Here is a 57190-nt window from a genome sequence, read left to right as displayed (position 1 = left end):
CCTCGTCGTGGATGCGGAGGTAGGGGCCGTCGATCGCCTGGAGGCCGTGGGCGCGCGCGGCCATCAGAATCTTCATGAGGATGTAGTGATAGGCGTCCGCGCCGTACCCCGGCGGCTGCTCGCCGACGACGAGCGTCTTCATGGCGATCGAGGCCATGAAGTCGGCCGGGCCGAAGACGAGGGCCTCCAGTCGCGGTGAGGCCGCGGCGATCGCGTCGATGCCGACGAGCCCCCGGGCGTCCTCGATCTGCGCCTCGATGCCGATGCGGCCCACCTCCAAGCCCATGGCCTTCTCGATCTGCGTGAGCAGCAGGTCGAGGGCGACGACCTGCCCCGCGTCGCGCACCTTCGGGAGCAGGAGGCAGTCCAGGTGCTGCCCGGCGCCCTCGACGACCGTCACGACGTCGCGGTACGTCCACTGCGTCGTCCAGTCGTTGACGCGCACGACCCGTGTCCTCCCGCCCCAGCCGCCCTCGTTGAGGCAGCGCACGACGTTCTCCCGGGCCTCCTCCTTCGCGAGCGGTGCCACGGCGTCCTCCAGGTCGAGGAAGACCTCGTCGGCGGGCAGCGAGCGCGCCTTGGCCAGGAAACGCGGGTTGCTGCCGGGCACGGCGAGGCAGGAGCGGCGCGGGCGGACGGGACGCGGGCCGGGCGTGCCGGTCATGCGGGGACCTCCGGGGGAGCGGCGGGTACGTGCTCCTCCCGACCCTACGGGGGTGATCACCGCACTCCGGCGGGGGCGCGGTGGCGCCCGGTGCGGTACGGGGCGGGGGACGCGGGCACCCCGTGCGCGTACGCCGCCGGGGACTCGTACGCGCCGAGCGCCGCGCGCAGCGTGTGCGCCCACTCGCCCGTCGTGACCCCGGCGCGCACGCAGTCGAGCGTGGCGTCCATGAGGGAGTCCCCGTCGATGGCCGCGTCCGCGAGCCCGTCGAGGCTCTGGCGCACGCTCGGCCACAGGTACGGGTCGGCGAGGCCCTGCCGGTCGGTGGACTCCTCACGGGTCTCCCGCCAGCGCGCGAGCGCCGCGACGGCCGCCGCCTCGTCACCGGGCCCGGCGGTGGGGGAGCCGCGCCCCGGCAGGCTGCCCGCGCGGAAGGCCCAGCGGGGCAGGGAGGCGGAGACGTACGCGGTGAGGTCGCCGCGCAGCCGCAGCGCGAGCGCCGTCGCGGCGGGCCGCTCCTCGTACGTGGTCCCGCCCAGTCCGTCCGGCGCGAGCCCCTGTTCCTCGGCGGTGACGAGGCAGAGCGCGAGGAGCCATATCCCGGTGAGGCCGCCGGGGAGCGCGAGGCGCACCCGGTCGAGCGGAACCCCGTCGAACAGGCGCCGCACGTCGCCGAGGTGAGCGAGCGCCACGCCCTCGCGCCCGAAGGCGCCGGCTGCCGCCGGGTCGCCCGGGTCGAAGCCCGCGCGCGTCGGCGCGTCGCACACGAGGGCGAGGGTGGCCGTACCAGTGGTCCTGAAGAGGTCGAGGGTGTCCTTCACGGGTGCCTCCGGCGGGGGGCTGTGGCGTGGCGGCCCGTGGAAGGGCCGCCCGGACTTCCTCAACGTATGGCACGCGGTGTCAGTCAGCAAGGAGGTTCTGCTACTCACCGGTATCGATCTGGCAAAGGTAGCGCTCAGATGAGCGATGATCGATCATCCCAAGTGGGGCAAGGGATTTTCTCGACTGGTGAACCAAGATGATCGATCACGGTGGCGAGGCTGCGGGCTCATCCGTTCGGACGTGGTCCTGACGTAAGGGGTACGCTGGCGTGATCTTGGCACTGCGTGCCGCGCCTGTCGGGTGGTGCGGGACACGGAAAAGGGGCGGCGGGACCGTGCGGCCCGCCACCCCTCGCGGTGTCAGTTCTGCGGCGCTCAGTCGCCCTGCGGGCGCAGCGCTTCCTTGATGGTGCGCATGACCTCGTCGAGCGGCGCGTCCGTGCGCGCCACCGTCACGAGCACCTCGCCGCGCGCGCTCGCCGTCGCCGCGGGTCCGGGCCGGCCCGGCGTGAGGCCGCCGACCGCGAAGTTGGCGCCGACCGTGGCCCGTACGATCGCGAACGCCCGGTCGAGCTGCGACATGACGTCGCCCTCGCCGCCGGCCCGCAGCCAGCGCCGCAGGACGTGGTTGTGCGCCGTCACGACGGCCGAGGCGGCGACCTCGGCGAGCAGCGGCTCGTCGTTGCCGTTCTGCTCGTGCTCGTCGAAGTGGCCGAGGAGGTAGCGCGTGAAGAGACGCTCGTAGCGCGAGACCGAGGCGATCTCGCGCTCGCGCAGCGTGGGCACCTCGCGCGTCAGTTTGTAGCGCTCGACGGAGACCTGAGGCGCCGCCGCGTACATCTTCATGACCTCTTTGATGCCCCGGCAGACCGTGTCGAGCGGGTGCTCGTGCGCGGGCGCCGCCTTCAGGACGTCCTCCACGCGGACGAGGGTGTCGTCGTGGTCGGGGAAGATCGCCTCCTCCTTGGACCGGAAGTGGCGGAAGAAGGTCCGCCGGGCGACCCCGGCGGCGGCGGCGATCTCGTCGACGGTCGTCGCCTCGTACCCCTTCGTCGCGAAGAGTTCCATCGCGGCGGACGCCAGCTCGCGGCGCATCTTGAGGCGCTGGGCCGCGGCCCGGCCGCCGGAGCCGTTCTCGGTACCCGCCGGGGCCGGGGGCGGGGCGGTACGGGACGCGGAGGGGGACGACGGAGGCGTGGCCGACTGGGACATGCACCCGAACGTACTGCATCGCGCCGCGCGCGTGTGCGCTGGCCGCCGCTCGCGGCCCCTCCCGCGCGCCCCTCGCCCGCACCCCGCGCCGGGCCCGCCGCTCGCCACGCGAGCCGCTCCGATGAGCGGTGCTCGCCCGTGATGAGCGCACGCGGGTGCCCGTCGTCCCCGGACGGGTGAACTGGTCGACGAGGAAGGGACTTTCCTTCTCCCTGGCCCCCTGACCCGGCGCCGCTTCAGCCGCTACGCTCGGCTGCCATGAACAAAGAGTTGCGTGCGCTCACGGACCGCTTACGGTGCGAGGCGGTGGTGGAGGGGGAGCGGGCGGTCGAGGAGTGCGAACGACTGGCACGCACGGCCGGGCCCGAGGAGCTGGCCGGGGTGCTGAGCGACCCGGGCCGCCCGCTGTGGGCCAGGGAGCTGGCGGCCTACCGCCTCGGCACCGCCAAGGACCCGCGCGCCTTCGAGACCCTCGTCCTCTTCCTCAACCACCGGGACCCGCAGCGCTGCGCCACCGCGGCCCAGGCCCTCGCGGCGCTCGGCGACCCCAGGACCGCGCGGGCCGCCGCCGCGCTCGCCACCAACGAACTGCGCGTCGCCTACGCGGGGCAGGCCGTGCGGCTCCTCACCACGCTCCGCGCGCCCGAGTCCGTGCCCGCGCTCATCGCGACGCTGGAGCGGCGGCTCGTGCGCAACGACCCCTACCGCAACGTGGCGCTCGCGTGCGTCGCCGGGCTCGGCGTGCTCGGCGACCGGCGGGCGCGCCGCGTCCTCCAGGCCGCCGAGCAGCACCCGGGACTCGGCGCCGCCGCCTCCGCCGCGCTCGCCCGCATCCCGGCCCCGCGCAACCGCCGTCCCGCGGAACTGCGCAAGAAGGAGGCCGGGACCGGGGGCTGAGACCGGGCCCGGGACGAGGACCGGCCGCTTCGCGCGGGCGCGACCGCCGATCCACCGGGCCGCGACGGGCTGTTCGCCGGATTCACGGCGGGGCTGTTCCCGAGTCGCGGCGGCTGTTCTCTGAGCCACGACGGCCCGTTCCCCTGAGCCGCCACCGCCCGTTCCCGAGCCGCGGCGGCCCGTTCCCGAGCCACGACGGCCCGTTCCCCTGAGCCGCCACGGCCCGTTCCCGGGGCGTGCGGGTCGTGCGCCACCGGCTCACAGAAGGCTGAGCTGGGTCGGGCCCGCCGGTTCGGGCCCCCGCGTGTGCTCCGGGGCGTGCGGAGGTGCCACGCGCTCCCGCGCGGTGCGCGACGCGCCGTCCTCCGTACCGCCGCGCCGTCCACCGCCCCCGCCCTCCTCCGCGCGCCACGCGGCGGCGCGCCGTTCGCCCATGCCGTAGGCGCGGGCGAGTTCGTGGACCTGGCGCGTGATGCGCCGCTGGTACCACGTCGGCGCGTAGGCCCCGTCCCCGTACAGGCGCCGGTAGGGCCTGACGAGGTGCGGGTGCTCGCGGGAGAGCCAGGACATGAACCACTCGCGCGCGCCGGGCCGGAGATGCAGCACGAGCGGCGTGACCGAGGTGGCGCCCGCCTCGGCGACGGCCCGCACCGTCGCCTCCAGTTGCTCCGGGCTGTCGCCCAGGTACGGGATGACCGGGGCCATGAGGACGCCGCAGTCCAGGCCCCGCTCGCCGAGCCGCCGCACGACGTCGAGCCGCCGGGCGGGGGCCGGGGTGCCGGGCTCGACCGTGCGCCACAGCGTCTCGTCGGTGAAGCCGACCGAGACCGACACGCCGACCCGCGTCACGCGCGCGGCCTCGGCGAGCAGCGGGAGGTCGCGGAGGATCAGCGTGCCCTTGGTGAGGATGCTGAAGGGATTGGCGTGCTCGGTGAGCGCCGTGATGATGCCCGGCATGAGCGCGTACCGGCCCTCGGCGCGCTGGTAGCAGTCCACGTTGGTGCCCATCGCGATGTGCTCGCCGTTCCAGCGCGCGGAGGCGAGGCGCTTGCGGAGCAGTTCGGGCGCGTTGACCTTGACGACGATCTGGCTGTCGAAGCCGAGGCCCGTGTCGAGGTCGAGGTAGCTGTGCGTCTTGCGCGCGAAGCAGTAGACGCAGGCGTGCGAGCAGCCCCGGTAGGGGTTCACGGTCCACTCGAAGGGCATCCGCGAGGCGCCCGGGACGCGGTTGACGATCGAGCGGGCGCGTATCTCGTGGAAGGTGATGCCCGCGAATTCGGGCGTCTCGAAGGTGCGGGTCGTGACGGACTCGGCGGAGAACAGCGCATTCCTCGCGGTCGTGACGTCGTCGGCGGTGTCGTTCAGGTTGTCCCAGCGCATGGCGGCCTCCTCGGGGTAGCGGACCGGCTGCGGGCGAAACGCGGGCCGCGACCGGGTCGCGGACGGAGCGCGAACAGGTCGCGAACGGGTCGCGTTCGAACAATAGAACATTTGTTCCCTTGATCGCTGGGACGCTGGATTTGGCGGCGTGGCCCCGCGATGGTTGGGTGGGCCCCACCGCCGCAGCGGCGGGCGTGCGAGAACACCCGGTGAAGTCCCTGGAGGTAGTGCAATGGCGCAGGTCGAGGCCACGACGGAGCGGATCATCGCGGCCGGCCCCGAGGACGTCTTCGACGCGCTCGCCGACTACAGCGGCACGCGCGAGAAGCTCCTGCCCGAACAGTTCAGCGAGTACGAGGTGCGCGAGGGCGGCGACGGCGAGGGCACCCTCGTGCACTGGAAGCTCCAGGCGACGAGCAAGCGGATCAGGGACTGCCTCCTGGAGGTCAGCGAGCCGCAGGACGGCGAACTCGTCGAGAAGGACCGCAACTCCTCGATGGTGACGACGTGGACCGTGACCCCGAGCGGCGAGGGCTCCTCGCGCGTCGTCGTCACGACGACGTGGAACGGGGCCGGAGGCATCGGCGGCTTCTTCGAAAAGACGTTCGCCCCGAAGGGGCTCGCGCGGATCTACGACGCGGAACTCGCGAAGCTCGCGGCGCACTTCGGGGGCTGACCCCGCGCGGGGCGGCCTCACGGGGCTCCGCCCCGGACCTGCTCCCACTCGCCGGAGGGGCTGTTGCCTCGCCCCTCCGGCGTCAACACGCCACCGCCTCGCGGGTTCTCCGGGTGTCACTGAGATGAGTGGATCTCCGTATCCCTCCCGCCATACGCCGTAAGGCCCTCACCGGCACAGATGCCCGTGCGCCCGCGCACAACCGCCCCTTCCTCCCCACTCTTCGTACTTGCGTCGCCACGGAAAGCGATGCGAGAACTGTCCCCGCACGGGCGGACGAAGGGGACAAGGGTGAGCGGTACGACGCTGGCGGAGAACTGGCCGGGGCTCGACGAGCGGGGTGGTGCGCCCCTCGCCAAGCCGGCGCCCCCCACTCCCGTACCCCCACGCTCCGAGGACCCGCCGCCCCCGGCGGCGGCGCCCGAGCTGAGCCGGGCGCAGATCCGTACCGTCTTCCTCGGGCTCATGCTCGCGCTGCTCCTCGCGGCCCTCGAACAGATGATCGTCGCGACGGCGCTCCCGAAGATCGTCGGCGAGCTGCACGGCCTCGACCGCATGTCGTGGGCGATCACCGCGTACCTGCTCACCTCGACCGTCGGCCTGCCGATCTACGGAAAGCTCGGCGACCTCTTCGGGCGCAAGGGCGTCTTCCAGTTCGCGATCCTCGTCTTCGTCGTCGGCTCCGCGCTCGCGGGCTGGTCCCGCTCGATGGACCAGCTCATCGCCTTCCGCGCCATCCAGGGCATCGGCGCGGGCGGGCTGATGATCGGCGTGCAGGCGATCATCGGGGACATCGTGCCGCCGCGCGAACGCGGCAAGTACATGGGCCTCATCGGCGCCGCCTTCGGCCTCGCCTCGGTCGCGGGACCGCTCCTCGGCGGCTTCTTCACCGACCACGTCTCGTGGCGCTGGTGCTTCTACTTCAACGTCCCCTTCGGCCTGCTGACCCTCGTCGTCGTCACCCTCGTCCTGAAACTGCCCCGGCCGCGCCGCAAGGCGAAGCTCGACGTCCTGGGCGCGACCCTGCTCGCGATCGCCTCCGCGTGCCTCGTGCTGCTCACGAGCTGGGGCGGCACCGAGTACGCGTGGGGCTCGCGCATGATCATCGGGCTCGGCGCGGGCGCCGTCGTGAGTGCGGCGCTCTTCCTGCTCGCCGAGCACCACGCCGCCGAACCGCTCATCCCGCTGCGCCTGTTCCGCGAACGCGCCTTCAACGTCACCGGGCTCGTCGGCGCCGTCGTCGGCATCGCGCTCTTCGGCGCGGCGAGCTACCTGCCGACCTACCTCCAGATGGTCGACGGCGCGAGCGCCACCGAGTCCGGTCTGCTCATGCTGCCGATGATGGGCGGCGTCGTCATCGCCTCGATCGTCGCCGGGCAGCTCATCACGCGCACCGGGCACTACCGCGTCTACCCGATCCTCGGCGGCGTCCTCTCGACGCTCGGCATGTGGCTCCTGTCCCGCCTGGAGATCGGCACCTCGCGGTTCACGTACAGCGTGTGGATGGCCGTGCTCGGCGCCGGGATCGGGCTCATCATGCCCGTCCTCGTCCTCGCCGTGCAGAACGCGGTGCGCCCCGGCGACCTCGGTACGGCGACGAGCGCGAACAACTACTTCCGGCAGATCGGCGGCAGCGTCGGGGCCGCGATCTTCGGCACCCTCTTCGCGAGCCGCCTCGCCGACGCGCTCGCCGACCGGCTGCCCGCGGGTGCCGGTGACACCCTGCCCGACCCCGAGTCCGTCACGCCGCAGCTCGTGCACCACCTCCCGGCCCCGCTGCGGGACGGATTCATCCAGGCGTACGCCGACGCGATGCCGAGGATCTTCCTCTACCTCGTGCCGGTGCTCGCCCTCGGCCTGCTGATCGCCTGCTTCCTGAAGGAGACCCCCCTCGTGTCCACCGCCGCAGCGCACACCCCCGCCGAGCCCGCCGAGCCGGGGCCCGGGGCGCTCGCCGACACCACCGAAGTCCGCCTCCCGGCGAGCCGCGCCCCGCACGCGGGCCCGGGGGTCCCGGTGTGCGGCAGCGTCCAGCACCCGGACGGCAGCCCCGTCCCGCGCGCCGCGCTCACGCTCATCGACATCGCGGGGCAGCAGGTCGGGCGCGGCGCGAGCGGCGAGGACGGCAGGTACGCGCTCGCGACGCCCGGCATCGGCTCGTACGTGCTCATCGCCGCCGCCGGGGGGCACCAGCCGCAGGCGGTCACGGTGACCGTCGCGGAGCGGCCGGTGGAGCTCGACGTCGTGCTCGGGGGCGCGGGGCGGCTCGCCGGGCGGGTCGTCACGGCGGACGGGACGCCCGTCGCGGGCGCCTCTGTGACGCTCACGGACGTGCGCGGCGAGGTCGTCGCGCACGCGCGCTCGGAGCACGACGGGGCCTACGTGCTCGACGACCTCGTCGCGGGCGAGTACACGCTCGCCGCGAGCGCGACCGCCTTCCGCCCGGCCGCGCTGCCGCTCACCGTGCAGGCGGCCCGTGAGACCCGGCAGGACATCGAGCTGGCCGGGGGAGCGGTGCTCCGCGGGACGGTACGGGCCAGGGGCGGGCGCCCCGTCGAGGACGCGCGCGTGACGCTGCTCGACGCGGCGGGCAACGTCGTCGACTCGCTCACCACCGAGGCCGACGGCAGCTTCCGCTTCGTGGACCTGTCCTCCGGCGAGTACACGGTCATCGCGGCGGGCTACCCGCCGGTCGCCACGGTCCTCCAGGTGGCGGGCGGCGGTCGCACCGAGCGCGATCTCCTCCTCGGCCACGAGGACTGACCACCCGCTTCCCCCGGCCGGCGGTCCGGTTGCCTCCCCTGCCGGACCGTCCCGGCGCCCGCCCCTCTCCCTCAGCGCCGGGAGAGGGGCGGGCGCCTCTCTGCCGCCCTTTCGCGCCCCGGCGCACTCCCCCCGCGTACGGAATCCGTCAAGAGCGCCCCGTGCGCCATATGGACGGCGTCAACAGCGCTCCCGAGCGCCGGAATCCGCGTTTCGATCGGAACGTACCCAACCGATCAGACCCGTGGAAACGCACGGCTTAGCTCTCTGGAGTCAACGATGGCCGATCTGGCCTTCGTGGCCACCATGCTCGCGGTGTTCGCGCTCGTGGCCCTCGTCGCGAAAGGGGTGACGAAGCTGTGACCGCCGAAAACGTCACCGGGCTCCTCGTGGCCCTCGCCCTCCTCGTGTACCTCGTCCTGGCCCTGGTCCGTCCGGAGAGGTTCTGAGCGGCGACATGAGTCCTGTACTGGCCGGAATACTCCAGTTGCTCGCGCTCGTCGTCGCCCTCGGCCTCTCCTACCGGCCGCTCGGCGACTACATGGCGCGGGTGTATTCCTCGCCCCGCCACCTGCGGGTGGAGAAATGGATCTACCGGGTCATCGGCGCGAATCCGGACACCGCGATGCGGTGGCCCGCCTATCTGCGCGGTGTGCTCGCCTTTTCCCTCGTATCCCTCCTCTTCCTCTACGCGCTCCAGCGCCTCCAGGGAATCCTGCCCGGCTCGCTCGGTTTCTCCTCGATCGACCCGGACCAGGCGTTCAACACCGCCGCCTCCTTCGTCGCCAATACCAACTGGCAGTCCTATTACGGCGAGCAGGCGATGGGCCACGTCGTGCAGACCGGTGGCCTCGCGGTGCAGAACTTCGTCTCGGCCGCCGTCGGCATGGCCGTCGCGATCGCCCTCGTCCGCGGATTCGCGCACCCCCGCCTGCTGGGCCGCAAGCTCGGCGCGGGTACCGGTGAGCTGGGGAACTTCTGGTCCGACCTCGTGCGCGGCACCGTCCGCGTCCTGCTGCCGATCGCCGCCGTCGCCGCCGTGCTGCTCGTCGCGTGCGGCGCGATCCAGAACTTCGCCGGTATCCACGAGGTCGGCCAGTTCTCGGGCGGCACGCAACAGTTCAACGGGGGAGCGGTCGCCTCGCAGGAGGCGATCAAGGAGCTGGGCACGAACGGCGGCGGCTATTTCAACGCCAACTCCGCGCACCCCTTCGAGAACCCGAACCCGCTCTCCAATCTCCTGGAGATCTTCCTCATCCTGGTGATCCCCTTCTCCCTCACCCGCACCTTCGGCCGCATGGTCGGCTCGGTGCGCCAGGGATACGCGATCCTCGCCACGATGGGATTCATCTGGCTCGGATTCACCGCCCTCATGATGTGGACGGAATTCGCCCACCACGGCCCCGCTTTCCAGCTCGCGGGCGGTGCCATGGAAGGAAAGGAGACCCGCTTCGGGGTCGGCGGTTCCTCGCTCTTCGCGGTCGCCACGACCCTCACCTCGACCGGCGCCGTCAATTCCTTCCACTCGTCCTTCACCGGACTCGGCGGCGGAATCACCATGCTGGGCATGCAATTGGGCGAGATCGCGCCCGGCGGCGTCGGCTCCGGCCTCTACGGAATGCTCGTCATCGCCGTCATCGCGGTGTTCCTCGCGGGACTCATGGTCGGCCGCACCCCCGAATACCTCGGCAAGAAGATCGGGCCCCGCGAGATCAAACTCGCCGCGCTCTACATCCTCGTCACCCCGGCACTCGTCCTGTGCTTCACCGCCGCCGCGATGGCCCTCCCCACGCCCGGCAACTCGATGACGAACTCGGGCCCGCACGGCTTCTCCGAGATCCTGTACGCCTACACCTCGGCCGCCAACAACAACGGCTCCGCGTTCGCCGGGCTCAACGCCGACACGCAGTGGTTCAACACCACGACCGGCCTCGCGATGCTCCTCGGCCGCTTCCTGCCGATGGTCTTCGTCCTCGCCCTCGCCGGCTCCTTCGCGGCGCGGCGCCCCGTCCCCGAGACGGCCGGCACGCTCCGTACCGCGAAGCCCCTCTTCACCGGGGTGCTCACCGGCACCCTCCTCATCGTCACCGGACTCACCTACTTCCCGGCGCTCGCGCTGGGACCGCTCGCCGAAGGGCTCGCCTCATGAGCACCGCCACCCCCGTCCGGCAACCGGCGCCGGAGCAGCCGGAGCCCCCGGATGCCCCGCCCCGCGTCGCGGGCGGCCTCTTCGACCCCGCCCAGCTCGTGCGCTCCCTGCCCGAGGCGCTCCGCAAGCTCGACCCGCGCGTCATGGTCTCCTCCCCGGTCATGTTCGTCGTCGAGATCGGCTCCGTCCTCACCACGGTCTTCGCCTGCCTCCACCCGGGGGAGTGGTTCGGCTGGACGATCGCCGCGTGGCTGTGGCTCACGACGCTCTTCGCGAACCTCGCCGAAGCCGTCGCCGAGGGGCGCGGCAAGGCGCAGGCCGCGTCCCTGCGCCGCACCCGCGGCGAGACCGTCGCGCGCCGCCTCGACGGGACCACCGAGGAGCAGGTCCCCGGCGGCGCGCTGCGCGTCGGTGACCTCGTGGTCTGCGAGGCGGGGGACGTCATACCCGGCGACGGGGACGTCGTCGAAGGTGTCGCCTCCGTCGACGAATCGGCCATCACCGGCGAGTCCGCGCCCGTCATCCGCGAGTCGGGCGGCGACCGCTGCGCCGTGACCGGCGGGACCCGCGTCCTCTCGGACCGCGTCGTCGTCCGTATCACCGCGAAGCCCGGCGAGACCTTCATCGACCGCATGATCGGCCTCGTCGAGGGCGCCGCGCGGCAGAAGACCCCGAACGAGATCGCGCTCACGATCCTCCTCGCCTCGCTCACGATCGTCTTCCTCCTCGCCGTCGTCACCCTCCAGCCTTTCGCGCACTACGCGGGCGCCGAACAGTCCGTCACGGTCCTCGTCGCGCTCCTGGTGTGCCTCATCCCGACGACGATCGGCGCGCTGCTCTCCGCGATCGGCATCGCGGGCATGGACCGCCTCGTGCAGCGCAACGTCCTCGCGACCTCGGGCCGCGCCGTCGAGGCGGCGGGCGACATATCGACACTGCTCCTCGACAAGACCGGCACTATCACGTACGGGAACCGCCGCGCGAGTGCCTTCCGCCCCGTCGCGGGCGTCACCGAGGCCGAGCTCGCCCGCGCGGCCCGCCTCTCCTCGCTCGCCGACGAGACGCCCGAGGGCCGCTCGATCGTCGCGCTCGCCGAGGAGCGGGAGACGGGGGCGCAGGAGGAGAGCCCGGCGGGCACGGAACACGTGCCGTTCACCGCGCAGACCCGCATGTCCGGCGTGGACCTGCCCGCCGAGCGGACCCGCATCCGCAAGGGCGCGGCGGGGTCCGTACGGGAGTGGGTCCGCGCCGGGGGCGGCGACCCCGGCGAGGAGGCGGCCCGCATCGCGGACGAGATCGGCGGGAGCGGCGGGACCCCGCTGCTCGTCGCCGTCGAGGACGCGCGCGGGGCCCGCGTCCTCGGCGTGGTCCACCTCAAGGACGTCGTGAAGACGGGGATGCGCGAGCGGTTCGCCGAGCTGCGCCGCATGGGCATCCGCACCGTCATGATCACGGGCGACAACCCGCTGACCGCCGCCGCCGTCGCGAAGGAGGCGGGCGTCGACGACTTCCTCGCCGAGGCGACCCCCGAGGACAAGCTCGCGCTCATCCGGCGCGAGCAGGCGGGCGGCCGGCTCGTCGCGATGACGGGCGACGGCACGAACGACGCGCCCGCGCTCGCGCAGGCGGACGTGGGCGTCGCGATGAACACGGGGACCTCGGCCGCCAAGGAGGCCGGGAACATGGTGGACCTCGACTCCGACCCCACCAAGCTCATCGAGATCGTCTCGATCGGCAAGCAACTGCTCATGACGCGGGGCGCGCTGACGACGTTCTCGATCGCCAACGACGTCGCGAAGTACTTCGCGATCATCCCGGCGATGTTCGCGGCGACCTATCCCGGGCTCGACAAGCTCAACATCATGCGCCTCGACTCGCCCGAGTCGGCGATCCTCTCCGCCGTCATCTTCAACGCGCTGATCATCGTGGCGCTCGTGCCGCTCGCCCTCAAGGGCGTGCGCTACCGGGCGGCGGGAGCCGACCAGCTCCTCCGCCGCAATCTGGGCCTCTACGGCCTCGGCGGCCTGATCGCCCCGTTCCTCGGCATCAAGCTCGTCGACCTCCTCGTCTCGCTCATCCCCGGAATCGGGTGACCCGCCATGAACTCCACCGCAGGCACCACGGGACGACTCCTGTGGGCCGGGCTGCGCGCCCTCCTCGTCCTGACCGTCGTCACCGGCGTGCTATACCCCCTCGCGATCACCGGGATCGCCCAGGGCCTCTTCCCCGGTAAGGCCAACGGCTCCGAGATCAAGGAGAACGGCAAGGTCGTCGGCTCCTCGCTCATCGGCCAGCGCTACGACCTCCCCCCGAAGAAGGGCGAGGACACCCCCCGCCCCGACCTGCGCTTCTTCCAGCCGCGCCCGTCCAACGGCCTCGGCACGAACAGCGTCAACACGCGGTACAAGCTCATTCTCTCGGGCGCGACGAACCGCTCCGGCGACAACGAGGAACTGATCGGCTGGGTACGGGAGGCCAAGGCGGACGTGGTACGGGACAACTCCGTCCCCGGCCACCCCGTGCGCCCCGCCGACGTCCCGGCCGACGCGGTCACCTCGTCGGGCTCGGGCCTGGACCCCGACATCTCCCCGGAGTACGCCGCCCTCCAGGCCCGCCGCGTCGCCGAGCGCAACGACCTGCCGCTGAGCGAGGTCCGCACCCTGATCGACGCCCACACGAGCGACCGCACACTGGGCTTCGCGGGAGAGCCGAGGGTGAACGTCCTGAAGCTGAACATGGCGCTGCGGCAGGCAGCCCAGCACTGACCCGCACCGAATTCCAGCCCCGCACGCAATCCGATCGGCGCACGAAATCCGACGCGCACGCAAAACCCGATCCGCACCAAACCCCCAGCCCCTCCGGCGCTTGAGGAGCGGGGTCCGGGGCGGAGCCCCGAACGGGGGCGCGGGGCGGAGCCCCGAACAGGGGGCCGGGGCGCAGCCCCGCCTCGGGCTCGGGGCGCAGCCCCGGCCCCCCGGCCCCCGTCACCGGTACGCCCATTGGCGGTGTCGCCACCCCGAGGGAAAGGCCATTGACCTGCGCGCCTGCCGCAAGATCTACTCTGACGGGGCCGCCCGCCCAGGCCCGGCCCCCGAGGAGAGGAGGACGCGTGCGGATTCTGATCAGCGCCGACATGGAGGGCGCCACGGGGGTCACGTGGCCCGGGGACGTCCTGCCGGGGACGCCGCTCTGGGAGCGGTGCCGGCCGATGTTCACCTCCGACGTCGACGCCGCCGTACGCGGTTTCTACGACGGCGGCGCGGACTCCGTGCTCGTCAACGAGGCGCACTGGTCGATGCGGAATCTGCTCATCGAGCGGATGGACGAGCGCGTCGAGATGCTCACCGGCAAGCACAAGGACCTCAGCATGGTCGAGGGCGCGCAGTACGAGGGCGCCCGCGCCGCCGACGCGATCGCCTTCGTCGGCTACCACGCCGGGGCCGGTATGGAGGGCGTCCTCGCGCACACCTTCCTCGCCAACCAGATCACCGGCGTGTGGCTCGACGGGCGGCGCGCGAGCGAGGGCCTGCTGAACGCCGCGCTCGTCGCCGAGTACGGCATCCCCGTCATCCTCGTCACCGGCGACGACCTCGCCTGCCGGGACGCCGAGGGGTACGCGCCCGAGGCCCGCAAGGTCGCCGTCAAGGACCACGTCTCGCGCTACGCCGCGATCTGCCGCACCCCCACCCGTACCGCGAAGGACATCCGCGCGGCGGCGCGGGAGGCCGTCGCACTCGCGGGCCGTCACGAACCCGTCCCGGCGGCGCCGCACACGATCGAGGTCGAGTTCGACGCCGCGCACCTCTCGCAGATCGTCACCTCGATCCCCGGCGTCTCCCGCGCGGGCGAACGCAAGGTCTCCTTCGAGAGCCCGACCATGTACGAGGCGTACCGCACCTTCAAGTCGGTGTGCTCGATCGCCTCCGGAGCAGTGGAGGAGCAGTATGGCTGAGCAGCAGACCCCCGCCGCCGAGGGCCCCGACGCCCTCTCCCTCGACGAGGTCGTCACCTACACGTCGGACCTCATCCGCATCGACACCACGAACAGGGGCGGCGGCGACTGCCGGGAACGCCCCGCCGCCGAGTACTGCGCGGCCCGCCTCGCCGAGGCCGGGCACGAGCCCGTGCTCCTGGAGCGCACCGAGGGCCGCGCCAACGTCGTCGTACGCGTCCCCGGCACCGACCCCACCGCCCCCGGCCTCCTCGTGCACGGGCACCTCGACGTCGTGCCCGCGCAGGCGGCGGACTGGAGCGTGGACCCGTTCTCGGGCGAGGTGCGCGACGGGCTCGTGTGGGGGCGCGGCGCCGTCGACATGAAGAACATGGACGCGATGATCCTCGCGGTCCTGAACTCCTGGCACCGCACGGGCGTACGGCCACGCCGCGACGTCGTCGTCGCCTTCACCGCCGACGAGGAGGCGAGCGCCGAGGACGGCTCCGGCTTCCTCGCCGAGCGGCACGCCGATCTCTTCGCGGGCGTCACCGAGGGCGTCAGCGAGTCGGGCGCCTTCACCTTCCACGACGGCTCGGGCAACGAGCTGTACCCCATCGCCGCAGGCGAACGGGGCACTGCCTGGCTGGAGTTGACCGCGCGAGGGCGTGCGGGGCACGGCTCCAAGGCCAACGCGGAGAATGCCGTGAGCCGCCTCGCCGCCGCCGTCACGCGCATCGGCGCCCACCGCTGGCCCGTCCGCCTCACCCCCGTCGTGAGCGCCGCGCTCAAGGACATCGGCGCGGTCTACGGACTCGAAGCCGACCTGCACGCACCGGACTTCGACGTCGACGCCTACCTCGCCAAGCTCGGCCCCGCCGCCTCGCTCGTCGCCTCCACCGTGCGCAACAGCTCCAACCCGACGATGCTCAACGCCGGTTACAAGGTCAACGTGATCCCCGGCAGCGCCACGGCCATGATCGACGGCCGTTTCCTGCCCGGCCACGAGGACGAGTTCCGCGCCACGATGGACGAGCTGACCGGGCCCGACGTCGCCTGGGAGTTCCACCACCGCGAGACGGCCCTGACCGCCCCGCTCGACTCGCCCACGTACGCGCGGATGCGGGAAGCGGTACGGGAGTTCGCGCCCGAGGGCATCCCGGTCCCGTACTGCATGTCGGGCGGCACCGACGCGAAGCAGTTCTCGCGCCTCGGCATCACGGGCTACGGCTTCTCGCCGCTGCGCATGCCGCCGGGGCTCGACTACAACGCGCTCTTCCACGGTGTCGACGAGCGCGTCCCCGTGGACGCGCTCCACTTCGGCGTCCGCGTCCTGGACCGCTTCCTGCGCACCGCCTGACCGGCAACTCCCGCCCGGCACCGCCCGAGCCGCACCGTCGCGCGCGCGGCCGAGTCCGCACCGCCCGAAGCGCGCGGCATCGTCGTCCCCGTCGCACGCACCTTCCGAGAGAGGTCCCCCTATGGGCAGCACCCCCGCCGAACTCCCCTACGGAACCTGGCCGTCGCCGATCGACGCGGCGACCGCCGCGAGTCACGACGGCGTGCCCGACCACCTCGGCCACGTCGGAGACGAGCTGTGGTGGACCGCGCCGCGCCCCGCAGAGGGCGGTCGCAGGACGCTCGTGCGGCGACGCGCGGACGGCACCGAGGAGAGCGCGCTGCCCGCACCGTGGAACGTGCGCAACAGCGTGATGGGGTACGGGGGTTTCCCGTGGACGGGCCGCACAGGCGCGCACGGGCCGCTCGTCGTCTTCACGCACTTCGGCGACCAGCGGCTGTACGTCGTCGAGCCGGACGCCCCCGACAGCGCACCGCGCCCGCTCACGCCGCTGTCGCCGGTCGGCGAGGGACTGCGCTGGTGCGAGCCCGTGTTCGCGCCCTCGGCCGACGAAGTGTGGTGCGTCCTGGAGGAGTTCACGGGCGAGGAGCCGACCGACCTGCGGCGCGTCCTCGCGGCCGTGCCGCTCGACGGATCGGCGGCGGAGGACCGTACGGCGGTACGCGAACTGACAGACGACGCGCACCGGTTCGTCACCGGGCCGAAGCTCTCCCCGGACGGCACGCAGGCCGTGTGGCTCGCGTGGGACCACCCGCGCATGCCCTGGGACGGCACCGAACTGCGGCACGCGAGCATCACCCCCGGAGGCGTCCTCACCGATGCCCGCACGCTCATCGGCGGGCCCGGGGAGGCCGTCGCGCAGGCCGAGTTCACGCCCGAGGGCGCGCTGCTCGCCGCGACCGAGCGCGGCAACTGGTGGAACCTGCACCGCGTCGACCCCGCGAGCGGCGAGGCCGTCAACCTGTGCCCGCGCGAGGAGGAGACCGGCGGCCCGCTGTGGAAGGCGGGGCTGCGCTGGTTCGCGCCGCTCGAAGGCGGGCTCGTCGCGATGCTCCACGGGCGCGGCGGCAACGCCCTCGGCGTCCTCGACCCCGCCGCGGGCACCCTCGTGGACGCCGCCGGGCCCTGGACCGAGTGGTCCGCGACCCTCGCCGTGCACGGCGGCCGTGTCACCGGCGTCGCCGCCGGGCCCGCGTCCGGCGCCGAGATCGTCGAACTCGACACCGTGACCGGCAGGGCCCGCGTCGTCGCGGCACCGCACCACGACGCCGTCGACCCGGCCTACTACCCGGTCGCCGAGGAACGCGTCTTCACCGGCCCCGAGGGCCGCGACATCCACGTCCACCTGTACCCGCCGCACCACCCCGAGGCCACCGGGCCCGCGGGGACGCCCGCGCCGTACGTGATGTGGGCGCACGGCGGCCCGACCGGCTACGCGCCGTGCATGCTCGACCTGGAGATCGCCTACTTCACCTCGCGCGGCATCGGCGTCGCCGAGGTCAACTACGGCGGCTCCGCGCACTACGGCAAGGAGTACCGCGAGCGGCTGCGCGAGCAATGGGGGATCGTCGACGTCGAGGACTGCGCCGCCGTAGCCCGCGCTCTCGCCGACGAGGGCCTCGCCGACCCGGAGCGCCTCGCGGTGCGCGGCGGCAGCGCGGGCGGCTGGACCACGGGCGCCTCGCTCGTCTCCACCGACGTCTACGCCTGCGGCACGATCCTCTACCCCATCCTCGACCTCACGGGCTGGGCCACGAGCGGCACGCACGACTTCGAGTCGCAGTACCTCGAAGGACTCATCGGCCCGCTCGCCGAGGTCCCCACGCGGTACGAGGAGCGCTCCCCGGCGAACCACCCCGAGCAGGTCGCCGCGCCCTTCGTGCTCCTCCAGGGCCTCGACGACCCCATCTGCCCGCCCGTGCAGTGCGAACGCTTCCTCGACGCGCTCGCGAGCGCCCCGGGCGGCGGCGTCCCGCACGCGTACCTCACCTTCGAGGGCGAGGGCCACGGCTTCCGCAGGCTCGACACCCTCGTCCGCTCGCTGGAGGCCGAACTCTCGCTGTACGCGCAGACGTTCGGCTTCGAGGCGGCGGGCGTCCCGCACCTGGAGCTGCGCACGGCGGAGCAGCGGTGAGCCTCGTCCCGCTCACCCGCCCCGCCCGGCTCGTGCCCGGCGCGCGCGTCGCGGTCGTCGCCCCGAGCGGCCCCGTGCCCGAGGACCGGCTCAAGCCCGGACTCGACCTCCTGCGCGAGTGGGGACTCGCCCCCGTCGTCGGCGCCCATGTCCTCGACCGGCACCCGGAGTTCGGGTACCTCGCGGGCACGGACGCCGACCGCGCGGCGGACCTGCAGGCGGCCTGGTGCGACCCCTCCGTGGCCGCCGTGCTGTGCGCGCGCGGCGGGTACGGGGCGCAGCGCATGAGCGACCTGCTCGACTGGGACGCGATGCGCGCCGCCGGGCCCAAGCCCTTCCTCGGCTTCAGCGACATCACCGCGCTCCACGAGGACTTCGCGACGCGCCTCCACCTCGCCACGCTGCACGGCCCGATGGCCGCGGGCGTCGACTTCCTCCAGCACGAGGGCGCCCGCGCCCACCTGCGCGCGAGCCTCTTCGCACCCGAGGCCGTCCAGGTCCTGCACGCCGCCGAGGGCGCCCGCGCGCTGGTCCCCGGGCGCGCCGAGGGCATCACCTTCGGCGGCTGCGCCTCGCTCCTCGCCGCCGAACGCGGCACCCCGCACGCCCGCCCCGACGGCGCGGGCGGGCTGCTCCTCCTGGAGGACGTCGGCGAGGAGGCGTACCGCCTCGACCGCATCCTCACGCAGCTCCTGCGCACGGGGCTGCTCGACGGGGTGCGCGGCGTCCTCCTCGGCTCGTGGGAGGAGTGCGGCCCGTACGAGAGCGAGATCCGGCCGCTGCTCGCCGACCGCCTCGGCGGCCTCGGCGTGCCCGTGGTCGAGCACTTCGGCTTCGGGCACGGGCGCGGCGCGCTCACGATGCCGCTCGGGGTACGGGCCGTGCTCGACGCGGACGCGGGAACGCTGACGCTCGCCGAGCCCGCGCTCGTCTGAGGTTCAGCCCCGACCCTCGTCGTCGAGGCCCGCGCGGGCGAGGCGTTCGAGCAGCGCGATGGCCTTGTCCAGGTCGGCGCGCTCCTCGGGGCGCACGGCCTCGTCGATGGCGCGCGCGAGGAAGGCGGCACGGCCCGCGAGCAGCCGCTCGATCAGCTCGGCGGCCGAGGGTGCCGCGCTCGTGAGCTTCTTGCGGCCGTCCGAGGGGTCGGGCTCGGTACGGACGAGCCCGGCGGCCTTGAGCGCGGTGAGGCTCTGCGCGATGGACTGCGCGCTGACGTGGTCGAGCGCGGCGAGCCGCGCGGCGGTCACGGGCCCTTCGCGCACGACGCTCGCGAGGACGGTGAGCTGGGTCGGGGTGAGCCCCGTCGCGTGCTGACCCGACTCGGCGCGCAGGCGGGCGCGGAGCCGCCGGATCGCGTCGTTGAGGCGCTGAGCGGTCTCGGGGGTGGAAGCGGGCGGGGAAGGAGGCATGCCGGAAGGGTAGAAATACGCAAGTAACCTTGTCAAGTTACTTGCGTATCTTTGCATGCTTGGTCCGTCACTCTCTGCCGCCCTCCTTTCGGCCGTCGCGCGGCCCGAACGCCGCGAGCGCCTCCAGGTCGCCCACCCCGCCGCGCACGTACGTCTCCGCCCACGCCCGCGCCTCCGGGTACGCGGAACCCGCCGCCACCGCGTCGGTCGCCGCCGGTACGTCCACGGGCGTGTGCCGCAGCGACACCTGCCCGTCGCGCAGCAGCGCCCAGGAGCCGCCGGGGCGGCCGTACGACATCCCGACGCTGCCCGGGTTGACGACGAGGCGCCCGCCGACGAGCCGCACGAAGGGCATGTGGGTGTGGCCGCACACCACCGTCCGCACCTCGTCCGGGAGCCCCGCGAAGACCTCCGCCCACTTCGCCGGGCGGGTGTCCACGAGCACCACCTCCTCGTCGTCGCGCGGGGTGCCGTGACAGAACACGACGGGCCCGAAGCCCGCCACCTCGCGCACCACGGGGTGCGGGAGGCCGCCGAGCAGATCGAGGTGGGCGGGCGCGAGCTGCCGGGCGGCCCACACGTCGACGGGGAAGGCCCCCTCCGCGGGGAGCGTGCCGCGCGCGAGGGCGACGAGTTCGCGATCCGCGTTGCCCCGTACGAGCACGGCGCGCTCGCCGAGGCCCCGCAGGCGGTCAAGGACCGCGACCGGCTGCGGTCCCGCCGCCAAGTCACCCGTGAAGACGAGGAGTTCTGCCTCGCGCACGTCCGGTTCGGCGAGGACGGCTTCGAGGACCGGGAGGACGCCGTGGAGGTCCGAGAGCACGGCGGCGGAGCGTACGGGAAGGCTCATCCCGTCATGCTCGCCGGGCCTTTCGCCGGGTTCAAGCCGGGGCCGGGGAGTACGCCGAGGGCGGAGAGCGCGGCGCGGACCTCCGTGTGGCTCGCGGCGTGCGTGTGCGCGGCCGGGAGCGCCTCGGCGCCGTACGCGGTGGTGAGCCCGATGACGTGACACCCGGCCGCGCGCGCCGCCTCGGCCCCCGCCGGGGCGTCCTCGACGGCCACGCAGGCATCCGGCGGCACGCCGAGCCGGGCGGCGGCGAGCGCGTAGCAGTCGGGCGCGGGCTTTCCCCGTACGACGTCCTCGCCGTGCACCCGCACCAGGGGCAGCGGCAGCCCGGCGGCGACGAACCGCGCGGGTACGGCGGCCCGGCCGCCCGAGGTGACGAGCGCCCACGGCACGCGCGCCGCCTCCAGCGCGGCGAGCAGCCCGCCCGCCCCGGGTACGGGCGGCACCGCGTCCCCCTCCGTCGCCAACAGCGCGTCGAGCGCCCGCCTTTCGTCCGCCGCGTCGAGCGCGGGTGCCGCCGCGCGGACCGTGTCCTCGGGGCGCCTGCCGAAGGTGAGCGGCCACACGGCCTCGGGGTCGAGCCCCTTCCGTATCGCCCATGTGTCCCACACGCGACGGTGCGAGGCCGCCGAGTCGAGGAGGACGCCGTCCACGTCGAGGAGGACGGCTCGGGCCGGGGGAGCGTCGCGCATGTGCGTGAGCCTGCCACGGACCGCGCGGGCTTTGCTAGCGTGCGCCGGTGACCGAAGGACTCGTACACCCCGCGCCCGACACCGCCGCCTTCCCCGAATTCCCGCGCGCTCCCGCCCCGGCTCCCGCCCCCGTCCTCGCCGAGGGCCCCCGTACGACGCTGCACGCGCTGCGGCACGCGGACGGGCCCGCGTTCGTGGCGCGGGTGCGCGAGAGCCGCGCCCTGCACCACCCCTGGCTGTCGATGCCCGACGACGCGAACGCCTTCGCCGCCTACGCGGACCGGCTGGGCGAACCCGCGCGGGCCGGGTTCCTGCTCCGTACCCGCGCGGACGGCGCCCTCGCCGGCTTCGTCAACATCAACAACATCGTGCACGGAGCCTTCCGCTGCGGCGCGCTCGGCTACGGCGCCTTCGCGGGAGCGGAGGGGCGCGGCCACATGACCGAGGGACTCGGCCTCCTCGTCCGGTACGCCTTCACCGCGCTCGGCCTGCACCGCCTGGAGATCAACGTCCAGCCGGAGAACACCGCTTCGTGCGCCCTCGCCCGCCGCCTCGGCTTCCGCCACGAGGGGTACTCGCCGGACTTCCTGTACATCGACGGAGCCTGGCGCGGGCACGAACGCTTCGCGCTCACCAGCGAGAGGGCGGCACCGGACGCCTGACGTCAGCCGCGCCGCTTGCGGTTGACCTTCATCGTGTCCAGGTCGGTCACCGCCGCGCGCAACTCGCCACAGTGCAGGCCGCGTTCACGCAGTACGTGCTCAAGCCGCTCCTCGGCGAGGGCTGCGGCCATCTCCTCGCCGTCCTCCGTGTCCGAGCGCAGTTCGATCCGGAACGAGAACGCCTTCAGCGTACGGTCGTAGGCGAGCGAGCCCTCGGGCGTGAACCGCATCGCGCCGAGACCGTCCGCCTCGGCGAGCCCGGCCCGCAGCGTCTCCCGCTCGGCCTCGTCCACCGGCGCCCACACCCCGCGCAGGGTCACGCGGTAGGTGTGCTGTTCGTGCCGCTCGTCCTGCGGGCCGGGGGGTGCGGTGGGGCTGCTCATGGTGCCTTCTCGGAAATCGGGTGAAGTGTGCCGCGCCACCGTAGAGGATGGGCCGCATGCGACGCACGGTGATAATCGACGCGCCCTCCAACCTCGGCCTCAGGCCCCCGGCACCCGGCGAGGTGCCCGGCTGCCACGGCCTCGCGGCGGCGCTGCGCGCACGGGACCTGCCCCGGCGGATCGGTGCCCACGACGGGGGCGCCGTACCCGCCCCCGCGTACGACCGGGGCGACTGGCGGCTCGGCGACGGCGTCTTCCACGCACCCCAGCTCGCCACCTACACAAGGCGGTTGGCGGAGCGGATCGGCACGCTCCTCGACGGGGGAGACTTCCCCGTGGTGCTCGGCGGCGACTGCGCGATCCAGCTCGGCGCCTCGCTCGCGCTGCGCCGCAGGGGCCGCTACGGGCTCCTCGCGGCCGACGCCTCGGCCGACTTCCGCCACCTCGGCAACGCCCCCGCCGTCGGCGCCGCCGCGGGCGAGGAGGTCGCGATCGCCACCGGGCGCGGACAGGCGGACCTCGCGGACATCGACGGGCTGCGGCCCTACCTGCGCGAGGAGGACATCCGCTACGCGGGCATCAGGGACGGCGACGAGGACATCCCCGAGCTGACCTCGCTCGGGATGGGCGTCGTCACGGTCGCCGCGCTGCGCGAGCGGGGCCCCGATGCGGTCGGCGCGGCGCTCGCGGAGGAGCTGGGCGGCGGGGGACGGGCCGGGTACTGGGTGCACTGCGACGCGGACGTACTCGACCCCGCCGTCATGCCCGCCGTGGACAGCCCCGACCCGGGCGGACTGGAACCGGACGAACTCACGGAGCTGCTCCGCCCCTTGCTCGCGCACCCGGGCTGCGTCGGCCTGAACGTGACGATCTACGACCCGGACAAGGACCCCGAGGGGACGGCGGGGGACACGCTGGCGGACCTGCTGGCGGCGGCGTTCCCACAGGGGTGAAGGGGGTCTTTCCGTGCGGGGGCTCTCCCTCGTAGGGGTGTGCCTTCTCGCTGACCACGGGCTCCCGCGCCCCTTCGCCTTCCCCGGTCCCCGTCTCCGGGCGTTTGACCTTGACACCGTGGCAAGCCCTTCACTGGGGACTCCACGACAAGCCCTGCGGGGCGGGGAGGCGGATTCCCATGGCCATGCCGGAAGCGGTGCCGTACACGACGCGGGTCCTGCGGGCGCTGGCGAGCGACGACGGGTCCGTACGGCTGCGGGCGGCGCTCGCGGCGGGTACGGACCCCGACCCGGCGTACGTCGGCACGCTCGTGGCGCGGTGCGCGGTCGAGCCGGAGTTCGGCGTACGGGAGATGCTGACGTGGGCGCTGATCCGGCACCCGGAGACGGCGACCGTGCCGCTGCTCGTCGCCGCCTCGCGCGCGGAGCCCGCGCAGGCGCGTGCCCAGGCCCTGCACACGCTCTCGAAGATCGCCGCGCCGGGCACGTGGGAGGCGATCACGCCCGCCTTGCTGGGCGACCCGGACGACGAGGTGGCCCGCGCCGCGTGGCGCGCGGCCGTGGTGCTCGTCCCCGAGGGCGGGGAGGCCGCGCTGGCCGTAGCGTTGTCGGCACAGCTCGGACGGGGCGACCCCGACGTGCGGCTCAGCCTGAGCCGGGCACTGATCGCGCTCGGCGGGGCGGCGCTGCCGGTCCTCGCGGAGCGGGAGAGGGCCGCCGACCCGGAGGTGCGCGCGCACGCCCTGGCCACGGAACGGCTGCGACGGGACCCCTCGCTCGGCTTCGCCTCGGCGATCGAGGCGGTGAAACGTGTCATCGCGCTGGGACCGGACGGCCCGGCGGGGCGGGAAGAGCGGTAACGGCCGCCGGGCGCTCGGGCGCTCGGGCGCCCGGAAGCGGGGAGGCATGACGACGGCCACGGCGGCCGGGAGGAGCGGTGGACGGTGCTGATCGGTGAGCTGGCGCGGCGGTCCGGGGTCAGCGCCCGCATGCTCCGGCACTACGAGGCGCTCGGCCTCGTGCGCCCGCGCGGCCGTACCGGCTCCGGCTACCGGGAGTACGGGGCCGACGACGTGCGGCGCGTCTTCCACGTCGAGAGCCTCCGCTCGCTCGGCCTGTCCCTGCGCGAGGTGGGGCGCGCGCTCGACGACCCGGACTTCGCGCCCGCGCGCCTCGTCGAGGAACTCGCCCGGCGGACCCGGGAGCGCATCGCCGCGGAGACCGAACTGCTCACGAGGCTCGACCGCCTCAGAGCCGCCGGACCGGCCGACTGGGACGACGTCCTGCGCGGCGCGGCGCTGCTCCGGGCGCTCGGCGCGTGGAACGCGGACGACAGGCAGCGCGCCGCGCTCGCCGCCGAGGGCGGCCCCGTACCGGCGGAGGCGCTCGCGGACGCGGTGCTGCGCGAGCCGGACCCGTACGTGGCGGGAGCGCTGCGCTGGGCGCTCGCCCGGACGGACGGGAGCGCGCTCGCGCCGCTGGCCCGGGGCCTCGACTCCCCGGCGGCGGAGGTGCGGGAACGCGCGGCGCGCTCCCTCGCGGCGCTCCCGGCCGACGCGGACGCCGACGCCGACACCGGGGTGACGGCGCTGCTGCGGCGGGCCCTCGGGCACGCCGACGCGGAGGTCCGCGACCACGCGGCCCTCGCGCTGGGGGCGCGGGGGCACACGGAGGCGGTGCCCGCGCTGGTGGCGATGGTCGTCGCGGGGCGCCACGACGTGGACGCGGCGGACGCGCTGAGCCGCCTGGCGGGGGAGGGGGGTGGGATGGGGGACCGTGTCGTCGGGCTGCTCGCCGAGGGGCTGGAGCCCGGGGGCGCGGGCGCGGCGGCGAGGCGGCGGATCGCCCAGGCCCTCGCGGACATCCCCGGCGACGCCGCGACGCGGCTCCTGCTCGCGCTCACGCGGGACGAGGACCGGGGGGTGGCGGTCAGCGCGGCCTACGGGGCGGGGCGGCGGGGGGAGTGAGCGGGTGGGCCGGCGCCCCGCCCCGTGAGCCACCGTGACCGCTCCGTCCTCCCCACCACGCCACCGTCACCTCACCCCGCCGGCGTCCCGCCCGCCCCACCCCGGTCCGCGTACTCGAAAATGCTCCCGTCCTGGTGCAGCGCCACCAGCGTGCGCCCCGCCGGGGAGCCGATCGGACCCGCCAGCACGCGCCCGCCCGAGGCCAGGAGCGCGACGGCCGCCTCCTCCACGTCGGGGACGGCGAGCGTCGCCCGTACCTGTCGCAGCACCTCGATCTCGGCCGCCGGGCCGCTCATCAGCAGGAAGCAGCCCACGGCGGCCACCGAGACGTTCCCGCGGTCGAAACGCTCGGCGGGCCGGCCGACGAGGCGTTCGTAGAACGGGACCGTGCGGTCCAGGTCATCGACACAGACACGGAGCGTGGTACCCAGAATCTCCATGGGCCGAGCCTAGTTGGCGCGCCCGCCCGAGGTGATCGTTTCCGGCCGCAGGCCGCTGTCCCGGTCCCGGCCCGCTCGCCGCGCGCGATGCCGCGTCCCTTTCCATACTGGGAGAACTGGGAGAAACGCCCCGGGCGCACGTTTGCCCGGCGTACCCCCGGGGACCCGAAGAGCCGCGCTCGTGCACGACCCGTGCACCCCGCGTACGACAGCGTACGAAAGGAGTCACCATGCCGAGTGAAACCGGCACCGCCACGCCGCTCGACCCGGAGAACCTCGACGCCCTCGCGGAACTCGGTCAGCAGTTGCGGGTGGACTCGGTGCGAGCGACCGACGCCGCTGGTTCCGGGCACGCGACCTCGTCGATGTCCGCGGCGGATCTCGTCGCCGTGCTCTTCGCCCGGCACCTGCACTACGACTTCGACGCCCCCGACCTGGCGACGAACGACCGCTTCGTGCTCTCCAAGGGCCATGCCTCACCGGTCCTCTACGCCGCGTTCAAGGCGGCAGGCGCCGTCAGCGACGCGGAACTGCTCACCTTCCGCGAGGAGGACAGCCGCCTCGACGGGCACCCCACCCCGCGCATCCCCTGGGTCGACGTCGCGACGGGCTCGCTCGGCCAGGGCCTCCCGGTCGGCGTGGGCCTCGCGCTCACCGCGCGTGATCTGGACCGTACCGACAGCAGGGTGTGGGTCCTGTGCGGGGACAGCGAGATCGCCGAGGGCTCCGTGTGGGAGGCGGCCGAGGCCGCGGGCGCGCTCCACCTCGACCGCCTCACCGCGATCATCGACGTCAACCGGCTCGGTCAGCGCGGCCCCACGCGGCACGGCCACGACCTGGACTCCTACGCGCGCCGCTTCCGGGCGTTCGGCTGGCACACCATCGAGATCGACGGCCACGACGTCCACGAGATCGACGCCGCCTACCGCGAGGCCGAGTCCACGCGCGGCGAGCCCACCGTGATCCTCGCCCGCACCATCAAGGGGCAGGGCGTACGCGCCGCCGCCGACCACGAGGGCCTGCACGGCAAGCCGCTCAAGGACCCCGAGGGCGCCATCGCCGAACTCGGCGGCGTACGCGACATCCGCGTCTCCGTCCAGAAGCCGAAGGGCTCCGCCGGCCAGCGCAACCCGGCCCCCGCCGCGCTCGACCTGCCGCGCTGGGACAAGGGCGGCGACGAGGTCGCGACGCGCGACGCCTTCGGCAAGGCGCTCACCGCGCTGGGCACCGCCCGCCGCGACGTCGTCGTCCTCGACGGTGAGGTCGGCGACTCGACCCGTGCCGAGTTCTTCTCGAAGGAGCACCCCGAGCGGTACTTCGAGATGTACATCGCCGAGCAGCAGATGGTCGGCGCGGCCGTCGGGATGGCGGCGCGCGGCTGGCGGCCCTTCGCCGCGAGCTTCGCGGCCTTCCTCACGCGCGCCCACGACTTCATCCGCATGGCGGCGGTCAGCCAGGTCAGCCTCGCGTTGTGCGGCTCGCACTCGGGCGTCGCGATCGGCGAGGACGGGCCCTCGCAGATGGGCGTCGAGGACCTCGCGATGATGCGCGCCGTGCACGGTTCGACGGTCCTCTACCCGGCCGACGCCAACGCCGCCGCGCACCTGACCGCGGCGATGGCCGACATCGAGGGCATCTCCTACCTGCGCACCACGCGCGGCGCCAACGCGGTCGTCTACGGGCCCGACGAGGAGTTCCCGGTCGGCGGCTCGAAGACGCTCCGCTCCAGCAGCGAGGACCGGCTCACGGTCGTCGCCGCCGGGCAGACCCTCCACGAGGCCCTGGCCGCGGCCGACCGGCTCGCCGCCGAGGGCGTCGCCGTCCGGGTCGTGGACCTGTACTCGGTCAAGCCCGTGGACCGCGAGACGCTGTGGAAGGCCGCCGAGGAGACCGGCTGCCTGCTCACCGTCGAGGACCACCACCCCGAGGGCGGCATCGGCGACGCCGTCGCGTCCGCCTTCGACGACGGCCGCCCCGCCCCGCGCCTGGTCCGCCTCGCGGTCCGCAACATGCCCGGCTCCGCGACCCCCGCGCAGAGCCTCGCCGCGGCGGGCATCGACGCGGACGCGATCACGGCCTCGGTGCGGATGCTGGTGAACTGACGGCGGCGGCTCGCGCGGGGCGCGTCGGCGGCGGTACCACGGGGGTACGGAGCCGACGCGGTCCCGCCGCCCCCGCGAGGCCCCCTGTGCCGGGCCCCCGTCGCCCTCAGCCCCGGGACGGGCCGCCCGCGCTCTCAGCCAGCCAGCGAACGCCCGTCCCCGGGCCTGATCCCGCCCCGGCTCAGACCCGGCACAGGATCTCCCCGTGCAGCACCCCGAACCACGCGTCCGGGCTCCGTCCCCACTCCCGCCACGCCGCCGAGATCGCTTCGAGCCCGGCGGCGTCCGCGTGCCCGCCGCTCGTCGCGCGCTCCGCGTACGCCGAGGCGAGCGTGCGGTCCGCCCACAGCCCGCTCCACCAGGCCACCTCGTCCGGCGCCGCGTAGCACCACGTGTCCGCCGACGAGGCGACATCGGTGAAGCCCGCCTCGTGCGCCCAGGCGCGCAGCCGCCGCCCCGCGTCCGGCTCCCCGCCGTTGCCGCGCGCCACGCGCTCGTACAGGTCGAGCCAGTCGTCGAGCTCCGGCACCTCGGGGTACCACGTCATCGCCGCGTAGTCCGCGTCCCGTACCGCCACGATGCCGCCCGGCTTCACGACCCGCCGCAATTCGCGCAGCACGCCCACCGGATCGCCCACGTGCTGGAGCACTTGGTGGGCGTGCGCGACGCAGAAGGTGTCGTCGGGGTACGCGAGCGCGTGCCCGTCCCCGGCCGTGAAGCCCACGTTCGCGAGCCCGCGCCGCTCCGCCTCCGCCGCCGCCTTGGCGAGCACCCCTTCCGAGGCGTCGATCCCCGTGACGTGGCCCTGCGGGACGAGCGCGGCGAGGTCCGCCGTGATCGTCCCGGGCCCGCAGCCCAGGTCGAGCACGCGCATGTGCGGCTTGAGGTGCGGCAGCAGGTAGGCGGCCGAGTTCTCGGCGGTGCGCCAACTGTGCGAGCGCAGCACGGACTCGTGGTGGCCGTGCGTGTAGACGGCGGTTTCGGCGGGGGTCTCAGCGGTTTCCGGCATGACGGAACTCCTTCGGTCCCGGAGGATTCGGTGCGTTCACGCTACGCCGCATGTCGCTTGGTGAGACGGGCGTCTCGCGATGCGGACGTGAAGCCTTCCGGGACCGAGGGGCCGCGCTCACACCACTATCGGCCGGTACACCGTCAGCGCCTCGTGCAGCTTGTCCAGTTCGACGACGCTGCCCGCCTCCGCCACCTCGCCGTCGTGCGCCAGCGGCGTCCCCGGTTCGATGCCCGTGACGCGCAGGCGGTGCAGGCGGCGCGCGGCGTGGAAGGGAGAGCGGGTGAGGGGACCGGCGAGGGCCGCGCCGAGGAGGCGGGCCGAGGGGCGGCCCCCGCCGCGTACCGTCCGGACGTCCAGGAGGCCGTCGGCCAGGTCGGTGCGGCGGCCCGCCGTGAGCCCCGGGCGGCCGTAGAGGCCGTTGCCCGCGAAGAGGAGCCACAGCGGTTCGCGGTGGCCGCCGATGTCCGCGAGGAGCGGGCGGTCGCGGCGCAGGACGTGCACGGCCGCCGCCACGTCGGCGAGCCGGCCGCCGAGCCTGCCGGACCACTTCTCGCGCTCCTGGACCAGCTCCGGGTACACGCCGAGGCTGAAGGTGTTGAGGAAGAACCCCGAGACCCAGCCGTCCTCGGAGTCGCGGCACTCGGTGCGCCAGCGCCCCACGTCCACGAGGACCGCCTCGCCCAGCTCGACGGCCCGGTAGGCGTCCCGCACATCCTCTATCCCCAGGTCGTACGCGAAGTGGTTGAGCGTCCCGCCCGGCAGGACGACGAGCGGGAGCTCGTGCCGCAGGGCGACCCCCGCCGCCGTGTTGATCGAGCCGTCACCGCCGCTGATGCCGAGCGCCTTCGCCCGCCGCGCGGCCTTCTCCAGCTCGTCGGCGAGCGCCGGTCCCTCGCACTCGACGACCTCCGCCTCGGGCAGCGCGTCGCGCAGGCTCCGTACGCGGTCGGGCGAGCCGGCGCCCCTGTTCACGACGACGACGAGCCCGGCCCCGCGCGGCAGCCGGGGCGCGCCCACGGTGAGGCGCGCGGGCACCGGCATCTGGTCGCGCGTCGGCACCAGGCCCCGGACGGCGAGCGCCGCGCCGACCCCGAGCGCGGCGCCCGCGAGGACGTCGCTCGGGTAGTGGACCCCGGTGTAGACGCGCGAGGCGGCGACGGAGAAGGCGACGGGGGCGACGAGCGCGCCCAGCGCCCGCGACTCCAGCGTCACCCCGGCCGCGAAGGCGGCGGCGGACGCGGCGTGCCCCGAGGGGAACGAGGTCGTGAGCGGCTGGCGCTTGAGCTGCCGCACGAGCGGCACCGCGTCGCGCAGCGGCCGGGCGCGGCGGACCGCGCGCTTGCCGATCGTGTTGACGGTCGCCGAGGCGAGCCCCAGCGAGACGAGGCCGCGCACGGCGGCGCGGCGGGCGCGCGGGGAGCGCGTCGCGTAGAGCCCGGCGCCCGCCGCGAACCACAGCACGCCGTGGTTGGCGGACCGGCTCAGCCGGGGGAGCACCTGCTCGGCGCCGGGCCAGCGGTGGCTCGCGGCGATACGGAAGACGGTGGAGTCGAGCGAGGTGAGCCGGTCCCGCCAGGGCGATGAGGTGACGTCTGCGGTCATGGCGCACACGTACCCCGGCCGCCCCGCCTCACCCCTGACGACCTGCGCGCGGCGACCGAAATGAGTTTGCCCGGCACCCGGACGGACGCGGACAATGCGCGGCATGGGACATCTCGAAGCAGGGCACGTGGAGTACTTCCTTCCCGACGGGAGGCCGCTGCTCGGGGACGTGTCCTTCCGCATCGGCGAGGGCGTCGTCGCCGCGCTCGTGGGTCCCAACGGGGCGGGCAAGACGACGCTCCTGCGCCTGCTCTCCGGTGAACTCCAGCCGCACGGCGGCGCGGTCACGTCGAGCGGCGGGCTCGGCGTGATGCCGCAGTTCGTCGGCTCCGTCCGCGACGAGTCCACCGTGCGCGACCTGCTCGTCTCCGTCGCGCAACCCCGCGTCCGCGAGGCCGCGCGCGCTGTCGACAAGGCCGAGCACGCGATCATGACCGTCGACGACGAGGCCGCCCAGCTCGCCTACGCGCAGGCCCTCTCGGACTGGGCGGAGGCGCGCGGCTACGAGGCCGAGACGCTGTGGGACGTGTGCACGGTCGCGGCCCTCGGCATCCCCTACGAGCAGGCCCAGTGGCGCCAGGTCCGCACGCTCTCGGGCGGCGAGCAGAAACGGCTCGTCCTCGAAGCGCTCCTGCGCGGCCCGGACGCCGTCCTCCTCCTCGACGAGCCGGACAACTACCTGGACGTGCCGGGCAAGCGCTGGCTGGAGGAACAGCTCGAACAGACCCGTAAGACGGTCCTCTTCGTGAGCCACGACCGCGAACTCCTCAACCGCTCGGCGCGGCGCATCATCAGCGTCGAACCGGGCCCGGACGGCGCCGAGGTGTGGACGCACGGCACCGGTTTCGCGACGTACCACGAGGCGCGCAAGGAGCGCTTCGAGCGGTACGAGGAGCTGCGCCGCCGCTGGGACGAGAAGCACGCGCAGCTCAAGAAACTCGTTCTGGACATGCGCCAGTACGCGAAGAACAGCGACGCGATGGCCTCCCGCTACGCGGCGGCGCAGACGCGGCTGCGCAAGTTCGAGGAGGCGGGGCCGCCGCCCGAGCCGCCGCGCAAGCAGGAGATCACGATGCGGCTGCGCGGCGGGCGGACCGGGGTGCGCTCGGTGACATGCGAGAAGCTCGAACTCACGGGCCTCATGAAGCCCTTCGACCTGGAGGTGTTCTTCGGCGAGCGCGTCGCGGTGCTCGGCTCCAACGGCTCGGGCAAATCGCACTTCCTGCGCCTCCTCGCGGGCGAGGACGTCGCTCACACGGGCGCCTGGAAGCTCGGCGCCCGCGTCGTACCCGGGCACTTCGCGCAGACCCACGCGCACCCCGAGCTGGAGGGCCGCACGCTCCTCGACATCCTGTGGAGCGAGCACGCGAAGGACCGGGGCGCCGCGATGTCACGACTGCGGCGCTACGAGCTGACGGGGCAGGCCGAGCAGCGCTACGAACGCCTCTCCGGCGGCCAGCAGGCCCGCTTCCAGATCCTCCTGCTCGAACTGGAGGGCGTGACCGCGCTCCTCCTCGACGAGCCGACGGACAACCTGGACCTGGAGAGCGCCGAAGCGCTCCAGGAGGGCCTGGAAGCCTTCGAGGGCACCGTCCTCGCCGTCACGCACGACCGCTGGTTCGCGCGCGCCTTCGACCGCTACCTCGTCTTCGGCGAGGACGGCCGCGTCCGCGAGACCCCCGAGCCGGTGTGGGACGAACGGCGGGTCGCGCGCGCGAGGTGAGGCGACCGGCGGCCGGTCCCGGCGGTACGGGGCCACTCCGGCCGTACACGGGGACGGCCCGTCCCCGCGCCGCCGGACGGCTCCCCGCGCGGGGAGGGGGCCCGCGCGGCACAGTGGGGGCGTGGGCAGTCGAGGTGGGCGCGATCCCGGGTTCCTGGAGCCGTCGTACGCCGTGGCCGGATTCGCGGCGCCGGCGGAGCTGAGCGGACGGCTCGGGGAGACGGCGGGGGACGGCGACGTCGTCGCCGCCGCTTGCGGGTACTGGGCGCGACGGGGCCTGGAGACCGGTCCGGAGGGGGTGCTCCTCGCGCCCGGCGGGGGTGCCCTGTTGCTGGCCCTGCTCGCGGCCAGGGGCGGCGACATCCTCGTCCCGCGTCCCTGCGCCGCCTGGTGGCTGCCGCAGGCGCGGCTGCTCGGGCGCGCCGCGCACCCCGTGCCCACCCCCGCGGAGTACGGGGGCGTCCCCGACCCGTACGCGCTCATGGAGACCGTACGGCGGGTGCTCCGCGAGGGCGGCGACCCGCGCGTCCTCGTGCTCGGCGTCGTCGACGACCCGACCGGGACCGTGCCCGAGCCCGAGGCGGTCGACGCGGCCCTCGAAGCGGCGGCCGGCTGCGGCCTCACCGTCGTCGTCGACGAGAGCCTGCGCGACACCCCGCACTCCCCGCACCACCCCCTCGTCCTGAGCCCCGCGCGTGCCCACCCGGACGACGTCGTCGTCCTCACCGACCTCGCCGGGGCGCTGCTCCCCGCCGACTGGCCGCTCGCCCTGGCCCGTTTCCCCGCCACCCCCGCCGGCCTCACGCTGCGCGCCCGTACCGCCGACGCCCTCACCGCGGCGGGCGCCCGCCCCGCCGGACCGCTCCGCGCGCCCGCCGCGCGCGCCCTCGCGGAACCGCCGGAGCTGCGCGCGCGGGCCCGCGCGATCGCCCGCGCGCACGGCCTCGTCGCCCGCGCGGCCCACGCGCGCGCCACGGCCGCGGGAGCGTTCGCGCTGCCGCCGCGCGCCGGGCGCTCCCTCCTCGTCGACCTCGGCCCCTTCCGCGAGGCGCTGGCCGCGCGCGGCGTACTCGACGCCGTCGACCTCGAAGCGGACCTCAACGCGCGGCTCCCCTTCCCCGTGCACGGCGGCCACCGCTTCGGCGACCCGCTCCCCGCGCTCCGCGTCCGCATGCCGACCGCGGGACTCCTCGGCCCTTCACCCGCCGCGCGCGAGCCCGCCCTCACCTCCCCGGACCCCCTCGCGTTGCCGGACCCGCGCCGGGCCCTGAGCATGTTCGAAGCCGTCCTGCGCGACCTCGCCGCGACGGAGCCGCCGCACGCCCCGGGAACGGGGCACCGGCAGGACGGCACGGGAACAGCGACGCACGCAGGCAGAGACAGCAGAGACACAGGCACAGGCACGGACGCGGGTACCGGCACCGGCACCGGTGGCCGCACCGTGGAGGGAGCGGAATGAACGTGGGCCCCCGCGCGAGGTCGGCCGTCTGGTGCTGGGGCGGGGGGAGGTGGCCGGGCGCGGTGGGGCGGCCGGCGGGCGGTGGTCCCGCGAAACGTGTGCGCGCGGGTGTGGGGGAGGAGGGGCCGCTCGGCGCGGGGGCAAGTACGCGGCGCTCGGGGGGCGGTTCCGGGACCGGGGTGGCCGGGATGGTGGCCGAGTCGACGGGGACGGCGCTTGTGGCCGTGCCGTCGGGGTCGGCAGCCGGCCCGGTGGCCGGGTCGTCCGGGGTTGCCGGGGTGGCCGGGTCGTCCGGGGTGGCTGGGACGGTGGCCGGGTCGGCCGGGACGCTGGCCGGCCGTGGCGAGGGGCCGCTGTGACGCCCGCCCCGCTCAGCCCCCGGCCGTCGTCCCACGGTGCCCCGGCCCGCCCGGTGGACCACCCCCCGTTGCCCGAGCCCCGGCCGCTCGGCGAGCGCCGGGTCTGGCCGCGGGACTTCAGCGACCGGCTCAGCGCGCCGCTGCCCGGTATCCGGGAGTACGCGCGGCTCGTCCGCGAGGGCGCCGTGCGGCCGGGACCCGCCGGGCTCGTGGACGTGCCGCGCATTCCGTGCGCGCCCGCGCCGCCGCCGGTCCCGCGCGCGGGTGAACTCGCGGTCACGTGGGCGGGGCACGCGAGCTTCGTCGTGCGGATCGGCGGGCTCACCGTCCTCACGGACCCCGTGTGGTCGCGCCGCATCCTCGGCACCCCCGCCCGCATCACCCCGGTCGGCGTGCCGTGGGCCTCGCTCGGCCATGTCGACGCGGTCGTCCTGAGCCACAACCACTACGACCACCTCGACGCCCCCACGATGCGCCGCCTGCCCCGCACCACCCCCGTCTTCTGCCCCGCCGGGCTCGCCCCGTGGTTCAGGCGGCGCCACTTCACGAGGGTCACCGAGCTGGACTGGTGGGAGGCCGCCGTCCTGGACGGCGTCCGCTTCGACTGCGTACCGGCGCACCACTGGTCCAAGCGCGGCCTCGCCGACACGTGCCGCAGCCTGTGGTGCGGCTGGGTCCTCACCGCCCCCGGCGGCGGGCCGCGCCTGTACTTCGCGGGGGACACGGGCTACGGCCCCGCGTTCGCCGAGATCGGCCGCCGCCTGCCCGGCATCGACCTCGCGCTCCTCCCGGTCGGCGCCTACGACCCGCGCTGGTGCCTGGGGGACGTGCACTGCGACCCCGAGGAGGCGGTACGCGCCGCGGACGACCTCGGCGCCGCCCGGATGGCCCCCATGCACTGGGGCACCTTCCTGCTCTCCTCCGAGCCCGTGCTCGAACCGCTCCTGCGCACCCGCGCCGCCTGGCACGCGGCCGGGCGCCCCCGCGAGGACCTGTGGGACCTCCCGGTGGGTGCCTCGCGCCTCCTGGAGCGCGTACGGGCCACGGGGGGCGACGCGCGGACGGGCTGAGCCGCCGCCCCGGTCGTTACGTTTTCGTAGCCCCGGATTCGTACAACCGTGTGAAGGGCCCGTGAGTCCCCTGTGTGTACCACGAAGACAGGGGAAAACCATCAATACCGCACGCCGTACGACTCTGGCCGTCGCCACCTCCGCCGCGCTGGCCCTCACCGGCATCGCCGCCTGCGGCACCGTCGAGAACCTGAGCGCCGCGCAGAAGATCCAGAAGGCCGCCGACAAGCTCGGCGAGCAGCACTCGCTCACGGTCGAGTTCGGGCTCGACGCCGACCCGAAGGTGCTGCGGCGCGCGAGCAAGTCGGACGACCCCGAGGACGCGCTGTCGCCCACGGCCGCGAAGGCGGTGGGCAAGCTCCGGATCTCCTTCTCCGTCGAGGCGTCCAAGCCGCTCGCCGAGGCCCGGGACAAGGACATCAAGTCCTTCGCGTTCTCGGTCGGCTCGGGCAAGGGGGCCGAACTGCTCGACGTGCGGATGGTCGACAAGACCCTCTACCTGCGGGCCGACGTCGACGCCTTCGGGAAGACCTTCGACACCCCCATGCCCGGTGCCGGTGAACTGCCCCCGGAGATGGGGCCCCTCAAGGACCTGTTCGCGGGGAAGTGGGTCAAGACCGACACCTCCGCGCTGGAGGAGCTGGGGGCCGGCGCGGACGCCTCGGGGAAGAAGTCCGGCGCGGACAAGCTGGACAGCAAGACCCAGCGCAAGCTCAAGACCGACCTCAAGAGCATCCTCGCGCGCCGCGTGACCTTCACCGACAAGGGCGAGAAGGACGGCACGGACCACATCCTCGCCAAGGCCCCGGCCCGCGCCCTGCTGACCGACGTCCTCGGCGCCGTCGAGGACGTCTCCGACAAGGTTCCGGCGTGGCGCATGCGCGGCACGCCCACCGAGAAGGACCTCAAGGACGTCCCGAACAGCAAGCTCGGCGTGGACTTCGCGCTCAAGGACGGCACCCTCTCCGGGGTCACCTTCGACGCCGCTCAGCTCGCCGAGCCGGGCGACCCGGTCAAGAAGGGCGACAAGTTCGACGTCGTCCTCCGCTTCGACGAGCCCGGGAAGATCACGGCCCCCACCGGGGCGAAGGAACTTCCCCAGGGCAAGAAGGGCACCATCTTCGGCATGGACCCCGGCCTCCTCCTCGGCGGCGGCCCGGCGGACGTCGACGCGCTCTCGAAGGACGGCCCCGGTGCCGAGAGCCCCCTCGACGAGGACGGGTTCGCGAACGACCCGCTTTTCCGCAAGGAGTTCGAGAAGCAGCTCCGGAAGGAGATGGACAAGCAGTTCGGCGCCGACTGGGAGAACGGCCCGATGGGCGACGAGATCGAGAAGCAGATCCAGGAGCAGCTGAAGCTCCAGTTCGGCGACAAGGCCGCCGCCAAGGGCTGACGGACCGGAAGACGGGGGCGGCCGGGTCCGAGAACTCGCGGGCCGAAGAGGCGCGGCTCGAAGCGGCGCCAGCCGTACGGGCCGCAGGCGCGGCGGGCCGGAGGCGACACGCCCCGGCCCGCCGCCGTACCCCTCGCCCGCCGCCTCCCCCGGCCCCTCCCGCCGCCGTCCCCCGGCCCCGCCCGCCGCCGTCCCCCGCTCAGGCCGCGCCGTCCCTCCCCGCTCAGGCCCGCGCCCGCCCTTCCTTGGCCTCCCCCGCGCCCGCCCCGCCGTCGTCGTCCGCTCCCCGTCCGCCGCGCAGCCGCCGCCACACCGGCGGCCCCCCGCTGATCAGCAGCGTCAGCACGACCGCGGCGAGGACGCCCTGCCAGGGCTCCGGGAAGAGGGAGCCGCCGAGGATGCCGACGAGCTGGTACGTCACGGCCCAGGCGAGGCACGCCGGGGCGTTGCCGCGCACGAAGACCCGCAGCGGCATCTCCGCCATGAGGCACGCGAGCATGACCGGGATACGGCCGCCGGGGACGAGCCGCGAGAGGACGAGCAGCGGGATGCGGCGGCTCTCCAGGCCGCGCTGGGCCTGCGTCAGGCGGTCGGCGGGGGCCCGGTCGCGCAGGGCGTCGAGCCAGCGCGAGCCGTTCTTCGAGCGCATCCCGCGCTGCCCGAGCCAGTACAGGGCCACGTCACCGAGGAACGCGGCGAGCGCGGCGGTCACGAAGACGAGGAGCAGGTTGAACGGGTTGTGGTGGAGGGCCACCACGGACGTCGAGCTGACGAGCACGCCGGTGGGTATCACGGGGACGAGCGCGCCGAGCAGCACGAGGAGGAACAGCGAGGGATAGCCCACCGCCTGCTGCGTCACCCCCGGCACCTTGTCCGCGACACGGTCCGCCGCCTGCGAGAGCACGCGCGCCCCGTCCCACGCCGCGCCCCGCGCGTTCTCCACGGCCAGGTCCCAGGCCGCGCCGCGCCCGGTCACCGCGCCACCCGCGGGCGCACGCTCTCGCCGTGCCCGAGCAGGTGCACCGCGACGTCCGGCGCGAGCCGCCCCGCCTGCCGCACGAAATCGACGCCGGGCGAGTGGAACTCGTGCGGGCGCACCGCGCCCAGGCCGATCGGCCAGTACGTGCCGAAGTGCACGGGGACGGCGGCGCGTGGCCGCAGATCGCTCAGCGCCCGCGCGGCGCGCTCCGGGTTGAGGTGCTCGTGCCCGAGCCCCGGCCCCCAGCCGCCCACCGGGAGCAGCGCGACGTCGACGGGGCCCGTCTCGCGCGCCATCCCGGCGAAGAGCCCCGTGTCCCCGGCGAAATAGGTGCGGGCCGTGCCGCTGATGACGTAGCCGAGCGCGGGCGCCTGCCGCGGGCCCACCGGGAAGCGCCGCCCGTCGTGCCGGGCGGGCACCGCGCGGACGTCGAGCCCGCCGATCCGCTGCTTGTCGCCCGGCGCGACCTCGACGAGTTCGAGCCGCGCGAGCCGCCGCCCGAGCCCCGGCACCGCGCGCAGCGCGCCGCGCGGCAGCAGCACCACCGTGCCGGGCGCGAGGCGCGCGAGCGAGGGCACGTGCAGGTGGTCGCTGTGCAGGTGCGAGACGAGCACGCCGTCCGCGCGCAGCGCGACGGGTGTGGGCAGCGCGCCCTGACGGCGGCGCAGGTGAGCGAGCCGCCGCACGAGCACCGGGTCGGTCAGGAGCCGTGTCCCCGCGTCCTCCACCGTGCAGGTCGCATGTCCCCACCAGGTGATCTCCACCGTCGCCGCTCCTCCTCGCCACCGCCGCCGACCACTTCACCGTCCGCGGGCTCCCGTCGAGCCTACGGGCTCCAGTAGAGTCGGCACTCATTCGGATCAGTGCCCGTCCGGGCACCGTCCGTCGCCACGGCCGGGCCAACGGCCCGGGAGCGGAACGGGGGAGTGCTGTGAACGGGCACCGCGCGGTGGCGATCGCCGCACTCGTACCCCTGGAACGGCTCGACACGCAGCCGTACCTCGTCGACATCCGCAGCCAGTTCGCGCACTGCGCCCAGTGGGCCGCCGCGCGCGGGCACACCCTCGTACGGGAAGTGCTCGCGCACGGGCTCGTGCCCGCGCACGAGGCGCTGTGGGACCCGGTCGACAGCGGCGAGGCGGACCTCTTCGTCGTCGCGGAGGCGGCGGCGCTCGCCGAGGCCGTGCACCCGGCGGAGGAGTTCCGCGCCCTGTGCGAGCTGCGGGGCGTCCCGCTCGCGCTCGCCGCGCTCCCCGAGCCCCGCTACGACGCCGCCCACAAGGCCCGCATCCACCGCAGGCTCTCGATGCCGACCGCCGGCTACGACGGCCGCTGAACCCCGGGGCCGTTCACGGGCGTCCTTCCCGGGCGGAAACACCTCCCTGCCACCGCCGCCGCGCGCGCCCGCCGGGACGGGGCGGGGGAGGCGGTGTGCGAAGGTGGGGGAACGGTTCGAGGGCATTCCGCGCGGATCGCGTGAGGAAAAGGTGAGCGGTGAACGAGGAAAGGTGGCGCGGGGCCGGGAGCGCCGTGTTGCGGATGTTCGCGGTCTGGGGGGTGAGCACCCTGACGATGCTGGTGCTCGCGGGACTGCTGCCGGATTTCAAGCTCCAGTCGCCCGACGGGGACAGCGCGACGCGCATCGCCATGACGGCCGCGCTCGGCGCCGGGGTCTTCGGGCTGCTCGGCGCCCTCGTGTGGCCGCTGCTCGTACGCACCCTGCTGCTCGTGCCCGCCTTCGTCCTCGCGGTGCTCGTCTTCTTCCTCAACGGCTCGCTGCTGCTCCTCGCGCTGCGGCTCGTCCCGGTGAACAGGGGTGAGGTCAACCCGGAGACCGCCGTCGTGGTCGCCGCCGTCATGTCGGCCGTCGCCTCGGCGACCGGCGGCGCGCTCGCGGTACGGGACGACAACGCCTACCGCCGCCGCCTCCACCGCCTCGCCTACCGCCGCTACGGCCGCCCGAGCGGCACCCCCGCCCCGCCGGGCACGGTCTTCCTCCAGCTCGACGGCCTCGGCCACGACGTCCTCGTGGACGCCGTCGGCAAGGGCCTCATGCCGACCGTCGCCGGACTCCTCGGCGGCCTCCCCAGCCACCGCCTCACGCCGTGGCGCACCGACTGGTCGAGCCAGACGGGCGCGAGCCAGCTCGGCATCCTGCACGGCAGCAACTTCGACGTCCCCGCCTTCCGCTGGTACGAGAAGGAGACCCGCGAGGTCGTCGTGTCGAACCGCCCGGCGAGCGCGGCCGAACTGCAACGCCGGGCCGTCGAGCGCACCGGCGACTCGGGACTCCTGAGCCTGGACGGCGCGAGCCGCGGCAACCTCTTCGGCGGCGGCGCCGACCAGCTCGCGCTCGTCCTGTCCGTCGCCGTGCGGCGCGGCAAGGAGACCCGCTCGCGCGCCGGGTACTTCGCGTACTTCAGCGACCCCGCGAACGCCGTGCGCACGGTCCTGTCCTTCGTCGCCGAGGTCGGCCGCGAGATGTGCCAGTCGACGCGGGCCCGGCTGCGCCGCGAACGCCCCCGCATGGGGCGCGGCGGCCTCTATCCCTTCGTCCGCGCCTTCGCGACCGTCGTCGAACGGGACGTCGTCGTCGCCGCCGTCGTGAGCGACCTGCTCGCGGGCCGCACCGCGATCTACGCCGACCTCGTCGCCTACGACGAGGTCGCGCACCACTCGGGACCGCGCAGCCGCGACGCCGAGCAGATCCTGCGCCGCCTCGACCGCTCCCTCGCGCTCGTCCTCAAGGTCGCCGAACTCGCCCCGCGCCCCTACCGGATCGTCCTCCTGTCCGACCACGGCCAGAGCCCCGGCGAGACCTTCCGGATGCGGTACGGACTCAGCCTCGGCGAGCTGGTCCGGGCGGGCTGCGGCCTGCCCGTGCCGCGCAAGGTACGCCGTACGCACTCGGGCAACGAGGCGCGCGCCGCGGTCCGCACGGCGCTGCACCGCCCCGTCGAGGAGCGCGCCGAGGAGCACCACGCCGCGCCCCGCCGCTCCGACCCCGTCGTCCTCGCCTCGGGCAACCTCGGCCTCGTCTCCTTCCCCGACGTCCCGCACCGCATGACCCGGCAGGAGATCGAGCGCCGCCACCCCGCGCTGCTCTCGACGCTCGCGCACCACCCGGGGGTCGGCTTCCTGCTCGTACGCGACGAGGACCACGGCGCCGTCGTGCTCGGCGCGTACGGGGCCGAGGTGCGCCTGGAGGACCTCGGCGAGCACCCGACGGCCGGGGAACTGGGCCCGCTCGCCGTCTTCGGGCCCGGCGCGGCCGAGGCCGTGCGGCGCACGGACTCCTTCCCGCACTGCGCGGACATCATGGTCAACTCCTGGTACGACCCGGAGACCGGCGAAGTCCTCGCCTTCGAGGAGCAGATCGGCTCCCACGGCGGGCTCGGCGGCGACCAGTCCCGGCCCTTCCTGCTCTCGCCGCTCGCGCTGAGCGCCCCGGTCCCCGAGGGCGGGGAACTCGTCGGCGCCGAGCGGGTGCACGAGGTCCTGCGGGGCTGGCTGCGCGAGAGCCACGGCCCGCAGATCCCGCTGCCGAGCCGCCCCGCCGAGGCCGCTGCCGCCCCCGTACCGGTGCCGCCAACTCCGCCCGGCGCGGGCGGAATGTGATCGTATAGGCCACGGTCCGCCCCCGCCGGGGCGGACCGGCCCCGCCCCGGGGCCCGCGCTCGCGAACGTCCCGGGGCCCCCGCTCGCGAAAGGACCGCACCGTGGCCACCACCCGTTCCGCGCACACCGTCTGGGAAGGCGACCTGCTCAAGGGCAGCGGCACCGTCACGCTCGACTCCTCCGGCATCGGCTCGACCCCCGTCTCCTGGCCCTCGCGCGCCGAGGAGCCGAACGGGAAGACCAGCCCGGAGGAGCTGATCGCCGCCGCGCACTCCTCGTGCTTCTCGATGGCGCTCTCCAACGGCCTCACCCAGGCCGGGCACGCGCCGACCCGCCTCATCACCTCGGCGGACGTCACCTTCCAGCCCGGCACCGGGATCACCGGCATCCACCTCTCGGTCGAGGGCACCGTGCCCGGCATCGACGAGGCCGCCTTCACCGCCGCCGCCAACGACGCCAAGGCGAACTGCCCGGTGAGCCAGGCCCTGGCCGGCACCACCATCACCCTCTCGGCGAAGCTCTGCTGAACGGGCCTCACCCGCCCGTCGCGCCCGGTCCCGGCCGCCCCCCTCGCAGCGGGCAGCCGGGACCGCCGCGTCACGCACTGTTCAATGGTGTGTCCTCTGGCATCCCTGGTGCGCGAGGGCCGGAGGAGCCAAGGTGAGGTGCGGCCCCATCCCCGGGGCCTCTCCCGAGGAGGAGTCACGTGCCCCCACGCCCGCCCCGCTCCAGAACCCTCAGCGCCCTCGCCCTGACGCTCACTCTCTTCGGCACCGGCGCCGGCCTCCAGAGCGCCTACGCGGCCCAGCCCGCGCCCGCCGAGGCCCCGCCCGCCACCGCCGGGCCCGCCGCCCCGCCCCCCGCGAGCACGCTCGCCGCCACGGACACGCCCGCCCCGCGCGCGTACCCCGAGGGCGACGGCCTGGAGACCGCCCGCACGCGCCGCCCGCTCGCGCCCGGGGCCTCCCTCACCTCGTACGACCGCCTGGAGAGCGACAAGTGGCTGCGCGTCCACGAGGTCTCCGCCGACCTCGGCGCCGCCGTGCGCGCCCAGTACCTCAGCTCGGCGAAGGGCGTCTCCGCGCGCGAGCCCGTCTCCGCGCTCGCCGCCGGGCAGGACCCGGGCAAGGGACGGCGCACGGTCGCCGCGCTCAACGGTGACTTCTTCGACATCAACGAGACGGGCGCCCCCGAGGGCTCCGGGCTGCACGCGGGCGCGCTCCTCAACTCGCCGCAGCCGTCCCACACCCGCGCGATCGGCTTCGACGCCGCGCAGGCGGGCCGCGTCCTCGACCTCTACTTCGACGGCACCCTGAGCCTCCCCTCGGGCGACCGCCCGCTCGCCGCGCTCAACGCGGCCGACGTCCCCGCCGACGGCATCGGCGCCTACACGGCCGCGTGGGGCGAGGCCGACCGCGCCCTCACCGTCAACAGCGCCCGCGACACCGCCGAGGTGACGGTCGTCGGGGGCCGTACGACGGACACCGCGCACCGGCCGGGCAGCGGACGCCTGCCCGCCGGGGCGACCGCTCTCGTCGGCGCGGGCAAGGGCGCCGAGGCGCTGCGCGCGCTGCCCGAGGGGGCGCCCGTGAGCTGGAGCTACCACCCGCGCACGGGCGACGGCTCCGCGCCGCCGCGCGAGGCGATCGGCGCCAACGAGTACCTCGTGACGGACGGCAGGCCCGTCGACCACACGGGCGAGGGCAACAACACCGCGGCGCCCCGCACCGCCGTGGGCTTCAGCCGCGACGGCCGTACCCTGCACGTCGTCACCGTCGACGGCCGCCAGGCCGACAGCGGCGGCGTCACGCTCACCGAACTCGGCCTGATGCTGAAGAAGGCGGGCGCCTACAACGCCGTCAACCTCGACGGCGGCGGCTCCGCCACGCTCCTCACGCGCGCCCCCGGCACCGACACCCTCCAGGTCGGCAACCAGCCCTCCGACGGCACCGAACGCCCCGTCCCCAACGGCCTCGTCCTCACCGCGCCCGACGGCTCCGGCCGCCTCACGGGCTACTGGGTGAGCACCGCGATGGACCCGCTCGGCGCCCCGACCGCCGACCCCGTCGCCGGGGGCCACCCCGACCGCGTGTTCCCCGGGCTGCACCGCCGCCTGACCGCCGAGGGCCACGACGAGACGTACGGGCCCGCGCGGGGCACGCCCACGTGGACGGTGCGGGGCGGGGGCACCGTCGACCGCGACGGGCGCTACACCGCGCCGCGCGCGAAGGGCACCGCCGAGATCACCGCCCGCAGGGGCGGCGCGAAGGGCACCACGAAGCTCACCGTCCTCGGACCCCTCGACCGCGTCGACACCGGTACCCGGCGCCTCTCGCTCCCCGACGCCACGGCGAGCGCCCGCTTCGGCGTCACCGGGCTCGACGCCGAGGGCAACAGCGCCCCCGTCGAGCCCTCCGACGTCCGGCTCACCTACGACCACGAGCTGTTCACCCTCACCCCCGACGCGGACGGCTTCACCGTCCGGGCGCGCGCGGAGGGCGCCGCGGGCACCGTCACCGCGACGGTCGCCGGGCACTCCACGACCCTCGCCGTCTCCGCCGGGCTCACGGACCAGGCCCTCACCGGCTTCGACGACGCGGGCGACTGGACGTTCAGCCAGGCCCGCGCCGCCGGTGCGCTCGCCGCCGTCCCCGACAGCCACGACGGCACCGGGCTGCGCATGACGTACGACTTCACGCAGTCGACCGCGACCCGCGCCGCCTACGCGAGCCCGCCCGCCCCGCTCCCCGTCACCGGGCAGCCGCAGGCGTTCACGCTGTGGCTCAAGGGAGACGGGCACGGCGCCTGGGCGACGCTCCACCTCAAGGACGCGACCGGGACGGACCAGTTGCTGCGCGGCCCGTACGTGGACTGGACCGGGTGGAAGAAGGTCACCTTCCCCGTGCCGCAGTCCGTCGCGTACCCCGTCTCCGTCTTCCGCTTCTACCTCGCCGAGACCGACGCGACGAAGCAGTACAAGGGCGAGGTCGAACTCGACGGCCTCACCGCGCAGGTGCCTCCCGCGGTGGACCTGCCCGCGAGCGCCCGCCCCCACGACCCGCTCATCTCGACCGCGCGGGACGTCCGGGGCAAGGACTGGCGGTTCGCCGTCATGTCCGACGCGCAGTTCGTCGCGCGGGACCCCGACGGCGAGAACGCCGTGCAGGCGCGGCGCACGCTGCGCGAGATCAAGGCGGCGAAGCCCGACTTCCTGCTCATCGACGGGGACCTCGTCGACGAGGGCTCTCCCGAGGACCTGGCCTTCGCCCACCGGATGCTCGACGAGGAACTGGGCGACGCCGTGCCCTGGCACTACGTCCCCGGCAACCACGAGGTGATGGGCGGCTCGATCGCCAACTTCACCAAGGAGTTCGGCGCGGCGGAGCAGACCTTCGACCACAAGGGCACCCGCTTCCTGACCCTGGACACCTCCGGGCTCGGGCTGCGCGTCTCGGACTTCGCGCAGCTCGGCCGCCTGCGCGCCGCGCTCGACGCCGCGGCGAAGGACCGCGCGGTCGACTCGGTCGTCGTCGCCGCGCACGTACCGCCGCGCGACCCGACCCCGCAGAAGGGCAGCCAGCTCGGCGACCGCAAGGAGGCCGCGCTCGTCGAATCCTGGCTCGCGGACTTCCGGCGCACGAGCGGCAAGGGCGTCGCGTACGTCGCCGGGCACGTCGGCACCTTCGACGCCTCGCACGCCGAGGGGGTCCCGTACCTGGTCAACGGGAACTCCGGGAAGAACCCCGCGACGCCCGCCGACGAGGGCGGCTTCACCGGCTGGAGCCTGCTCGGCGTCGACCGCGCGGCACGGCCGGGCGCCGCGCTCCCGGACGGCTGGCTCGGCGTCCAGACCCGCCCGCACACCGACACCCTGCGGCTCGACGCCCCCGCGAGCCTCGCGCCCGGCAAGGACGCCGCCGTCACCGCGCGCCTCACCCAGGGCGCGCGCACAGTCCCGCTCGGCTGGCCCGTCAGCGCCGACTGGTCCGCCTCGCGGGGCCTGCACGTGGGCCCGCCGCGCACGGCGGGGCCGCGGGACACGGCCGCGTACGACCCGGCGACGGGACGGCTCACGGCGCTGCGCCCGGGGACGGTCACGCTGGCGGTGACGGTCTCGGGCGTACGTACTGAGGCGCGGGTGACCGTGAGGCGCTGACCCGCGAACCGCCCGCCGTACCCCCCTCGGGAATACCCCAGGGGGGTATGGTGTTCTCCCCTCCGGAAGCCGCTCCGCACGAGGCACGACGCACGAGAAGGGGGAGCACGATGGACCACGCGCACCACGAAGGCCACCACGCCCCGCACGAGGGCCGGGCCGGCTGGTCCGGCACGCCCTGGACCCTGGCCGCGCAGGCCACCCTGCACTGCCTCACCGGGTGTGCGATCGGCGAGATCCTCGGCATGGTCATCGGGACGGCCGCCGGACTCCACAACGGCGCGACCGTCGCCCTGTCGATCGTCCTCGCCTTCGTCTTCGGCTACGCGCTCACGATGCGCGGTGTCCTGCGCGCCGGGCTGAGCCCGCGCGCCGCCCTCAAGGTCGCGCTCGCCGCGGACACGGTCTCGATCGCGGTCATGGAGCTGATCGACAACACCGCGATGGTCGCGGTCCCGGGCGCGATGGACGCGGGTCTCGCCGACGTCCTGTTCTGGCTCTCGCTCGCGGGCTCGCTCGCCCTCGCCTTCGTCGTCACGACGCCGGTCAACCGCTGGATGATCGGACGGGGCAAGGGCCACGCGGTGGTCCACGCCCATCACCAGCACTGAGGAAACGGGCCAGCCGCACGGCGAACGGGGCGGGGCGGCCACACGCAGTGTGCCCGCCCCGCCCCGTACCCGGTCCGCCGGGCCCGTTCAGGTCCCGCTCAGCAGGGGCCGTCGTCCTGCCACACGCCCCACTCGCCCGTCGTGCCGGGCTTCTCGTTCGTCGTCCACCACTTCGCCTCCCACGTGTGCCCGTCCTGGGTGACCTTGTCGCCCTTGACGTACACCGCGCCCGCGCTCCAGGCGCCCGCCGTGCACTGGCCCGTGCCGGGGTCGGTGGGCGGGTCGGTCGGGTCGGTCGGCGGGTTGGTGGGCGGGGTCGCGCCCGCGAACTTCACGGAGAACTTGGCGAAGTCCCACGCGGACTGCGGCACGCTGCTGCACGTACCGCTGGTCCTGCCGCCGTTGTCGGCGGGGCTGCACTGCCGGTCGCGGTTGAGGGACCAGAAGGTGAAGCGCGCCATGCCGTGCGTGGTCGTGTAGTCCAGGACCGTCTGGAAGTCGGCCTGGCTGAAGTACTCGCCCGTGTCGCTGCGGCCGTTCATGCCCGAGAAGCCCTCGTGCGCGTACGCGGTCGCCTCGCTCCACCCGAAGGTCGAGCGCAGCACGCCGTTGAAGGCCGTGAGCGCGGCGGTCTGCGAGGCCGCCCCGTTGAAGCCGCCGTCGAACGGCATGATCGAGAAGTTGTCGGGCGTGAAGCCCTGGGCCTTCGCCTCGTTGAGCATCTGCTTGCCGAACCAGCCGGTGCCGTCCGCGGTACCGGCCGTCGTCACCGAGACGTACAGCCCCGGGTTGTTCTTCTGCAGGATCTTCGCCGCGCCGATCTCCCGGGCGATCGCCGCCGTGTTCTCGTACTCGGGCTCCTCCAGGTCGAAGTCGATGGCCTTGAGCTGGTACTTCGTGATGACCTGCTGGTACGCCGCCGCGGTCGACGCGGCGTCGGAACAGGTCTGGCCGAGCTTGGTGCCGCCGTAGCCGCCGATCGAGACGGACACGTCGCCGCCCTTGGCGCGGATCGCGCTGATGACGGAGCCGACGGCGGTGTCCGAGGAGACCGGCGCCGTGCCGTCCCACGTCGGGCTGCACCCGCCGCCGTTCGGCGCGAGGACGAAGGCGAGCTGGAACGCCTTGAGCCCGGAGGCGTCCATGATCGCGGTGGCGCTGGGCGGGTCGTTGTCGAGCGGCATGAGGTAGGGCGCGGCGGCGTACCACCGCTTGTCCAGCGTCGCGCTCTCGGCGCCGGAGGCCGAGGCGGGCAGCAGCGCGGTGAGCCCGGCGGCGGCGAGCGCGGAGGCGGCGGCGCCGCACAAGAGGGCACGAAGACGTCTCATGGGGATCTCCCAGGGGGTGTGGAGGCGCCTCACTTTCCCGCCGTTGTAACGAACACGTCAATGGATTGGCCTAGACCAAAAGAAAGTCTTGACCCGGCCCGTGAAAGAGCGTCACCCGGCGGCCCCGCGTGCCCGCCCGGCCGCGCGCACGGACCGGCCGGTAGCCTGAGCCGCCATCAACCGGCCCGTCCCCGGCCGGACGTACCCCCCCCGAGGAGCAGCCTTGCCCGCCGCCCGCCCGCTGCCCGCCGCCGAGATCGACACCGCCCTCGCCACCCTGCCCGGCTGGAGCAGCGAGGACGACCGCCTCACCCGCCTCCCCAACCACCTCGCCGCAGCCGCTCTCGTGCTCCACATCGCCTCCGTCCAGGAGGACATGGACCACCACGCCGACCTCACCCTCGGCTACAACACCGTCGAGGTGGCCACCCACACGCACAGCGCGGGCGGCAGGATCACCGCGCTCGACGTCACCCTCGCGCGCCGCGTCGAGGACCTCTCCGCCGCCCACGGGGTACGGGGCTGAGGATGCTCGACTACGACGACGAGGCCGCCCGCTACGACGAGAGCAGGGGCGGCCTCCCGCGCGCCCGCGCCGCCGCCGAGGCCGTCGCGGGACTCCTGCCGCGCCGCACGCGCACCCTCGTCGACCTCGCCTGCGGCACCGGGATCGTCGGCGGCTGCCTGCGCGAGGCCGGGTACACCGTGCTCGGCGTGGACCTCTCCGCCGGGATGCTCCACCAGGCGGCGGGACGCCTGGACGCGGCCGTGCGCGCCGACGCGCGCGCCCTGCCGCTCGCCCCGGGCAGCGCCGAGGCGGTCACCGCCGTGTGGCTGCTCAATCTGGTCGACGACGCCGCGCCCTTCGTCGCCGAGGTCGCCCGCGTCCTGCGCCCCGGCGGCCTCTTCGTGACGACTGTCGACAAATCGGCCGCGCACGCGCGCGGCAGCGACATGGACGCGCTGCTCGACCCGTACCGTCCCGTCGAACTCCCCGACGGCGCGGGCCGCGTGACCGCGCTCGCCGCCGCGCACGACCTGCGCCCGCACGGCTCTGCCCGCTTCACCGGGCACGGCCAGGGCCGCAGCCCCCGCGAGGTCGCCGCCCGGGTGCGCGAGGGCAGCCAGTACGCGGCGGGCGGCGAGGACCTGGCCCGCCGCCTCGAAGCGCTGCCGCGCCCCGAGGAGCCACGCCCGGACCCGACGTACACCCTGCTCGCCCTGCGGAAGCGGAACCGGGGGTGAGGCGCCCGCGCGCGACATGAGGGAGGGGACGCCCGGCGTGCGCCGTGCGTCCCCTCCGTGCCGCGTGCCCGCGGGCGGGGTCAGCCCACCTCGTCCGGGTGGCCGCCGAGCCGGTGCTCCTCGTTGAGGGCGCGGATCGCGGCCATGTCCTCCTCGTCCAGCTCGAAGGAGAACACGTCGATGTTCTCCTTGATCCGGGACGGGGTCACGGACTTGGGGATGACCACGTTGCCGAGCTGGACGTGCCAGCGCAGCACGACCTGCGCCGGGGTGCGGCCGTGCTTCTGGGCGATCGCCACGAGCGCGGGCACCTCCAGGAGGCCCTTGCCCTGGCCCAGCGGCGACCACGCCTCGGTCGCGATGCCCTGCTCGCCGTGGAAGGCGCGCGACTCGCTCTGCTGCAGGTGCGGGTGCAGCTCGATCTGGTTGACCGCGGGGATCACCGAGGTCTCCCCGATGAGCCGCTCCAGGTGCGCGGGCGTGAAGTTGGAGACGCCTATCGCGCGGGTGCGCCCGTCGGCGAGAAGCTTCTCGAAGGCGCGCCACGTGTCGACGTAGCGGTCCTTCGACGGGCACGGCCAGTGGATCAGGTACAGGTCCACGTAGTCGAGGCCGAGCTTGTCGAGGGAGGCGTCGAAGGCCCGCAGCGTCGAGTCGTACCCCTGCTCCTCGTTCCACAGCTTCGTCGTCACGAACAGCTCCTCGCGGGCGAGCCCCGAGGCCGCGAGGGCCTTGCCCGTACCGCGTTCGTTGCCGTAGATCGCCGCTGTGTCGATCGAGCGGTAGCCCGCGTCGAGCGCGAGCCCGACGGCGGTCGTCGCCTCCTCGTCGGGCACCTGCCACACGCCGAAGCCGAGCTGCGGCATCTCGACGCCGTTGTTCAGGACGATCGGGGGAACCACCTTGTGCGCACTCACTGCGTCTGTTGATCCTTAAGCGCTCGTAGGCCGGTACGGGGACGGCCCGGCGTCCGCGCCGTCCGCCCCGCCCGGCCCGTGCCGGACGTACTCACCGACTTTAACGACGCGCGCGCGGGCACGTGTTCCCGGGGCGGCGGGAGGCCCGGAGGGCTCAGCCCCTGTACAGCGCCGTGATCTCGTGCGCGTACGTCTCCTCGATCGCCTTGCGCTTGAGCTTCAGCGAGGGCGTGAGCAGGCCCTGCTCCTCGGTGAAGGGGCGCGCCAGGATGCGGAAGGTACGGATCGACTCCGCCTGCGAGACCTGCGTGTTCGCCGCGACGACCGCGCGGCGCACCTCCCGCTCCAGCTCCGGATCGCGCACCACGGCCGCCGGCTCGCGGACCGGCTGCCCGCGCATCTCCAGCCAGTGCGAGACCGCGTCCGCGTCGAGCGTGACGAGCGCCGAGACGTACGGGCGGTCGTTGCCGAGCACGACGCACTGCGCCACGAGCGGGTGTTCGCGCACCCGGTCCTCCAGTGGCCCGGGGGAGACGCTCTTGCCGCCCGAGGTCACGAGGATCTCCTTCTTGCGGCCCGTGATGGTGAGGTAGCCGTCCTCGTCGAGCCGCCCGATGTCGCCCGTCGCGAGCCAGCCCTCGCGCAGCGCCGTGTGCCCGCTGCGCGGGGTGTTGAGGTAGCCCTGGAAGACGTGCTCCCCGCGCAGCCACACCTCGCCGTCCTCCGCGATCCGCACCGCCGTCCCCGGCAGCGGCTGTCCCACCGTGCCGAAGCGGGCCCGGCCCGGCGGGTTCGCCGTCGCCGCCGCGCTCGACTCGGTGAGCCCGTACCCCTCGTACACCGTCAGGCCAGCGCCCGAGAAGAACAGCCCGAGCTTGCGGTCCATCCCCGAACCGCCCGACATCGCGTACCGCAAGCGGCCGCCGAGCACCGCGCGCAGCCGCGCGTACACCAGCTTGTCGTAGAGCTGGTGCTGCATCCGCAGCTGGGCCCCCGGCCCGGCGCCCCGCCCCAGCGCCCGCTGCTCGCGCGCCTCCGCGTACCGCACCGCGACCTCGACCGCCTTCGCGAAGACCCCGGCGCGCCCCTCGGCCTCCGCCCTGCGCGCCGCCGAGCGGTAGATCTTCTCGAAGATGTAGGGGACCGCGAGGACGAAGCTGGGCCGGAACGCCGCCAGTTCCGGGAGGAGCGCGTCCGCGCTGAGCCGGGGCTGATGCCCGAATTTGACCCGCCCCCGTACCGCGGCGACCTCCACGACGCGCCCGAAGACGTGCGCGAGCGGCAGGAACAGCAGTGTCGACGCCTCCTCGCCGTGGTGCGGCGTGAAGACCGGCTCCCACGCGTCGAGCAGCGTGTCCGCCTCGAACATGAAGTTGCCGTGGGTCAGGACGCAGCCCTTGGGGCGGCCCGTCGTGCCCGAGGTGTAGATGACCGAGGCCACCGAGTCGGGCGTGACCGCCCTGCGGTGCCGGTGCACCACCTCGTCCGCGATGTCCGCGCCCGCCACCATCAGCTCCTGCTCCGCGCCCGCGTCGAACTGCCACAGGCGGCGCAGGTGGGGGAGGCGATCGATGACCGAGCCGACCGTCATCGCGTGGTCCTCGTGCTCCACGAACGCGGCGGCGGCCTGCGCGTCGTGGAGCATCCAGTACACCTGCTCCGCCGACGACGTCGGGTACACGGGGACCACCTGCGCGCCCACGGTCCACAGCGCGAAGTCGAGCAGCGTCCACTCGTAGCGCGTCGGCGCCATGAGCGCGACCCGGTCCCCGAAGCGGATGCCCTCGGCGAGCAGCCCCTTCGCGACCGCGAGCACCTGATCGCGGAAACCGGCCGCCGTCACGTCCTGCCAGCGCCCGCCGCTCTTGCGCGCGAGCACGACCCGGCCCGGGTCCTCGACCGCGTGGTCGAAGACGCAGTCGGCGAGGCCGCCCACCGGCCGCGCCCGGGTCAGCGGGGGCTGACTGAACTCGCGCAAAGCTGCTCCTCGTGGCGCCGCGCACCCTCGCGCCGGGCTGGTGCGGGGGTACGGCGCCGAGACGCTACCGCAGGTAAGCGCCACCAGGGGAGCCCTCGCGCGGCGCCGGTCCCGCCCGCATATGCCCGGATCTCTCCCCGGAACCCGCCCCAACCGGGGCGCAGCGGGACAGGCGGTGAGGAGAATCGCGGGGGATTACTGACTGAGGAGTAAGTACCGCGCGGCCCTCCTCCACGGAATCTGTACCGAAGTCGCACGTGTTTTCGCAGGTGAGACGGTGTCAGGTGGGGGTGGGACGGCGCGCGGGGCCCTGGGGGAGGAGGGCCCGGCTCGCCGGGCGCTGATTCCGTACGGACTCCCCGCCCGGCGAGCCGGATAAACCCCGGTGGCTCGCTTTCGGACAACCGGGCCCGGAAAAAGGCCGGAGAGGTCTGCCCGTGGCAAATTCTTCCCAGGAGCGTTGACAGGCCATCAATTGCTGGTCTTCACTGATCATCAGCGCGCCGACGGGAAATCCGATCGATCGACCGGAAGGCGCGTGGTTTTCCTCGACCGCCCACCCGGAAAGAAGGAAAGAAAATGCGGCTGCTTTTCTCGCTCAAGAACAAGATGTCCCAGCAGAAGAGCCTGAAGGCTCACGCCTGGTACATCTGGTACTGATCCCCCCTCGGCCGCGTTCTCTTCCCGGGAGCGCATCTTCGAGCCGGGACGGCGCCCGGCGACGGGTTCGCCGGGCGCCGCCTTCCCGGTTCTCTGGAGCTGCACGGATGACGTCACACACCCAGACGCGCCCCCACGAGCGGGAGACCCTCTTCGCGCCGCCCCTCGAAGCCCTGCTCCGCGACCACCTCGGCGCGGACCTCTTCCGCCCCGAGCCCGACACGGTCGGCGTCGCGGGGCCCGCGCTCGTCGACCGGATTCTCGCCGCGCGCCCGGCCGGCAAGACCGAACGGCCCACGTTCAAACCGCTCCTCGGCCGCGCGATCCCGCACCAGCAGGCGGCGACGCAGATGCAGGCCATCGGCCACGACGTGCGCGCGGCGCTCAAGCGCGAGGCGCCGCGGGACCCCGACCTCTCGGGCCCGTGGCCCCACGTCGGCCACGTCTACCTCCGGGACCTGATCCTCGGCGGTGATCCGCGCCGCCTGCGCGTCCTGATGAACCGCGCCCTGGAGCTGACGCCTAAGCTCACCTGGACCGTCATCGCCGCCGGAGCCGCCCTCCCCGCACCGCGCCGCCGTACCGGGACGACCCGGCTCGGCGCGCTGAGCACCGGGGCCGCCACGTATCAGGAGCGCAGGTACGCGATGGGGCTCTACCGGCGCACGGCCGCGCCGGTGTGCTTCACGATCTCCACCCTCGTCGCCAACGCCCTCTGGCTCGGAGCCCCCTTCGCCGCCGAGGTGCCGAGCCGCCACCTCGTCCACGAGTCCCTGCGGCTGCTGCCCCCCTCGTGGAATATCCTGCGCAATTCCTCGCCCGAATATCCCGTGATCGACGCACGCATCGCACCCGCCGACGACGTTCTGGTCCTCCCTTTCCTCAGCCACCGCGATCCCGCGCTGTGGGAAAACCCCGAGGAATTCAGGCCGGAGCGCTGGGAGGAACTGGACCCCGAACGCGTCCCCGGATATCTGCCCTTCGGGCATTCGTCCGAACGCTGCTGGGGGCGGCACATGGTCATGCCCCTCGCCGAAATGCTCCTCGACATGATCCGGTCCAGTGGCCTGGTCGTCGATCCCGGGCAGCGCACCGCGCGGGTGCCGCTCACCGGGCTGATGGGGGTGGACCAGGTCCGCCTCGTTCAGCCCTGAGCCGCCGCGGGGGCGGCCCCCGGCGTCGTGGGAGCCGTCTCCGGTGTCGCGGGAGCGGCCTTCGGCCTCGCGCCGTCCGCCGGTCGGACCATCAGTACGTCGACCGGGCCCGCGTCCTCGACGGCGAAGCCGTGGCGGGCGTAGAGCCGCTGGGCGGCGCTGCCGCGCAGCACGTGCAGGCTCACGGGCCGCCCGTCCGCGCGCCCCAGGAGCGAGCGCAGGACGGCGCCGCCGAGGCCCCGGCCCTGGTGGCGGGGGGCGAGGTAGAAGTGTTCGAGCCAGTGGCCGCCGTCCTCGGCGGGCCGGAAGGTGACGCACCCCGCGAGCGCCCCGCCGCACACGACCGCCGAGGTGTGGGCCGGCGAGAAGGAGTCCCGCAGCCGCTGCCGCACGCGGTGCTCGTCGTAGCGCCCGAGGCGCTCCAGGTCCGGGCGCATGACCTCGGCCCGTATCTCCACGAGGGCGTCGAGATCCGCCGCGGTGGCGGCGCGCAGCGCCCACTCCGCGACGTCGGGCCCGCCGCTCGTCCCCGTACCGTCTCCCGCCACCTCTGTCCGCATGGCGGGAATATGTCATACGAGGTCAGGAGACCGGAAAGGGGTTTCGCCGTCGCGCCGCCGTGGCGCCGCAGGCCGTCGCGCCGCCGCAGGCCGCCGTGCCGCCGCAGGCCGTCGCGCCGCGTCGGCGTGCCGCTTGGCGAGGCGGCCCCTTCGCCGTACCGCCCGGTCCGGTCGCTCCGCCCGGTCCGCCCGGCTCGGTCGCTCCGCCGGTCCGGTCACTCCGTCCGCCCAGCCCGGTCGCCTTGCGCGCCCCGCCCCTTCTCACCCCCCGTGCAGCCGGTCCCCGCTCGCCAGGATCGCCTCCGCGAGGGCCCGCCCCGGCTCCCGGGCCTCCGCGCGCCGGTCGTCGTGGACCAGGACGAAATCGACGTCGCCCAGCGCGGGGAGCCCCGCCCGCTCGGGCACCCGGACGAGGCCCGGCGGGATCAGGCCCCGCGCGTGCGGCATGACCCCGAGGCCCGCGCGGGCCGCCGCGACGAGCCCGTTGAGGCTCCCGCTCGTGCACGCGACGCGGTACGCGCGGCCCTCGCGCTCCAGGACGCGCAGCGCCCGATCGCGGGTGATGCCGGGCGGCGGGTACACGATGAGCGGGAGCGGTCGCTCCGGGTCGAGCCGCAGCCGCTCGCCCGCGACCCACACGAGCGTGTCGCGCCACACCAGCACCCCGTGCGTCTCCTCGGCCCGCCGCTTGGCGAGCACGAGATCGAGACGCCCCTCGGCGAGCCGCTCGTGGAGCGTCCCCGACAGCTCCACGGTCAGCTCCAGGTCCACTTCCGGGTGCGCCCGCCGGAAGGACTCCAGGATCTCCGGGAGCCGCGTCAGCACGAAGTCCTCGGAGGCCCCGAAGCGCAGTCGCCCGCGCAGCCGCGTCCCCGCGAAGTGCGCCGCCGCCTGCTCCTGCACCGCGAGGAGGCGCCGCGCGAAGCCGAGCATCGCCTCGCCGTCCTCGGTGAGCGCGACCGAGTGCGTGTCCCGGACGAAGAGCGGCCTCCCGGTCTGCTCCTCCAGGCGCCGCACGTGCTGGCTCACCGTCGACTGCCGCACCCCGAGCCGCTGCGCGGCCCGCGTGAAGCTGAGCGTCTGCGCCACGGTGAGGAAGGTGCGCAGGTGGGAGGGCTCGTACACGGTGGGGGAGTGTAGTCACGGTCATCGTCGGGCGCGATAACAGTCAGAGTGGTGTACGGGGTTCCCGATCAGCGGCCGGGTGCGGCACGATCGATGGCGCCCCCATCCTTCCCCGTACACCCCGAGGACGGCCTCCGCCATGAAACGCCTCCGGCTCCCGCTGGACCCGTACATCCTGTCGCTCCTCGGCACCGTCCTGCTCGCCGCGCTGCTCCCCGCGCGCGGCGGCGCCGCGAGCGGCGTATCGGGGGCGTCGACGGCCGCCGTGGCACTGCTCTTCTTCCTGTACGGGGCGCGCCTGTCCACCGCCGAGGCGCTCGACGGGCTGCGGCACTGGCGGCTGCACGTCACCGTCCTCGCCGCGACGTTCGTCGTCTTCCCGCTGCTCGGCCTCGCCGCCTACGCACTGCGCCCCTGGCTGCTGAGCCCCGACCTCTTCACGGGCTTCCTCTTCCTCACCCTCGTGCCCTCCACGATCCAGTCCTCGATCGCCTTCACCTCGCTCGCGCGCGGGAACGTGCCCGCCGCGATCTGCGCGGGCTCCTTCTCCTCGCTCTTCGGCATCGTCCTCACACCCCTGCTCGCCGCCGCGCTCCTCGGCGACAGCGGCGGCGGCTTCTCGGCGGCCTCGCTCGGCAAGATCGTCGTCCAGCTCCTCCTGCCGTTCCTCGCCGGCCAGTTCCTGCGCCGCTGGGTCGGCGGCTTCCTGACCCGGCACAAGAAGGTGCTCGGGTACGTGGACCGGGGCTCGATCCTCCTCGTCGTCTACACGGCGTTCAGCGAGGGCATGGTGCGGGGCATCTGGCACCAGGTCACCGTGCCGCGCCTCCTCGCCCTGCTCCTCGCCGAGGCGGTCCTCCTCGCCGCGATGCTCGGCCTCACGTGGTGGGGCGCCGGGCGGCTCGGCTTCCCCCGCGCCGACCGCGTCGCGATCCAGTTCGCGGGCTCGAAGAAGTCCCTCGCCTCGGGGTTGCCCATGGCGAGCGTCCTCTTCGGCGCCCACGCCTCGCTCGCGGTGCTGCCGCTGATGGTGTTCCACCAGATGCAGCTCATGGTGTGCGCGGTGATCGCCCGCAGGCGCGCGGCGGAGACGGCTCCGGCGGAGAGCGCCGAGGTGGCGGCCGTGACGGGGAGCGGCGGGGGCTGAACGAGGGGGAGCGGCCGGGGCTGCGTAGGGTGCGGGAGTACGTCCCCCGCCGCGCCGCCCTCCGGAGACCCGCACGCCATGGATTCCGCGCCCGTGGACCCGCTGGTCCGCCGCCACCGCGTCGCCCTCAACCTGTGCTTCGCGATACCCGGCGTCTCGCTCGCCACGTGGGTCACCCGCACCCCCGACGTACGCGACGGCCTCGGCGCCTCGACCGCCGAGATGGGACTCGTGCTCTTCGGCATGTCGATCGGCTCGATGCTCGGCATCCTGGCGGCGGGCGGCCTCGTGGCCCGCTTCGCGACCCGTCCCGTCGTCATCGCGGGCATGACGCTCGTGCTGGCGGGCGTCGGGGTGGTGGCGCTCGGTACGGGGCTGTCGGCGGCGCTCCTCGTGGCGTGCGGCCTCCTGCTCATCGGCGCGGGGGTGGGGCTCTCGGAGGTGGCCAGCAACGTCGCGGGCGTCCACGTCGAGCGGCAGATGGGGCGCCCGGTCCTGCCCGCGATGCACGGCTGCTACAGCCTCGGCACGGTGGTGGGCGCGGGCCTCGGTGTGGTGGGGGCGGCGGTCGGCTTCCCCGTGCCGTGGCACCTGGCCCTCGTCCTGCTCCTCGTGCTCGGCCTCTTCGCGTACGCGATCCCGGGCCTGCGACCCGGCATCGGCGCCACGAGCACGGACGAGGCCGGGACGGTACGGGAACGGCGCCTCCACCTCGACCCGCGACTGCTCCTGATCGGCGGCGTGGTCTTCGGCGTGACCCTCGCGGAGGGGGCGGCGACGGACTGGCTCCCGCTCCTGATGGTCGACGGCCACGACATGCCCGCGGGGCTCGGCTCGCTCGTCTACACCGGTTTCGCGGCGACGATGGCGGCGGGCCGCTTCGCCGGGGGCCCGGTGGTCACGCGCTTCGGCCGCGCGACGGTCCTGGGCGCCGGAGCACTCCTCACGGCGCTGGGCATCGCCCTGGTCTCCTTCGTCGACAACCCGGCGACGGCGGGCTGCGCGGTCCTCCTGTGGGGCCTCGGCACCTCCCTGGGCTTCCCGCTGGCCCTCTCAGCGGCGGGCGAATCGGGCCCGGACACGGCGGCCCGCGTAGCCCTGACCTCCCGCATCGGCTACGTGGCCCTCCTGGCGGGCCCCCCGTGCCTCGGCTTCCTGGGCGACCACAACGGCCTTCGCGCGGCAATGCTCCCGGTCCTGGCCCTGATGCTCCTCGCGGCAGCGATCTCCCCGGCGACGGCACCGCGCGCGGAGCTGGCGGCTCCGGGCCCGGGCCCGGAGCCGGTGAAGCTCGGGAAGCGGGGGGAGCGAACGCGCTGACAGAGAGGAGATGGCCCTGCTGGAGCCGCTGCTTTCGAGGACTCTGGGCTGCCCGAATGGAGGGCCCCTTTTCGGCTCCCGCTTACGGGGGATTCAGCCGAAGGGCAGCTCCTCGGCGGTCGGCTTCACCTGACGCTTCTTGCTCTTCTTCGGGGTTTCTGACCATTTCGGATCATAAACCCACTCGGCGCGTCTGAGCTCGTCGGACCTACCCGCCTTCCAGAACTCCACGGGTGCTTTTCGCATGCGCTTCGAGACCAAAGCGGCGAAATCCACCATGAAGACCACGGCCTCCACTCCGCGCCATGTCGAGGTGTTGGGCCTTGTGGTCA

50 protein-coding genes (2 of these 50 only partly in view) are annotated in these 57190 nt (G+C 74.3%); 31 read left to right on the top strand and 19 right to left on the bottom strand.

Annotation, left to right across the window (positions count from 1 at the left end):
- The 3 genes from STTU_RS04305 to STTU_RS04295 form a co-directional block, all read right to left on the bottom strand.
- On the bottom strand, positions 1 to 664 hold the 5' portion of the coding sequence (locus STTU_RS04305; RefSeq protein ID WP_007820155.1) for an HpcH/HpaI aldolase/citrate lyase family protein. It extends 305 nt beyond the left edge of the window; the window shows 664 of its 969 coding nt (coding positions 1-664); the start codon lies at positions 662 to 664; the stop codon falls past the left edge of the window.
- A gap of 56 nt (positions 665 to 720) precedes the next feature.
- Positions 721 to 1485, bottom strand: a complete 765-nt coding sequence (locus STTU_RS04300; protein WP_007820153.1) for a methylmalonyl-CoA mutase family protein — start codon at positions 1483 to 1485, stop codon at positions 721 to 723.
- A gap of 375 nt (positions 1486 to 1860) precedes the next feature.
- Positions 1861 to 2697 (bottom strand): TetR family transcriptional regulator, encoded by an 837-nt coding sequence (locus STTU_RS04295; RefSeq protein ID WP_007820151.1) that lies wholly within the window; start codon positions 2695 to 2697, stop codon positions 1861 to 1863.
- Between the two features lie 258 nt (positions 2698 to 2955).
- Here STTU_RS04295 and STTU_RS04290 point away from each other — a divergent pair, with 258 nt between their 5' ends.
- On the top strand, positions 2956 to 3594 hold the full coding sequence (locus STTU_RS04290) for an adenylosuccinate lyase (RefSeq protein ID WP_037898076.1): 639 nt from the start codon (positions 2956 to 2958) through the stop codon (positions 3592 to 3594).
- A gap of 258 nt (positions 3595 to 3852) precedes the next feature.
- Here STTU_RS04290 and STTU_RS04285 read toward each other — a convergent pair whose 3' ends face one another.
- Positions 3853 to 4974, bottom strand: a complete 1122-nt coding sequence (locus STTU_RS04285) for an Rv2578c family radical SAM protein (protein WP_007820148.1) — start codon at positions 4972 to 4974, stop codon at positions 3853 to 3855.
- A gap of 232 nt (positions 4975 to 5206) precedes the next feature.
- Between STTU_RS04285 and STTU_RS04280 the strand changes: the two genes are divergently transcribed.
- The 10 genes from STTU_RS04280 (at position 5207) to STTU_RS04235 (ending at position 18922) form a co-directional block, all read left to right on the top strand.
- A complete protein-coding gene (locus tag STTU_RS04280) occupies positions 5207 to 5650 on the top strand; it encodes an SRPBCC family protein (RefSeq protein WP_007820146.1) in 444 nt (147 codons plus the stop codon).
- Positions 5651 to 5941: 291 nt separating this feature from the next.
- Complete coding sequence (locus STTU_RS04275) at positions 5942 to 8413, top strand: MFS transporter (RefSeq protein ID WP_007820144.1); 2472 nt, start codon at positions 5942 to 5944, stop codon at positions 8411 to 8413.
- Between the two features lie 359 nt (positions 8414 to 8772).
- Positions 8773 to 8862, top strand: coding sequence for a K(+)-transporting ATPase subunit F (gene kdpF / locus STTU_RS32395; protein WP_037827006.1), 90 nt, complete (start codon positions 8773 to 8775; stop codon positions 8860 to 8862).
- Positions 8863 to 8870: 8 nt separating this feature from the next.
- Entirely contained in the window at positions 8871 to 10562 is a 1692-nt protein-coding gene (gene kdpA / locus STTU_RS04265) for a potassium-transporting ATPase subunit KdpA (RefSeq protein ID WP_007820143.1), read from the top strand.
- Positions 10559 to 12655, top strand: coding sequence for a potassium-transporting ATPase subunit KdpB (kdpB, locus tag STTU_RS04260; RefSeq protein ID WP_043254100.1), 2097 nt, complete (start codon positions 10559 to 10561; stop codon positions 12653 to 12655). The genes kdpA and kdpB overlap by 4 nt, the downstream gene beginning before the upstream one ends.
- A gap of 6 nt (positions 12656 to 12661) precedes the next feature.
- On the top strand, positions 12662 to 13327 hold the full coding sequence (locus tag STTU_RS04255; protein ID WP_007820139.1) for a potassium-transporting ATPase subunit C: 666 nt from the start codon (positions 12662 to 12664) through the stop codon (positions 13325 to 13327).
- 344 nt (positions 13328 to 13671) lie between these two features.
- Complete coding sequence (locus tag STTU_RS04250) at positions 13672 to 14514, top strand: M55 family metallopeptidase (protein ID WP_007820137.1); 843 nt, start codon at positions 13672 to 13674, stop codon at positions 14512 to 14514.
- Positions 14507 to 15853, top strand: coding sequence for a M20/M25/M40 family metallo-hydrolase (locus STTU_RS04245; RefSeq protein ID WP_043254098.1), 1347 nt, complete (start codon positions 14507 to 14509; stop codon positions 15851 to 15853). Before STTU_RS04250 ends, STTU_RS04245 begins: the two co-directional genes overlap by 8 nt.
- Positions 15854 to 15974: 121 nt before the next feature.
- Positions 15975 to 17987: a S9 family peptidase gene (locus STTU_RS04240; RefSeq protein WP_007820134.1), complete on the top strand. Its 2013-nt coding sequence runs from the start codon at positions 15975 to 15977 to the stop codon at positions 17985 to 17987.
- Positions 17984 to 18922, top strand: a complete 939-nt coding sequence (locus tag STTU_RS04235; RefSeq protein ID WP_043254096.1) for a S66 peptidase family protein — start codon at positions 17984 to 17986, stop codon at positions 18920 to 18922. The genes STTU_RS04240 and STTU_RS04235 overlap by 4 nt, the downstream gene beginning before the upstream one ends.
- Positions 18923 to 18925: 3 nt before the next feature.
- Here STTU_RS04235 and STTU_RS04230 read toward each other — a convergent pair whose 3' ends face one another.
- The 3 genes from STTU_RS04230 to STTU_RS04220 form a co-directional block, all read right to left on the bottom strand.
- Positions 18926 to 19396 (bottom strand): MarR family winged helix-turn-helix transcriptional regulator, encoded by a 471-nt coding sequence (locus STTU_RS04230; RefSeq protein ID WP_007820130.1) that lies wholly within the window; start codon positions 19394 to 19396, stop codon positions 18926 to 18928.
- 67 nt (positions 19397 to 19463) lie between these two features.
- Positions 19464 to 20246, bottom strand: a complete 783-nt coding sequence (locus STTU_RS04225) for a metallophosphoesterase family protein (RefSeq protein ID WP_043254093.1) — start codon at positions 20244 to 20246, stop codon at positions 19464 to 19466.
- Positions 20243 to 20935 carry an HAD-IA family hydrolase gene (locus tag STTU_RS04220; protein ID WP_007820127.1) on the bottom strand — a complete coding sequence of 231 codons (693 nt, stop codon included), beginning with the start codon at positions 20933 to 20935 and terminating at the stop codon, positions 20243 to 20245. Before STTU_RS04220 ends, STTU_RS04225 begins: the two co-directional genes overlap by 4 nt.
- A 47-nt stretch (positions 20936 to 20982) precedes the next feature.
- On the opposite strand from STTU_RS04220, the gene STTU_RS04215 reads away from it, so the two are divergent.
- Entirely contained in the window at positions 20983 to 21597 is a 615-nt protein-coding gene (locus STTU_RS04215; protein WP_007820125.1) for a GNAT family N-acetyltransferase, read from the top strand.
- A gap of 2 nt (positions 21598 to 21599) precedes the next feature.
- On the opposite strand, the gene STTU_RS04210 is transcribed toward STTU_RS04215, so the two are convergent.
- On the bottom strand, positions 21600 to 21980 hold the full coding sequence (locus STTU_RS04210) for a DUF6204 family protein (RefSeq protein WP_007820123.1): 381 nt from the start codon (positions 21978 to 21980) through the stop codon (positions 21600 to 21602).
- A 56-nt stretch (positions 21981 to 22036) separates the two neighbouring features.
- Here STTU_RS04210 and STTU_RS04205 point away from each other — a divergent pair, with 56 nt between their 5' ends.
- The 3 genes from STTU_RS04205 (at position 22037) to STTU_RS04195 (ending at position 24900) form a co-directional block, all read left to right on the top strand.
- Positions 22037 to 22933 carry an arginase family protein gene (locus STTU_RS04205; RefSeq protein WP_007820121.1) on the top strand — a complete coding sequence of 299 codons (897 nt, stop codon included), beginning with the start codon at positions 22037 to 22039 and terminating at the stop codon, positions 22931 to 22933.
- 179 nt (positions 22934 to 23112) lie between these two features.
- A complete protein-coding gene (locus STTU_RS04200; RefSeq protein WP_043254090.1) occupies positions 23113 to 23793 on the top strand; it encodes a HEAT repeat domain-containing protein in 681 nt (226 codons plus the stop codon).
- A gap of 84 nt (positions 23794 to 23877) precedes the next feature.
- Positions 23878 to 24900 (top strand): MerR family transcriptional regulator, encoded by a 1023-nt coding sequence (locus STTU_RS04195; RefSeq protein WP_007820118.1) that lies wholly within the window; start codon positions 23878 to 23880, stop codon positions 24898 to 24900.
- 71 nt (positions 24901 to 24971) lie between these two features.
- Here STTU_RS04195 and STTU_RS04190 read toward each other — a convergent pair whose 3' ends face one another.
- Entirely contained in the window at positions 24972 to 25340 is a 369-nt protein-coding gene (locus STTU_RS04190; protein ID WP_007820115.1) for a VOC family protein, read from the bottom strand.
- Between the two features lie 230 nt (positions 25341 to 25570).
- Between STTU_RS04190 and STTU_RS04185 the strand changes: the two genes are divergently transcribed.
- Entirely contained in the window at positions 25571 to 27442 is a 1872-nt protein-coding gene (locus STTU_RS04185) for a transketolase (RefSeq protein ID WP_007820114.1), read from the top strand.
- Between the two features lie 181 nt (positions 27443 to 27623).
- Here the strand turns inward: STTU_RS04185 and STTU_RS04180 are convergent, their stop codons facing one another.
- Complete coding sequence (locus STTU_RS04180) at positions 27624 to 28451, bottom strand: class I SAM-dependent methyltransferase (protein WP_007820113.1); 828 nt, start codon at positions 28449 to 28451, stop codon at positions 27624 to 27626.
- A gap of 117 nt (positions 28452 to 28568) precedes the next feature.
- On the bottom strand, positions 28569 to 30056 hold the full coding sequence (locus tag STTU_RS04175) for a bifunctional phosphatase PAP2/diacylglycerol kinase family protein (protein WP_043254088.1): 1488 nt from the start codon (positions 30054 to 30056) through the stop codon (positions 28569 to 28571).
- A gap of 103 nt (positions 30057 to 30159) precedes the next feature.
- Between STTU_RS04175 and STTU_RS04170 the strand changes: the two genes are divergently transcribed.
- The 4 genes from STTU_RS04170 (at position 30160) to STTU_RS04150 (ending at position 36060) form a co-directional block, all read left to right on the top strand.
- Entirely contained in the window at positions 30160 to 31779 is a 1620-nt protein-coding gene (locus tag STTU_RS04170; protein WP_007820111.1) for an ABC-F family ATP-binding cassette domain-containing protein, read from the top strand.
- Between the two features lie 121 nt (positions 31780 to 31900).
- Entirely contained in the window at positions 31901 to 33238 is a 1338-nt protein-coding gene (locus STTU_RS04165) for an aminotransferase class I/II-fold pyridoxal phosphate-dependent enzyme (RefSeq protein WP_007820110.1), read from the top strand.
- A 355-nt stretch (positions 33239 to 33593) separates the two neighbouring features.
- Positions 33594 to 34667 carry an MBL fold metallo-hydrolase gene (locus STTU_RS04155; RefSeq protein ID WP_043254083.1) on the top strand — a complete coding sequence of 358 codons (1074 nt, stop codon included), beginning with the start codon at positions 33594 to 33596 and terminating at the stop codon, positions 34665 to 34667.
- 61 nt (positions 34668 to 34728) lie between these two features.
- Positions 34729 to 36060: a hypothetical protein gene (locus tag STTU_RS04150; protein WP_007820108.1), complete on the top strand. Its 1332-nt coding sequence runs from the start codon at positions 34729 to 34731 to the stop codon at positions 36058 to 36060.
- A 223-nt stretch (positions 36061 to 36283) separates the two neighbouring features.
- Here the strand turns inward: STTU_RS04150 and STTU_RS04145 are convergent, their stop codons facing one another.
- On the bottom strand, positions 36284 to 36964 hold the full coding sequence (locus tag STTU_RS04145) for a DedA family protein (protein WP_052862463.1): 681 nt from the start codon (positions 36962 to 36964) through the stop codon (positions 36284 to 36286).
- Between the two features lie 68 nt (positions 36965 to 37032).
- Positions 37033 to 37803 (bottom strand): MBL fold metallo-hydrolase, encoded by a 771-nt coding sequence (locus tag STTU_RS04140; protein ID WP_043254081.1) that lies wholly within the window; start codon positions 37801 to 37803, stop codon positions 37033 to 37035.
- Between the two features lie 167 nt (positions 37804 to 37970).
- On the opposite strand from STTU_RS04140, the gene STTU_RS04135 reads away from it, so the two are divergent.
- The 5 genes from STTU_RS04135 to STTU_RS04115 all read left to right on the top strand — a co-directional run bounded on the left by STTU_RS04135 (position 37971) and on the right by STTU_RS04115 (position 45424).
- Positions 37971 to 38375, top strand: a complete 405-nt coding sequence (locus STTU_RS04135) for a hypothetical protein (RefSeq protein ID WP_007820105.1) — start codon at positions 37971 to 37973, stop codon at positions 38373 to 38375.
- 158 nt (positions 38376 to 38533) lie between these two features.
- Positions 38534 to 40657 (top strand): phage holin family protein, encoded by a 2124-nt coding sequence (locus STTU_RS04130; RefSeq protein ID WP_007820103.1) that lies wholly within the window; start codon positions 38534 to 38536, stop codon positions 40655 to 40657.
- A 101-nt stretch (positions 40658 to 40758) separates the two neighbouring features.
- Complete coding sequence (locus STTU_RS04125; protein ID WP_007820101.1) at positions 40759 to 41184, top strand: OsmC family protein; 426 nt, start codon at positions 40759 to 40761, stop codon at positions 41182 to 41184.
- A gap of 179 nt (positions 41185 to 41363) precedes the next feature.
- Positions 41364 to 44813: a phosphodiester glycosidase family protein gene (locus STTU_RS04120; protein WP_007820099.1), complete on the top strand. Its 3450-nt coding sequence runs from the start codon at positions 41364 to 41366 to the stop codon at positions 44811 to 44813.
- Between the two features lie 110 nt (positions 44814 to 44923).
- Entirely contained in the window at positions 44924 to 45424 is a 501-nt protein-coding gene (locus STTU_RS04115) for a DUF4396 domain-containing protein (RefSeq protein ID WP_007820097.1), read from the top strand.
- A gap of 98 nt (positions 45425 to 45522) precedes the next feature.
- On the opposite strand, the gene STTU_RS04110 is transcribed toward STTU_RS04115, so the two are convergent.
- Complete coding sequence (locus STTU_RS04110; RefSeq protein ID WP_007820095.1) at positions 45523 to 46752, bottom strand: chitinase; 1230 nt, start codon at positions 46750 to 46752, stop codon at positions 45523 to 45525.
- A gap of 223 nt (positions 46753 to 46975) precedes the next feature.
- Here STTU_RS04110 and STTU_RS04105 point away from each other — a divergent pair, with 223 nt between their 5' ends.
- Complete coding sequence (locus tag STTU_RS04105) at positions 46976 to 47278, top strand: 4a-hydroxytetrahydrobiopterin dehydratase (protein WP_007820092.1); 303 nt, start codon at positions 46976 to 46978, stop codon at positions 47276 to 47278.
- Between the two features lie 2 nt (positions 47279 to 47280).
- Complete coding sequence (locus tag STTU_RS04100; RefSeq protein WP_007820090.1) at positions 47281 to 47997, top strand: class I SAM-dependent DNA methyltransferase; 717 nt, start codon at positions 47281 to 47283, stop codon at positions 47995 to 47997.
- An 80-nt stretch (positions 47998 to 48077) separates the two neighbouring features.
- On the opposite strand, the gene STTU_RS04095 is transcribed toward STTU_RS04100, so the two are convergent.
- Both STTU_RS04095 and STTU_RS04090 read right to left on the bottom strand, forming a co-directional pair.
- Entirely contained in the window at positions 48078 to 48863 is a 786-nt protein-coding gene (locus STTU_RS04095; RefSeq protein ID WP_050781505.1) for an aldo/keto reductase, read from the bottom strand.
- Between the two features lie 205 nt (positions 48864 to 49068).
- Positions 49069 to 50892, bottom strand: a complete 1824-nt coding sequence (locus STTU_RS04090; protein ID WP_043254077.1) for an AMP-dependent synthetase/ligase — start codon at positions 50890 to 50892, stop codon at positions 49069 to 49071.
- 579 nt (positions 50893 to 51471) lie between these two features.
- Here STTU_RS04090 and STTU_RS36160 point away from each other — a divergent pair.
- Entirely contained in the window at positions 51472 to 51552 is an 81-nt protein-coding gene (locus STTU_RS36160; protein ID WP_218105334.1) for a tryptorubin family RiPP precursor, read from the top strand.
- A gap of 107 nt (positions 51553 to 51659) precedes the next feature.
- Positions 51660 to 52706, top strand: coding sequence for a cytochrome P450 (locus STTU_RS04085; protein ID WP_007820080.1), 1047 nt, complete (start codon positions 51660 to 51662; stop codon positions 52704 to 52706).
- Here the strand turns inward: STTU_RS04085 and STTU_RS04080 are convergent.
- Together STTU_RS04080 and STTU_RS04075 are read right to left on the bottom strand one after the other, a co-directional pair.
- Positions 52697 to 53266 carry a GNAT family N-acetyltransferase gene (locus tag STTU_RS04080; RefSeq protein ID WP_202531088.1) on the bottom strand — a complete coding sequence of 190 codons (570 nt, stop codon included), beginning with the start codon at positions 53264 to 53266 and terminating at the stop codon, positions 52697 to 52699. The genes STTU_RS04085 and STTU_RS04080 overlap by 10 nt on opposite strands.
- Before the next feature lie 261 nt (positions 53267 to 53527).
- On the bottom strand, positions 53528 to 54391 hold the full coding sequence (locus tag STTU_RS04075; protein ID WP_043254073.1) for a LysR substrate-binding domain-containing protein: 864 nt from the start codon (positions 54389 to 54391) through the stop codon (positions 53528 to 53530).
- Positions 54392 to 54530: 139 nt separating this feature from the next.
- Here STTU_RS04075 and STTU_RS04070 point away from each other — a divergent pair, with 139 nt between their 5' ends.
- Both STTU_RS04070 and STTU_RS04065 read left to right on the top strand, forming a co-directional pair.
- A complete protein-coding gene (locus STTU_RS04070; protein WP_043254071.1) occupies positions 54531 to 55538 on the top strand; it encodes a bile acid:sodium symporter family protein in 1008 nt (335 codons plus the stop codon).
- A 78-nt stretch (positions 55539 to 55616) separates the two neighbouring features.
- Complete coding sequence (locus STTU_RS04065) at positions 55617 to 56858, top strand: MFS transporter (protein WP_007820073.1); 1242 nt, start codon at positions 55617 to 55619, stop codon at positions 56856 to 56858.
- Positions 56859 to 56951: 93 nt separating this feature from the next.
- Here the strand turns inward: STTU_RS04065 and STTU_RS04060 are convergent, their stop codons facing one another.
- A protein-coding gene (locus STTU_RS04060; RefSeq protein ID WP_007820071.1) for an ATP-binding protein crosses the window boundary here: on the bottom strand, positions 56952 to 57190 show its 3' portion. It continues 1321 nt past the right edge of the window; the window shows 239 of its 1560 coding nt (coding positions 1322-1560); its start codon lies beyond the right edge, outside the window; its stop codon occupies positions 56952 to 56954.

It is taken from the genome of Streptomyces sp. Tu6071, assembly GCF_000213055.1.
In the GTDB taxonomy this organism is placed as follows: domain Bacteria; phylum Actinomycetota; class Actinomycetes; order Streptomycetales; family Streptomycetaceae; genus Streptomyces; species Streptomyces evansiae.
Note: the sequence above shows the minus strand (reverse complement) of the source record. Positions and strands in the feature narration are given on the sequence as shown.

Excerpts from the sequence above, each read along its gene's own strand:
- STTU_RS04295 (WP_007820151.1), bottom strand. The coding sequence starts at position 2,697 with ATGTCCCAGTCGGCCACGCCTCCGTCGTCCCCCTCCGCGTCCCGTACC.
- STTU_RS04290 (WP_037898076.1), top strand. The coding sequence starts at position 2,956 with ATGAACAAAGAGTTGCGTGCGCTCACGGACCGCTTACGGTGCGAGGCG.
- STTU_RS04285 (WP_007820148.1), bottom strand. The coding sequence starts at position 4,974 with ATGCGCTGGGACAACCTGAACGACACCGCCGACGACGTCACGACCGCG.
- STTU_RS04280 (WP_007820146.1), top strand. The coding sequence starts at position 5,207 with ATGGCGCAGGTCGAGGCCACGACGGAGCGGATCATCGCGGCCGGCCCC.
- kdpA (WP_007820143.1), top strand. The coding sequence starts at position 8,871 with ATGAGTCCTGTACTGGCCGGAATACTCCAGTTGCTCGCGCTCGTCGTC.
- kdpB (WP_043254100.1), top strand. The coding sequence starts at position 10,559 with ATGAGCACCGCCACCCCCGTCCGGCAACCGGCGCCGGAGCAGCCGGAG.
- STTU_RS04255 (WP_007820139.1), top strand. The coding sequence starts at position 12,662 with ATGAACTCCACCGCAGGCACCACGGGACGACTCCTGTGGGCCGGGCTG.
- STTU_RS04245 (WP_043254098.1), top strand. The coding sequence starts at position 14,507 with ATGGCTGAGCAGCAGACCCCCGCCGCCGAGGGCCCCGACGCCCTCTCC.
- STTU_RS04240 (WP_007820134.1), top strand. The coding sequence starts at position 15,975 with ATGGGCAGCACCCCCGCCGAACTCCCCTACGGAACCTGGCCGTCGCCG.
- STTU_RS04230 (WP_007820130.1), bottom strand. The coding sequence starts at position 19,396 with ATGCCTCCTTCCCCGCCCGCTTCCACCCCCGAGACCGCTCAGCGCCTC.
- STTU_RS04225 (WP_043254093.1), bottom strand. The coding sequence starts at position 20,246 with ATGAGCCTTCCCGTACGCTCCGCCGCCGTGCTCTCGGACCTCCACGGC.
- STTU_RS04220 (WP_007820127.1), bottom strand. The coding sequence starts at position 20,935 with ATGCGCGACGCTCCCCCGGCCCGAGCCGTCCTCCTCGACGTGGACGGC.
- STTU_RS04210 (WP_007820123.1), bottom strand. The coding sequence starts at position 21,980 with ATGAGCAGCCCCACCGCACCCCCCGGCCCGCAGGACGAGCGGCACGAA.
- STTU_RS04205 (WP_007820121.1), top strand. The coding sequence starts at position 22,037 with ATGCGACGCACGGTGATAATCGACGCGCCCTCCAACCTCGGCCTCAGG.
- STTU_RS04200 (WP_043254090.1), top strand. The coding sequence starts at position 23,113 with ATGGCCATGCCGGAAGCGGTGCCGTACACGACGCGGGTCCTGCGGGCG.
- STTU_RS04190 (WP_007820115.1), bottom strand. The coding sequence starts at position 25,340 with ATGGAGATTCTGGGTACCACGCTCCGTGTCTGTGTCGATGACCTGGAC.
- STTU_RS04185 (WP_007820114.1), top strand. The coding sequence starts at position 25,571 with ATGCCGAGTGAAACCGGCACCGCCACGCCGCTCGACCCGGAGAACCTC.
- STTU_RS04180 (WP_007820113.1), bottom strand. The coding sequence starts at position 28,451 with ATGCCGGAAACCGCTGAGACCCCCGCCGAAACCGCCGTCTACACGCAC.
- STTU_RS04175 (WP_043254088.1), bottom strand. The coding sequence starts at position 30,056 with ATGACCGCAGACGTCACCTCATCGCCCTGGCGGGACCGGCTCACCTCG.
- STTU_RS04170 (WP_007820111.1), top strand. The coding sequence starts at position 30,160 with ATGGGACATCTCGAAGCAGGGCACGTGGAGTACTTCCTTCCCGACGGG.
- STTU_RS04115 (WP_007820097.1), top strand. The coding sequence starts at position 44,924 with ATGGACCACGCGCACCACGAAGGCCACCACGCCCCGCACGAGGGCCGG.
- STTU_RS04110 (WP_007820095.1), bottom strand. The coding sequence starts at position 46,752 with ATGAGACGTCTTCGTGCCCTCTTGTGCGGCGCCGCCGCCTCCGCGCTC.
- STTU_RS04100 (WP_007820090.1), top strand. The coding sequence starts at position 47,281 with ATGCTCGACTACGACGACGAGGCCGCCCGCTACGACGAGAGCAGGGGC.
- STTU_RS04095 (WP_050781505.1), bottom strand. The coding sequence starts at position 48,863 with ATGCCGCAGCTCGGCTTCGGCGTGTGGCAGGTGCCCGACGAGGAGGCG.
- STTU_RS36160 (WP_218105334.1), top strand. The coding sequence starts at position 51,472 with ATGCGGCTGCTTTTCTCGCTCAAGAACAAGATGTCCCAGCAGAAGAGC.
- STTU_RS04085 (WP_007820080.1), top strand. The coding sequence starts at position 51,660 with ATGACGTCACACACCCAGACGCGCCCCCACGAGCGGGAGACCCTCTTC.
- STTU_RS04080 (WP_202531088.1), bottom strand. The coding sequence starts at position 53,266 with ATGCGGACAGAGGTGGCGGGAGACGGTACGGGGACGAGCGGCGGGCCC.
- STTU_RS04070 (WP_043254071.1), top strand. The coding sequence starts at position 54,531 with ATGAAACGCCTCCGGCTCCCGCTGGACCCGTACATCCTGTCGCTCCTC.
- STTU_RS04065 (WP_007820073.1), top strand. The coding sequence starts at position 55,617 with ATGGATTCCGCGCCCGTGGACCCGCTGGTCCGCCGCCACCGCGTCGCC.